The sequence below is a fragment of the Mycoplasma sp. 2248 genome, assembly GCF_034863245.1.
Taxonomy (GTDB): Bacteria; Bacillota_I; Bacilli_A; order Mycoplasmatales; family Metamycoplasmataceae; genus Mycoplasmopsis.
Genome location: NZ_JAYFFC010000002.1, coordinates 57,672 through 115,342, shown reverse-complemented (window position 1 = coordinate 115,342; position 57,671 = coordinate 57,672). Strand labels below are relative to the sequence as shown.

Here is a 57,671-nt window from a genome sequence, read left to right as displayed (position 1 = left end):
TTTTTAAGAATTCAGCAAACTTAAGATCATTAACATTTCTTTCAATTTGAACTGCTTTTTGTTCTGATTTAGTATTTAAATCACCAAATACAGGTAAGTTTAATCTAAACTCTTCAAGCTTTTCAGTTTGTTTATTAATAATAAAATCTCTAATTATTCTATGAATGATTAAATCTGGATATCTTCTAATCGGACTTGTAAAATGGCAATAATATTCACTTGCTAATCCAAAGTGCCCAATGTTTACATCTGAATAAATTGCTTTTTGCATTGAACGCAAGAACATTAATTTAATAAAATCATCATCTCTTTCAGCTTTAACTTTATTAACAAAATCTGCAAATATTTTAGGAGTAATTGAGTTTGCTTTAAGTTTTGATGCGTCTATTGAAACTGCTGCTAAAGAGTTTTGTAGTAATTGAATTTTATCTTCATCCGGTGCTTCGTGAACACGATATAAAACAGGTAACTTAGCATCAAAAAGATATTTAGCAACTGTTTCATTTGCTCTAACCATAAAGTCTTCAATTAAAACTTCGCTAAATCCACGTTTATTAATCACGATTTGTTCAACTCTACCATATTGATCAAGTTTAATTTTAGGTTCATCAATATCAAAATCAACATATCCTTCTTTGATCTTGTAATCATGAATAATTAAACTTAATTCTTTAGCTACATTAAGCATTTGTTTTAATTTAGCTACATTTTCTTGGTTTGGATGATCTTCATTAATTTCACCTGTATTATAGTATTTGTCAACTTGTTTGTATGTTAATCTAAATTTACTTTCAATAATACCTTGTGAAATATCTGCACTAACTGTATTTCCATTTTTATCAATTTCCATTTCGCAAGCCAAAACAAATCTTTTTACATTTGGATTAAGCGAACAAATTCCATTTGATAATTCAACAGGTAACATCGGAATGACTCTGTCGACTAAATAAATGCTTGTCCCTCTGCTTAAGGCTTCTTGGTTAATGAATGAACCTTCTTTGACATAGTGAGAAACATCAGCTATATAAACTCCCAGGAAATAATTTCCATTATCTAACTTTTTAACTGTGATTGCATCATCAAAATCTTTTGTATCATCACCATCGATTGTTACAATCATTTCATTTGTAAAATCACGTCTATTTGTTTGGTCTTCATTATCAATTGTTTCAGGAATTAATTTAATTTCATCTTCAGTATTTTCAGGGAAAGCTGATGGAACTTTAATTTGTTCTAAGTATGATTTAACAAAAACCATCGGGTCAGCTTCGTTTGTAATAACTCTTTCAACACTTATTGTTATGAATTTATCTTCGTAAGCTAAAACTTTAGCTAAAACTAAGTCATTTAATTTGTTTGGGACACTTGAAGGAATTAATTTAAATTTAACACTTTTAAATCTAGCATCAATAGGTGCAAATGATTTAACACCATTTTTTTCTTTTATAAATCCAACAAAACTTTCATTGTTTCTTTGAATAATCTGTGTAACTACACCATCTTTTAATTCTTCATCACCTTTTTGAAGTTTATAAACATTAACCTTAACTTCATCACCACTAATAGCTCCATTAAAATTAAAAGTTTTTACATAAACACTTTTTTTAGTTCCTTCTTCTTCGTTGATGTCATAATCAACAAATCCAAAGTTACCTTTTGTAGCAACTTTTAAAATTCCTGTAACTGTTTCTTCTAGTTCAGGTGAATAATATTCATCATTATTATTTCTAAAAACTAAATATTCAGATTGCAAATCTGAAATAGCTTTAGTTAAGTCTTTATTGTTTCTCAATGAAACTTTAAAATGTTTTGCAATGTCTAAAAATGACCTTGACTTATATTTTCTAATGTAATTTAATATTTCTTGTTTTTGCATACTTTTATTTTTTCAGTACTATTCTTAAAACAACTGAAGCAATAATTAAAATTGCTCCTAAAACTATCATTGAGTATTTTAAGAATTTCTTAACTCCTCTTTCTTTTGAATTTTTAAATAACTCCAAGTCTCCTGAACCAACTAACGCTCCTGAAAAACCATTTGAATCAGGTGACATTAATAATGAAACGAAGACAATTAGAATTCCAACCATTACCAATATAACTGTTAAAAATGTTGACATTATTACTCCCAATATTTACTTATTTAATATAAGTTAGATTAATATTTTAAATAATACCATAATATCTGTTTTTTGTGCTTTACTGATATAACTATATGCTAGATAAAAATGATTTTTTAATAATAAAAATAATAAAGTTTAATAAAATTAAAATAATTATGAAAAAACTAGTTAAAAAATTCTTATTACCAATGTCTGTTGGAATATCTGCTACATTACCAATTGTTGCACTTTCTTGCAACAATCAACAAAAAGAGGATCAAAATTTAAAATCATTTAAAGGTGACTACTTAAAAACAGCGAACGTTTTATTTAACAATATTGTTAATACAGCTCAAAAATGATTAAATATCATTGAAAATGATTCTGCAGCTAATGAAAGATTAAATAATTTCTTTAGTCAAAATGAAAATGCTAAAAACACGGTTATTTATGTTTTAAAATCAGATCCAGAATTATTTAAAAACAACATTGTCAACTCAAACTTAAAACAAATTGAACAAATTATTAATGGCGAAATTCAAAATACTTATAAATACTTTAATGAAGTTTCAAGAATCACATCAGCTATAAATCCACAGTTTCTTAACGGTATTCTTTCTGCATTTATTAGATTCATGCCTGAAAGTGAAGAAATTCAACAATCAATGAAATCTGACTTTAGTAAGTTAGTTGGATACTTATTTTATTCAAATGGTAAAGCTGAAATCATTAAAAATTACATTCTAATGAACGAGAGTGAAAATAGAGCTAATAAAATTAAATCATTGACAAATGATGCTACACTTAAAAACTCAGTTGATCAATATTTATTATCAAATCAAAATGTTATTGCTGAGTATAAAAAATTAAACGATGCACAAAACTATTCATATGATTCGATCACTTCATTATCTGAAGAGAAAATAAGAAAAATGTCTGATGAATATTTAAAATTCCAAAAACAATTTATGAGTTTTAGAGAGCAATTTAATGTTCCATATCTTGAATTAACACAACCAGAAAGTTCACTAAATAAACAATTTAACTCATTAATTGTTCCTAACTTTGCAAAAATGCCAAATATGAACGAAATTGGTAAACCTATTCTTGATGAAAATGGTAAGGAGACTTACAAAAACCAAGCGACAACATATGATAGTTTATTAGAGAAATACAAAAAAAACCAAGAAATTAAAGCTCTTATTGAAAAAATCAAAGCTAAAAACTTAAAAGAAAAAGTAACAATTGAAAATCCAAGTGTATTAAATGATCTTACAAATGGAAAAATGTTACCTTTATCAATTTCATTCACAACTAACTGAAATCAATCTTTCAAATTTGGTTCTGTAATTTATTCAAAAAACAAGCAAACAAATTCGTTTGATAAATTAAATCTTGAAGAAAAAATTACACAAGGTTCAAAATTAGTTTCATCAATGATTAATGATTGAAATGCAGATCATATTTTAAAATTATCACTACCTATTGAAATTATTAATTATTGAGGTGTTTTTAACCCTAATGAAGCTAATGCAAAGATAAATAAACAATCAAGCGATGAAGATATTAATGAATTAACAAAACTAACTGACTATATTACATTAGGATTTAACTCAGTTCAACCAATTGAATATAAGATTAAAGAAGAAAATAAAGACAACAACAAATACAATTTATTGCAAATTGGAGTTGTTAGAAATTCATTATTAGGTGGAAGACATTACAAAGATTTTTGAGACACATTCTTCTTAACTCCATCATATGAATACTTAATTGATAAAAATGCTGTTAGACTTTCTGAGCAAGGAGTTAATCTTAATGCTTCATTTGACTTATATATAACATTAAGTGATGAAATTTATGAAAACCAAATTAAACCATTAATTATTGACCAAATGTCTGATGAAGAACTTGCGAAAGTATCTGAATTAAAAGCTAAAATTTCAGCACTTGAAGATAAAGAAATTGCAATAACAGATGATGATAAGGCAATGATTTCTAAATTTGGTTATATGTATAGATTTAAAGATGTAACTGACGAAACATATCCGACTCAAGCTATTCCTGTTGATCAAATTCCACCTACACTATCTCAAAAATACTTAATTGATGCAATTGACAATTACATTAATGTATCAACAAAAGGTTCAGAATACATTTCTTCTTTAGAAAGTGAAATCTCAAATTACACATCTAGAATTGATACATACAAAAAAGAAGTAATTACACCTGCTGAAGAAAAACTTGCTGCGTCACAAGATGAAGAAGAGAAGAAAAAATTAAGAGAACAAATCGAGCTTTTTAAAGCTGAAGCAGATAAATTAGAAGAGCAAAAAGAAGAAGCAACAGCAAGATTAGATGCTGCTAAAGTAGAAAAAGAAAAATGAAATATTTTTAACACCGATAAAGTTGCATACTTCAAAAACAAATTAACCGAATTAACTGATCCAAAAATTGCTAACCCTAATAAAAATGCTGAGAGTGATCCTGAACAAATTTCAGATCCTGAAAACTCAATTAAATATAATAAAGAAGAGCTTGAAAAAGTTTATACAGCTTATGAAACAAGAAGAGCTCAAGAATTCAATAAATTAGTTATTGGATTCACATTTAAAGTAATTGATTAATTATGAAAACAAATCACATTTATAAAACTCTTTTAGAAAGAAATGCAAATTTGAATCTATTATCAAATGACGAATTTGAAAAATGTGTTCAAATAATTCTTTCTAGCCCACAATTAATTAACACATTTGACTGAATGGAACAAACTAATGGTGAACCAACATTAGTTTCAATGTTTGATAACATTTATCTTGTAGATTTGTCGACTCAGTCACCTAATAGAAGATCACTGTGCTATGATAGAACTGCGCTAATTAACAGAAAGAAGTTTGTACCTGAAAATGATGCTTTAAGTCTTGCGCATAGTTATTTTAGTGAACTGCTAACTGAGCAAGACTATAGATTTTTAAATACAATCAAACCACTAGATACTAAGACATCTTCGTGAATTCACACACCTAAAGAAATTCGAGATAAAGGTGGTGCGATATTTTGTGACAATAGATATGGTGCAGTATTTGTTTATCATAATAGTGCTGATTCATATTATTCTTCTAGAGGTTTTAGAGTTAAAGTTAAAATGATTTAACCTATGCACATAGATACAAAAGTAAGATATTTAATTTGATATCTTGCTTTTTCTTTTTAATTAGTTACTAAAAAAAGATAAAGAAAAAGCTACCAAAAAGGTAGCTAGTTAATGATTTATTAGAATTTATCTTGTGGTAAGTAAATTGAACCATCAATACTTTTAATATCTGAAATAGAGATAAATGCATCTTTGTCAACTTTACGAACATCTTTAATAATACGTAACACATGTCTGAATAATGCAACTGATGTAATAACATCAATATCTTTTCCTTCGTATCCACCTGTAGCTCTGAAAATTGTCATACCTGTAACAATTTTCTTGTCACTTGTGATGATTTCTTTAACTTTAGCAGCATTCTTTGTAAAGATTTGAACTCTAACAAGTTTAAATTTAGGGAATAATTTATCTAATACACCGATATAAACAACGTTTACTAAGAATGTAGCGATGAAGTTAGGTGAGAAGTAAAGTTCAGCGTGTCATACTTTTGCTTTCAATGCTTCTGCTTGTCTTGTGAATTCAATTACTTGTGAATCTGTTAATCCCATATCAGTTTTATTTTGAGCAACTAATGAAGGATCAACTTTTGATAAAAGAATTGAACCTGGTAATCAAGACCCAACTAAAACAGCGACAATCATAATTGCTATGTTCATATATCCACTAATTGAACCGAATGATTTTTGTTTTGCGTTTGCGTATCATTCTCCGATAACACCTGTAACACCAGCTGTTCCTCCAATGATTTGGATAATTGCAAATACGTAAGCTAATAATACTCCATAAACAATTGCATAAAGCATTAATGCTAACACACTACCTGATGAGTATGAGTCTCATAATAATGGAACTAATCCTGAAAGTGATTGGTAAGCTGTAGGTAAAGCAGCTTTAACAGCTTTGTTTGAGAAGTCCCCGATAATATATGTTGAACCAGCACCTGGGATCATTCCGATTCCGAATGAAACTAATGATGAAACAACTAAGAATAAAATTGTTAAGTTTGTAAATAATTTTCCGACTTTCTTATAACCGAAAATGAAAATAGGAATACTTAAAATAACATAAGCAACTCAGAAGACGAATTGGTCAATTAAGTTAAGCACTGTTCCATCAACTTGTCCAGCTATAGAAACTACTAAAATCTTTGCTCCAGCTTGTCCAAAAGCAGCTAAACCAAAGTTGTAAATACCAACGTTTTTAACAAAGAATACACCAATGATACCGAAGATAACTGCTGTAATGTTTGTTATTAAAATAATTTTTCAAAGCGGCATTTGTTGGTAGAAGTAATTTAATTTAAGACCAAAGTTAGACATTCTTGTTCTTTTGTATAAAGTGTTCTCTTTTTTAATGTGCACTTTTTCTAAGTTTTCAACTGTGTCTTGTCATTCAGAAGAATTTTGGTCTTTATGACTATTTGACTTTTTAAAAAGCATTTTGCTCCTTTCTTTAAAATTAAAAAATATGTTACCTATCAACAAGATAACTAAATTACTATTCTTATTCTATCACTTTTACAAATAAAGCGAAATTTTAAAAATACTAAATAAAAACCACATATTTTTAATATGTGGAAATTGGTCGCTTAAACGAAATGGTAGACCGTACAGGGTTCGAACCTGCGACCCACTGGTTAAGAGCCAGTTGCTCTACCGGCTGAGCTAACGATCCACTAATATTATAAAACTTTTTCAGAGTGATTTGATAGTCTCTAATTTAAATAATCTAATAAATTAAAATTAACTTTTACAGTAGTGCTCTAGGTTTAAAAGTTGAATTAGATTTCTCTAAATTAAAAATAAATAAAAAATTCCATACATTAATTTGTGTATGGAATAAATTTATATTAAGCGTTAGCTTGTTCTTCTCTTCATCTAGCTACTTCAGCAGCACAATCATCAATAACTTGTTCAACTAAATCAAGTGAGTCAATAATAGCACCTGAGGCTCTTTCGTGTCCTCCACCACCTCATTTAACGGCAACATTTCTAACAATTGGTCCATTTGATCTAAATTCAACTCTAACTTTTCCGTTTTCTTCTTCTGTGAATTGAACTCACATTGGGAATCCATCGATGTTAGCGATTGAATTTACTCTAATTGATTGTTGAGGTGTTTTACCAAATTCATTTGTTGTTTTTAAATCGTTTTGAATGTAAGCTACACCATCTCTTGTTTTTAATGTTGTCATTAATCAAGCACTGTATTTTAAGTCGTCTAATGTAACTTTAGCTAAATTTGAGTGGATAAAGTCTTGTTGTAATCCTGCTTCATATAATTTAGCAGCTAAATTTAATGTTCTAGCTGTAGTGTTATTGAATAAGAATCTTCCTGAGTCAGTGTTAATTCCTAAATATAAGAAGTTAGCAGCTTTTTGTGTGATTTTTCAGTTGTTCACAACTGCGATTTCTGTAATCATTTCATCAGCCGCAATATATGATGAATCAACTCATCTAATGCAATTTTCGCCTAAATCATCATCATTTGGGTGATGGTCGATTCTAATAACTTGAGCAAATAAGTCTTTGTCTAAAACTTCTCTATATTCAATTCTGTCTTTGAAGTTTGCATCTACAACAACTCCTAAAGCAGTTTTTAAAAATTCATCTGATGGAATTTCATCCATTTTGATATCTAAGAATGAGAATGAACCTTTTGAATCACCTATTGCATAAACTTTTTTATTTGGGAAGTTTGTTTCAAGTAATTCTTTTAATCCAAATTGTGAACCTAAACAGTCTCCATCTGGACGAATGTGGTGAAAAATAACGATGTTATCGTATTTTTCTAATTGTTCAGTAACTAATTTTAAATTACCAATGACCATAATTATTTAGCCTCTCACTCAACGATAGCTTGGTTTAAGTCAGCTAAAACGTCTTTAACTTGGTCTCAAGATTGAAGAGTAATTCCGGCAGCGTTATCGTGCCCTCCACCACCATATTTGTTAGCAACTAAGTTAACTAATGGTCCATTTGAACGTAATCTTCCTCTAACTGTTCCATCTTCAAGCTGAATGAATAATGCTCAACAAGAGTTGTCTTCAATATTAGCTAATTCATTTACGTATTGAGCAGCTTCGAATGAATCCATATCATATTTCTTTAATGTTTCTGCATCAATTTCGTAGTAAAGAACTCTTCCTTCTTTTTTGAATCCATTTAAAATGTGTCCAACAAATTTAAGTTGTTTGAATGTTCTTTTTGAAAGTTCTTTTAAGATGAATGATGGGTGGAATCCTGTTTCCATTAAGAATGCTACTAATTTGTGTGTTCTAGCTGATGTGTCAGGGTATAAAAATCTTCCTGAGTCTGTGTTGATTCCTAAGTAAATATGTGATGCAGCTTTTTGTGTAACTGTTCATCCTGAATCAAATGCGATTTGAGCAATCATTTCAGCAGCTGCAACATAGTGTTCATCGATTCAGTTGTAATCGTAATCGATGTCAGCTGAGTTAGGGTGATGATCAATTCTTAATTTAGCTGTTGTTTTGTTTTCATATAATAAGTTTGCACATTCAATTCTGTTTCCACTTGAAGCATCAACTACAATTCCTAATGAGTTTGTAAAGTCGATTTTTTCAATGTCATCAAAGTGGTAACCCATAAAATCAAATAAGTGTAAGTTATCCCCTACTGTGTAAACATTTTTGTTAGGGTAGTTTGTTCTAATTAATTCTGCAAGCCCAGCTTGTGAACCTAAACAGTCTCCATCTGGACGAATGTGGTGAAAAATAACAATATTGTCATATTTTTCAATAGCATCAATTGCTACTTTTGAATTTCCTATAACCATAATAATTTTCCTTTCTTAATAGTGATTTTTTTAATTTAAATTAAATATTTCTAAATTATATAGCATTTAATTTTTATTAACATAACTTTCAAGATACTCTCATAGGTCTTAAAATCTTTATTTTCATTATTCAAATTGTTAGATTAAAAAAAATAGATGCAATTTGATGTTGCATCGAAAATCTTAAGATGATTTTTCACTTAATTCACTAATTAATTTAAGTTTAATAACTGCTGTTTGTGGATTTTTTGATGAAAGTTGTTTTGTAATCATTGATTCAATTATCACTCCCATATATGGATAGTCCACGAAAATCTTATCAACATAAACACCTAAACTATCGTAAATTGATTGGTAACCAATGTCACTAATTCTAAAGTGTTTCGAAGCATACATGTTAATTGAAATAAATGAATCGTGAGTCGAACAAATAATATTTGAAACATTATTTGTATTTGCAAAAGCAATAATTTCTTTAACTTCTTCTTTATTTTTCTTAGCACTGATTGGATATCTCACATAAGTTATACTATATTCTGAACAAGCTTCTTTGAATCCTGAAATTCTTTGGAATTTTTGATAATCAGATAACTTTTGATCTTCTAAGAAAATAATTTTGTTTGAGTTTCTCGCTCTTGGGACTCTTCTAATAAATGATTTTGTAAGTTTGTAAAATGCTTCTCTATCATCTGGAACAACTCAAGAAACACCATCAACTTTATGTCCATAAACTAAGACAGCAACGTCCTTAATGGTTTTAAGGAAATCAAATAATTCTAGATTTTCTTCACTAAGAAATACGACGATTGATTTTGGTTTTCATAATAAAAGATATTTTAAAGTTTCAATATATTCATCAGCTGTTGGTACAGTGTAAAATGTAACAACTCTTCTATTATTTTTTGATGCACCAGCAATAATTCCTGAAATAATGTTTTGAATATAACTTTGACCATAAAGAGGGCAGATAACAAAAATCGAGCTTACTTGAACTTTATTAATTCTACTTCTTGGATTAGGAACATAATCATATTCCTTTATAATTTCTTCAATTTTTCTTCTGTTATCTTTAGAAACATAACCATCATTATAGAAACGACTAATCGTAGCGACTGAAACACCTGTAAGTTTTGAAATCTTTTGATATGTTATCGGTTTTCTTGAAACTCTTTTACCAAGTCTGCCAGGCATTTTTACTTCGATTGAGTCATCTAATATTTCTAACGCTTGCTCATGGTGGTTTTCTAAAATTCTAGGATCTAATTCTTCGCTAAACTGCCTTTTGCTCTTTTTATATTTATCATTAATCATATAATTTAGATTTGATTTCATATTTAAATTATATGAAATTCTAAAATTAATTATTTTATATAAAAAAACAAAAATTTCAAAGACTTTTTTGTGCTTTTTAAAACTTTTACACCTAGAGCACTATGGTAAAAGTTTGAAAATAGCATTTTTTATTAAGTTTTTTCATTGCAAAATATTGTTTTATAATTTTATAACTTTAATATTCAGCTACAAAGGAGTTATTTTACTATGAGTAAAAAAATCAGAACACGTTATGCACCAAGCCCAACAGGATACTTACACATCGGTGGAGCTAGAACAGCTTTATTTTGTTATTTATTTGCTAAACATTTTGATGGTGATTTTGTTTTCAGACTTGAGGACACAGACGTTAAACGTAATGTTCCAGGTGGTGAAGAATCACAATTAAATAACTTAGCTTGATTAGGAATTATTCCAGATGAATCTCCATTAAATCCAAATCCAAAATGTGGTAAATACAGACAAAGTCAAAAGTTAGATAGATACAATGAAGTTTTAAATGAACTTTTACAAAAAGGTCTCGCATATAAAGCTTACGACTCATCTGAAGAATTAGAAGCTCAAAAATTAGAATCAGATGCTAAAGGTATTCCAAGTTTTAGATACGACAAAAACTGATTAAAAATTTCTGACGAAGAAAAACAAAAAAGAGATGCTAATGGTGAATATTCATACCGTTTAGTGATGCCTAAAAATCACACTTTAGCTTGAGATGATATTGTTAGAGGTGAAATTTCATTCAACTCTGATGAAATAGCTGATTGAGTTATTTTTAAATCAGATGGGTATCCAACTTACAACTTCGCAGTAGTAGTTGATGACCACGATATGGAAATTTCACACATCTTACGTGGAGAAGAACACATCGGAAATACACCTAAACAACTTGTTTTATATGAATACTTAAATTGAGAAAAACCACAATTTGGACATATGACAATTATTACAAATATGGAAGGTAAAAAACTTTCAAAACGTGATCTTGAAACAAAACAATTTATCGAAGATTACAAAAATGAAGGATATATGCCTGAAGGTATTTTCAACTTCCTATCATTATTAGGATGAACAGCTGCTGATGCATCTGAATTAATGAGTAAAGAAGAAATCATTGCTAAATTTGATCCACAAAGATTATCTAAGTCACCTTCAAAATTTGATGTTTCAAAAATGGATTGATTCTCAAAACAATACTTAAAAAATACAGACAATCAAAAATTAATTGACTTAATGAATTTAGGAAACTCAAATTTAGATTCAGAATGATTAAATATTTTTGTTGACACATTTAAAGCTAGCTCTGTAACAGTTTCAGAATTAAAAACTCACTTAAATTCATATTTAAATCCTGAATACTCAAAAACTGAATTCAATGAAGCTGAATTAAATACAGTTAAAGAATTTGCAAATAACTTCAAAAAACTTGCAGCTGACGACTTTACAATCGCAAATATCCAAGAAGCAATTAATTTAACCTCTTCAAATTTAAATGTTAAAGGTAAAAACTTATTTATGCCAATTCGTCTTGCTGCAACAGGAATTGCTCACGGACCTGAATTAGCAAAAGCCGTTTGATTATTTGCAAAAGAATTAATTTTAGAAAGACTTAAAGAATATGAAAATTAATTTCAAATCAATTATTAAGGTTCCTACAAATGACGAACCTCAGGTTATTGAATTTTTAGCACAACTTGATTTATATAACAAAACTGAAGATGGTGTTATTGAACTTAAATTCAATGAACCTAAATACAATGAAACAAATAGAATTGACATTTCAGAAAATGAAGTTAATATTTACACAAACTTAACAACTGTATGTGTAAAGAAAAATGAAGAGGGCAATGCAAGCATTTCAGTAGTTGACCCTTCAACACAGAAAAAATTTGAAATTAATTTAAAAACTGTATGTAAAAACTTCTTCACATCAATTAATGAATTTAACTTTCAATATGACTTATTCACATACGAAAATGATGAAGTTTTAACATCAATTAATATGACATTAGAACTTTATGAATAATACAAAAAATACTTTTATGCCTTATGCACTTGCATAAAAATCACTACATATAATAAATACTATTAAAATAATATGGTATTATTTATATACAACGTTAATTATATTTAGAGGTAAGAGAAAGGAGTTGCGAAAGCAGCTCTTTCTATTTACATTTTTATAGGAGTAAAATGTTTGATGAAAAGATTTTAAAAGAGCAATTTTCTAAAGTTTTATCAGCAAAAATGGAACACGATCCTCTTTTAGGAAAAACACTAGAAGTGGTGGTTGATTATAGAAGTTTGGACGAAGTTAACAAACTTGGAAAAGAAATTTCTGCATTTTTAGAGACACAAAAATGATTTACTGATGATATAAATTTAGTAGTATTATCAAAAGGAACAGACCTTAAAATTTCAATGGAAATGTTAGATCAATACATTGAGAAATATATTGAAGTCAAAACTCAAAAAAGTTTTGAAGGACAAAATAATTTTGTAATTAAATTAACTGAAGTTCAGCCAGATTACATAGTTGGTAAATGAAATAAAAAAGGCCAAATTAGAACAATTAAATTAGATCTTTCTAATATAAACGAAATTGAAGAATATATTAAGTTTTAACAAAAAATAAAGGAGTAAATTATGGCAAAAGCTAAAAATAAAACACAAGTTGATGTTGAAAGTCAACAACTATTTAAATATATTGAACTTCAAGCAGAAGGTCTAAACTCTCCATTTGAAGAAGTTTTAGAATTATTTAGATCAGAAACTCAAAAAGCAATTACTAAACAAGTTGACCCTAATGCTGAAATTCAATTCGAAGTAGACTTTGATAATAAAGCTGTAAATATGTTCAACTTAAACGGTGAAGTTATTGAAGATGAAGAAATTTCAGAAGATGATGAACCTCAAGTTTTAAGTGAAGATGATGCATTAGCTAAAATCTACACAATTCCACTTTCAGAAGCTAGAAAAAACGATTCAAATGTTCAAGTTGATGATGTAGTTAGAATTCAATTTAAGTTTGCTGGATTATCAGACAAATTAAGAAGAGCAATCACAAGTGGTGTTAAACAATCTTTAAACTTAACAAACAAATCAAAAGTTGTTGAAAAATATTCAAAAATGATTGGACAAAAAGTTCCTGCAGTTGTTTTAAAACACTTATCTAACAACTCATACAATGTTATGTTAGAAGATAAACAAACAGCTTTCTTACCTGGAGCTAAAAAGCCTAAGAACTTAAAATTGAACTTAGGTCAAAAAATTATGGTTTATGTTGATTCAATTAATCCTGAATCAAGATTAAGCATTGTTACAGTTTCATTAAACTCAACAGAAGAATTAGTTGAAATCTTAAGAAACGAAATTCCAGAAATCAAATCAGGTGAAATTGTTATTAAAGACATTCAAAGAGTACCTGGAGAAAGATCTAAAGTTTCATTTGCACTTAAAGATCAAGATAGTGATCAAATTAATTTAGTTGGTTCAATTACAGGACAATTTGCTTCAAGAATCCAAACAGTTGTTACTGAATTAGATGGTGAAAAAATTGACGTTATTGTTTACTCACCAGACACACTTGAATATGTTAAAAATGCTATTGCTCCTGGTAAAGCAGTTGATATTAAATGAGCTGATGAAGAAAGAAGAAAAGTTTATGCAATTGTTAAACCAAGTGACGCAACAGTCGTTATCGGAAAACAAGGAATTAACATTGAACTTGCTTCTAAATTAACAGGAACAAGAATTGAAGTATTAACAACTGAAGAAGCACTTGTAAAAGGAATTAAATTCAAAAATGATTATGTTCACGATGTGCACTACTTCAACACAACTCAACCAAAAGTAAATGCAAGTAAAAAACAATCAAAAACAAACTCAATGCTTAAAAACATTGATATGTACATTGATACAGACTCATTATTTGAAGACTTTAACAACAATATTTACACAGAATTGGAAACAGAAACAGTTGTGGAAGAACCAAAACAAAAAGCAGAAGAAGCTAAAAAACCTGCAACTAACGAAGTTAAAACTAAGAAAAATAAAACAGAAGAAATTAACAATATTTTTGAAGAAGAATCTTCAAACATCGAAAAACTTCTTAACTCATTAGATGAATACAGTTTCGTTGATGAAATCGACAAATACAATGACGAATTCACAGATGAAGTTGAAGATGAAACTCTTGATGAAGAAGCTGAAAACGCTAAAAAAGAAGAGAAAAACAGAAAAATGCTTAATGAATTTAAGAGAACTAAAAATCAACTTAAAGACTTTAAAGTGGATGATGACCTTACAAACTATGGATTATCAAACGTAAAACTTGATTTAGATGACTTAAATTCAGATGACTGAGATTAAAACAGTTTTTCGTAAGTGTATTGCGACAAATCAAGTTTTACCAGTTGATGAACTCACTAGATTCAGTTACGATAAAGAAAATAATTTATTAGTTTTAGACTTACATAAAAACAAAAAACATAGAGGAGCTTATTTTGTTGCAAGTTTAGAAAACTGACAAAAAATAAGAAAAACAAAAGCTTTAAATAGAACATATAAAACTAACATATCTGATGAACAATATGATTCATTAGAAAATGAACTTAAGGAGGTGTTATATGGCTAAAAAACAAAACAGAATTTCGAACGTAAATGAAATTAAAGAGCAATTGCAAACAACAAAAACTGAATTAAAAGATGGTGTATTTATTTTCACTGAAAAAATGTCAATTGCTGATTTTGCACAAAAAATCGGAGTACCTGCTACAGAAATTATCAAAAAATTCTTTATGCAAGGTAAAATGTACAACCTTAACACACTTTTAGATGAAGAACAAATTGCTGAAATGGCAATTGAATATGGATATGACTTCAGGAAAGAAACAAACATTAATGGTTCAAACTTCCTTGATGAAGTTCAATTTAAAGATGATCCAAAAGATTTAGTTAAAAGATCTCCAATCATCACTGTTATGGGGCACGTTGACCACGGTAAAACTACATTAATTGACAAAATTAGAAACTCAAACATCGTTTCAACAGAAAGCAGTGGAATTACACAACATACAGGTGCTTACCAAATTAGTCACAAAGGTCAAAAAATCACTTTCTTAGATACACCTGGACACCAAGCATTCACACAAATGCGTGCTAGAGGTGCTAAAGTTACTGATATTGTTGTTTTAGTTGTTGCAGCTGATGATGGGGTTATGCCTCAAACAAAAGAAGCTATTGAGCACGCTAAAGCAGCAAATGTTCCAATGATTGTTTTTGTTAACAAAATGGATAAACCTAACAAAGACCTTGACAGAATTAAAGGTGAATTAGCTGAAAACGATATTCTTATTGAAGAATATGGTGGAGATGTTCAAATCGTTTATGGTTCAGCACTTAAAGGTGAAGGACTTACAGAATTATTTGATGCTATTATGTTATTAAGCGAAATTTTAGACTTAAAAGCAAATCCAAAAAGATATCCAATGGGAACAATTATCGAATCACGTGTTGATAAAGGAGTTGGAGTTGTTTCTACAATTATTGTTGAAACAGGAACATTACACAAAGGAGACTTCTTAATCGCTGGTTCAAAATACGGAAGAGTTAGAATGATTACTGATTCTAATGGAAACCAAATTGAAGCAGTTGAACCGGGAGCACCAGCAATTATTTCAGGTCTTAACTATGCACCTGATGCTGGCGATAAATTTGTTGGATTCAATGATGAAAAATTCGCTAAGAAATTAGCTCAAGAAAAAGCTACAGCTGATCGTATGGATTTACTTCACTCAAAAACTATTACAGATCAAAATATTGATGGTAAAAAAATTATCAACGTTATTATTAAATCAGACGTTTACGGTACTTCTCAAGCTATAAAAGATCAAATTGATGGTTTAGAAAATGAAGATGCTATTGTTAAAGTTATCTCAGCAGCAGTTGGAAACGTTAATGATACAGACTTACTTTTAGCTAAAGCGTCAAATGCAGTTATTTTCGTATTTAACTTGAGAGTTTCACAAAATATTAAACAAAATGCAGCTGCATCAAACGTTACTGTTATTTCTCACGATGTTATTTACAAAATTATCGAAGATGTTCAAGGTATGCTTGATGGAGAAAAAGCACCTATCTATGAAGAACAAAAAATTGGAGAAGGTCACATTATTCAAATTTTCTTCTACTCAAAAGTTGGGAACATCGCTGGTACAATGTTAGATGAAGGTGTTGTAAGATCTAACTGTAAAGTTAAAGTTTACCGTAAAGGAAAACTTATTCACGAAGGTGTTATCGACTCACTTAAACGTGAGAAAAATGATGTTAAAGAAGTTCTTAAAGGCAAAAACTTCGGAACACACATCAAAGGATTTAATGATATTGAAGCAGATGATGTCCTTGAATTCTATGAAGATGTAAGAATTGACTAATAATTATTATGAAAAATATTAAAGATTTAATTACTGATATTCCTAATTTTCCTAAACAAGGAATTGTATTCAAAGATATAGCACCACTATTAGCTAATCCTGACGCATTTACCTATGTCATAGATAAAATGGCACAATTATGCAAAGAAGCAGACATCATTGTAGCACCTGATGCAAGAGGATTTATCTTCGGAACTCCTATCGCTTATAAACTTAATAAATCATTTGTAATGGTTAGAAAGAAAGGCAAACTACCAGGTCCTACAATTTCTCAAAAGTATGACTTAGAATATGGTGATAACACTTTAGAAATTCAAGATAAAATTCTAAAACCAGGTCAAAAGGCAATCATTATTGATGATGTTTTAGCAACTGGTGGAACTACAAAAGCTATTATTGATTTACTTCAATCTCAAGGTGTAAAAGTTCTAGCTAATGTTGTTTTAATGGTCTTAGATGAACTTGATGGATACAAGAAAATCAGTAAACTAATTGATGTAAAATCAATTCTATAAATTGCAAAATAAAAATACTAGACTTACGAAATCTAGTATTTTTTTACATCACTATTTAGACTTGACTTCAAGGAATAATTCTGTTAATTGCTCTGAATCAACACTTGAAGGAGCTTGGGTCATAAGGTCTTCATTTTTTGAATTTTTAGGGAATGCAATAACATCTCTAATAGTTTTTTGGTTAGCTAAAATCATAATTAATCTATCGATTCCAAGACCAATACCACAGTGTGGTGGGACTCCATATTCAAAAGCTTTTAAGAAAAATCCGAATTTGTTTTGTTGTTCTTCTTTTGATAGATTGATCATTTCAAACATTTTAGTTTGAACTTCTTCATCATAAATTCTAGCTGAACCTGAACCTAATTCAAACCCGTTAAGAACTAAGTCGTAACTTTTTGCTCTAATTTTTTCTTTAGGTAATTTATCTAAATCTTCTAATGGGTTATCGAATTGAGTGAATGGATGGTGAGCTGCTGCTCATTTTCCTGTTTCTTCATCATATTCGAACATAGGTCAGTCAATAATTCATTTGAAGTTATATTCATCTCTAGCTCATCCATATCAAGAATTAAGTTCAACTCTTAATGCTCCTAAAGCTTGTGAAGCATTTTCAAATTTATCAGCACAAATCAAGTATGTTCCTTCACTAAATTGTGAAATTAATTCTTGGACATCTGCTGGATTTAATTTTTGGGCAAAGTTTGTTTCAACAATTTCTTTATTTTCATTAACAACCAAGTAGAATAATGCTTTAACTTTGTTTTTCTTAGCTATTTCTTCAAGTTTCTTGTATTCTTTTTTGTTAATTTTTTCTACAAAATGAAGCAATCTAATTGAAGGAGCTGATGTTATGATGCTGAAATCACTGTTTTTAGCAAATTCAGGAATATCAACAATTTTGTTTTCAAATCTAAAGTCAGGTTTGTCTGATCCATAATCTCTAATACAGTCATCAAATCTTACTCTATCAAAAGGAACTTTGATATCAACATTCATAACTTTTTTCATAAAATGTTTGAATAAACCTTCAATGTATGATTGGAAGCTAGGAACGTCCATAAAACTTACTTCGATATCTAATTGTGTGAATTCAGGCTGTCTATCTTTACGTGAATCTTCATCTCTGAAGCATCTTGCTATTTGGTAGTATTTTTCAAATCCTGAAATCATTAATAATTGTTTGAATAATTGAGGACTTTGTGGAAGTGCATAAAATGCATTTTCTTTATTACGTGTAGGGACTAAAAAGTCTCTAGCGCCTTCTGGTGTTGCTTTAGATAAAATTGGTGTTTCGATTTCTGTGAATTCTTGAGATTGTAAGTATTCTCTAATTGCAAAAATTACATCATTACGTAATTTAATGTTATTTTGCATAACATTTCTGCGTAAGTCTAAGAATTTATATTCAAGTCTTAATTCTTCTTTAACTTCAATGTCATCTCTAATTTGGAATGGTAATTGTTCTTTAGATGATGATAAAACTTTGTATTCATCAACTAAAATTTCGATATCTCCTGTAGGTAAGTCAGGATTTCTATCTTTTCTTTCACAAACTGTTCCATTTACTTCTAAAACAGATTCTTTTGTGAATGAAATAGGTGTTTTAAATACTAATTGTGTAATTCCAAATTTGTCACGTAAGTCAACGAAGTTTAATTCACCAAATCTACGTTTGTTAGCTACTCACCCGTATAAAGTAACAACTTGTCCAACATTTTCTAATCTTAATTGATTATTTTTGATTGTTTTTTTCATATTATTTTCCTTCTTCTAATTCTTCAATAAGAAGTGTAACATCAACTAATTTAGAGTCACTGATTGTGATGTGTTCATCGCTATTTTCTAAAATAAAGTTAAGTGCAGAAATGATACCCTCTTCATTTTTTGAGAATGTAACTTTTTCTCCTGTAACCATATCTCTAATGATTAATAAGTTAGGATTAATCATTTTGTCATCATAAACTAAGAAGTCAGCAGTTCTCTTTGCTGCTTTTTCAAATAACTTTTTATTTTTAATTAAAGAATGTTCTGTGTAAACTGATAAACCAGCTGTTGCAATATAATTTTGTCCCATTATAGTACCAAAAGCAATATTATCTTCATCATTTGTCATTGCAATATAAACATCAGCGTGCCTTAATTCTGTATCTGGTTTTAAAATTTCCATCGCATTTTCTCTTACAACATCAACAACACGATCAATTCCCATTCCAAAACCAACACTTGAAACATTATCTCCACCTAATTGAGCTATTAAGTTTGAATATCTTCCACCACCAATTAATGTAAGTCCACTTGTTGAACCTTTGCCTGCTGTTACAAATTCAAATACAGTTTCATCATAGTAATCGAGCCCTCTAACTAATTCATTTGAAACTTTGTATTCAATATTTGCTGCATCAAGTGCTCTAGTAACTTTTACAAAGTATTCTTTTGATTCATCTGATAAATAATCAGCAATTTTAGGTGCATTTTTAATAAAAGGTTTTTGCGAATCTTCTTTATCATCAAGAATTCTTAAAACTTTTTTGCTTTCTAATCTTTCTTGTGAAATTTCACTTAACTCAGATTTGTAAGGTAATAAGTAGTTATATAAAGCTTCTTCGTATTGTTTTCTACTTAATTCATCACCAATTGTGTTGATTTTTAATTCTCAATCAACCATTAAGTTATCTAAAATGTGTGCAGCTAATAAAATAACTTCCACATCCTTTGTATAAGCTTTTTCACCTACAAATTCAACACCAGCTTGATAGAACTGTCTGTATCTACCTTTTTGAGGTTGCTCATATCTGAACATTGGTCCATAGTAAGCAAATTTACTAAATCCATCATTTAATCATTTTTGTTCAATAAGTGCTCTAACAAAAGGTGCAGTCCCCTCAGGTCTAAGTGCTATATCTCTGTCACCTTTGTCTTTAAATTCATACATTTCTTTTTTAACAATTTCTGAATCATCAACAGAACGTCTGAAAAGTGTAGCTTGTTCCATAATAGGCGTTTCCACTAAAACATAACCTGCTTTAGCAACTGTTTCAGTGAACATATCAGTTACAAAATCTTTTAATAAAAACTCTACTGGTGAATAGTCTTTTGTTCCTTTAATTTTTGTAATCATAGTAACTCCTTAATATATTTGGAAATTATACTTTTTTCTCTTGCAGCTTGTTTATTTGTTTAACAATTTTTAAAATTCTCTTTCTGATTTTATTTTTAACTAAATTAGCTCATATAGTTTCTAAAAATGGATGAAATTTATACATATGAGATTGAAATTCAGTTTTAATTTCAATCTCATTTTTAGCTTTCTTGTAAGAAACGCTTGTAATAGTTGAAAATCTTTTACCTTTTGTTTTAACTTGAAAAATGTAATGTTGTTTTATGTTATCTCAATCAAGTAATTGGAGCTTATCTATTTTTGATTTTTTAAGAAAGCCGGTCGGTTTATTGACTAAATAATCAAAAACATTTTTCATATCTTGAACAGTTTTGTTAATGTACGAATAAACATAGTAAGTTTTATTCATTGATTCAATCATCTTGTTGTATTTAAGTGTAAGTAAGTTATTATTTTCTAAATACTCTTGCAACATCACGCAGAAGTTAAATAGAAAATCATAATTTTCAAAACTTAAATGTTCATTAATATCATTTGAAAATGAATTTGAATTGTATGCAAATAAAATGTTGTTTGGGTCATCCATTTTATTTTCAAATTCATAAGGAATTTTAAAAGTATTAAGTAAGTTGATAATTAACTCTGAAGCATCTAGTGGAATAAAAATGTTTGGTTTATCAGTTAACTTAGTTTCTTTTCATTTTAAATATTGGTTTGAAATGAAAAGATAAGCGATTTGGTCATTATTTAATTCAACAAAGCTATTTTTAACTCTAGCAAATAACTTAATATCATTATGTTCATCCATAACAATAATTAAGTTAGCATTGTAATTAGTTGATAGAGCTCATTTAACAATAGAAAAAGTTGAATTTTTATTTTTTAAATCTTTGTTAAGTGTTGGGTTCAACTTTGAAATCTTAACATTTAAATTTGATAAAAATCTATTAATAATGTAGTTTGATAAATTGTCGCTAATAAGTGTATAAACAACCAATTTGTTGTTCGAACTAAAATCAAATTCATATTTAACTGATTTTAAGAAGTTTTCATAAGCTGAGTCAATAACTTTGTCTGAGTTTAAAACAATTGAATAATTTGAATCAGAAACAAATATGTGATCTTTAACTTCATAAAGCTCATTAATTAACTTCTCTTGTTCTTCAAGTGAAATTAATTTATTTTTGTTGTAAATTTTTAAATAAAACTTATTATTAGTTTCTTTGTAATCTAAATAAACTGAATAATCTAAATCCATATTGTTTACAGTTGTATTGATAAAAAAATCATTTAGCTTATCAATATTAAAAGTATAAACGTGGTACTTTTTATCATTTAAAAATCTAATTAATAAATCTTGAAGTTTAGAATTAATATTAACTTTGTTTTTTAATGCAACTAAAACTTTTCTTCTTCTATTAAAAATTGACTTTCTAGGAAGTGATTTATCAAAAAGTGAAATCAAATTAAGCAATGTATAAGGGTTCAAATTGTTGTAACCAAGTTGATTTTGTGTTTCAAATTCAATTCCGTAAACAGTTGATTTTGCTCTTGTGTAAAATTCACCATTTGGAAACTGATTATCAACCTTTCTAACAAATTCATTAATGTCTGAATTTATTAGTTCTTTGGATTTATAGAAATTAAATCAATGTGTGATTTTATTGTTAATTTGACTCATTTTTACCTTCCTTAAAATTTATTTTAATTTTATCAAATTAAAAAATTACTTTTCAAGCATTTAGAGTAAAATTAAAAACATAATTATTGATTAAAAAGGAGTTTATTTATGTCACTAAAAGCAGGTATTGTAGGTCTTCCAAACGTAGGTAAAAGTACATTATTTAGTGCAATTACTAAAAAGCAAGTTGAATCATCTAATTACGCTTTTACAACTATTGAACCTAACATTTCGTCAGTTCCTTTAATTGATCCAAGATTACAAAAAATTGCAGACATTATCAAACCAGATAAAATTGTTTGAGCTACATTTGACTTTGTTGACATAGCCGGACTTGTTGAAGGTGCGTCAAAAGGTGAAGGGTTAGGAAATAAATTCTTATCAAACATTAGAGAAGTTGATGCAATTATTCACGTTGTTAGATGTTTTGAAGACAAAAACATCTTGCACGTAGCTAATTCAGTAAATCCTGTAAGAGATAAAGATGTTATTAACTATGAGTTAATGTTAGCTGACTTAGAAACAATTAACAACGTAATTAATAGAGTTACTAAAAAAGCTAAATCTGGTGATAAAGATGGTCTAATTGAATTTAATGCCGCTAACAAAGTTAAAGATGCATTACTTCAATCAATACCAGCTCGTGATGTTGAACTTGATGAAAATGAATTAAAAGCTGTAAAAGGTTATCATTTACTCACATTAAAACCAATAATTTATGTAGCTAACTTAGGTACAGAACAGTATGCAAATTACAAAGATGATAAACTTTATAATGAGCTTAAAAATTCATTAAAAAGAAATGAAAAAATCATTCCAATTTCAGTTCAATTAGAATCTGAGTTAGTTGATTTATCAGATGAAGAAAAAAACGAAATGCTCTCAATGTATGGCGTAGAACGTAGTGGTCTAGATGTTTTAACAAGAGAATCATTTGATCTTCTTAATTTAGAAACATATTTTACAGCAGGTAAAATTGAAGCAAGAGCTTGAGTTTACCATAAAGGTTGAGCAGCTCCTAAATGTGCAGGAATTATTCATACAGACTTTGAGAAAAAATTCATTAAAGCAGATGTTATTGCATATGAAGATTACATCGAATACAATGGTGAATTAGGTGCTAAAAACGCTGGTAAAATGCGTTCTGAAGGTAAAAACTACATTATGAAAGATGGTGACGTTTGCCACTTTAAATTCGGGAAATAATAATAAAAAATCATCATTTTAGGTGATGATTATATAAGGGGGTTTAGTATAGTGGTAGTGCTGCAGTCTCCAAAACTGAAAGTAAGGGTTCGATTCCTTTAACCCCTGCCAATTTCAAATAAATTTTCTGGTGTTTTCGAAGTACCAGATTTTTTTATTTTTGATATCTATTTTAATAGAAGAATTTAAACTAGGTCAAGAAAAGTAGACAGAAAATAAAAAACTGTCCACTTTTCTTGACCTAGTTTACTTTCTATTCTTAATTCTTTGAGAATAAAACAGGAGATGCCATTCCCTTTTTGCAATATGTATCTGGGATTCTGGTATTGACATATTTCTTCCTTATTTCTTCTTCAGCAATTTCACCGTTAAAAGCAAATCGTGATGAATTTTCATCTGGAGACCTATACCAATCTTTTATTTTATAGACTTCCCTTACTATTCCATCAGTCACAGAAAATACATATTTATATTCTTTTGCTGATTTTGGATTTATTTTTCACTCTCTTCTTGTTGCCTCATATCTATAAGAGGTTGGAAATTCAGATTCCAATTGTTCCAATCTCCACAAACGGACTTTTATAATTAGATACTTAAAGTCAGTAGGTTCATCATAAGTTTTCATTGATAATCTCATTTGAAGTTCTTTAGCGTTTGTAACTCCAAAATCTGAATGATGACCAGACTGGATATTTGACAACCCTTGGTACGCATCAATTAAAGCAGATTCTACTTGGAATGCTTCTCTTTCTGTCAGATTCCACCTTTGTATGATGTGGATGACTTCAAGCCCAGCCTCTCTGATGCTTTGTATTATTTTGAACTTATTTGGATCTTCTTCATCGATTCCTTTAGCTCCATCATAGTAATCGATAGCACACTTCACATGATGAAACACTCTGTTGCCTTTTCCTTTTCCAACATAAAAGGTCTGCCCGTTTCGAGGATCGATTAATCTATAAACATAATATTTTAATTGTTCTGCAACTTCCTTTGAAAACTCACTAATCATATTTGCCTTCCTCTATCTATTTTTATACCAGATAAAATGGTCAAACTTCCTCTTTCTAAAAGGAATAGTTATTCCAAGCTCATCAAGTTTATTTGTGATGAAATCATTATAAGATTTATAGTCATATGTATCCACCCAATGTTGGATATTCGACTTCTTTATATCTTTGAACACCTTAGGTAATGACTCTTTCAACACAGTATCTAATATTGAATAATCATCCCTGCCATAAAGATTCTTGTTGTGGTAACAGCAATACTTGGTTGCAAATGAGAACAGATTAATCTTTCCATTAGCTCTAGCAATAGTCGCTACAACTTCTGGATCGCCGTTTTTAATCCTTTCATCAATATTTGGAACAGATGATATTATTTCTGCTAATTCAACAACACTGATAAATCTTTTATATCTAGAAATATTTGTAGAATTTGTGATATCAATTAAACCAATCTTCAAAGCCACAGTTTCGATATCTGTATTACTTGGATATTTCTTAAAACAATCAGTGATCAATCTGTTTTCACGTCCGTAGTTTTCTGTAGCCTCTACCTCTGCTTCCACTTCTTCTATGGACTCATTTGTGATTTCTAAGAAGCATATTTTGTTTTTATCTGCATTAATAGTATGTTCTTCGTAGTTGTCACTAGACAATGAGTAATAAGAAGGATGATTACTATTTCTCTTTACCACCCCAGAGTCAACAAGTTTCTTCAACGCACCATAAACGTTTGGCATGTGTTTATTATCACCATAAAGAGCGACAGAAATATCACCATGAGTCACCTGGCCACGTTCTTTGATTAATGATAATATTTCCTCACGTTGGCTCATCTTCTCTTTATCCTCATTTCTGTTGTAAATTTAAATGCTAAATCTTAAAGCATTTTCTCATATCGTTTTTGTGTATCGTTGTCTACAAAGTCATCAAAGATCATCTCGATAATTTCTTTGTAAACCTCTTTAGCACATATATTCATATGTGATTTCGGTGTGAATACTTCATCAATGATTCCTTCGTCGTACTAATCCATGCACTTTGGAATAGTTCTAAATAAATAAGGAGTAAATCAAATATTTGCATGGCCACTTTTTTCTAGTCCCTATCTAAAAAGATCTTTCCAATTTTTATAACTTAACGCACCACTTAAATCTATAAGTAGTTCTTCTTTGTTGAGACAAACTAAGATTTCTCATTCATTGCCACCTTTTTTATCAAGTAATCCTATAATCCCATCGTAGGCGTATCTTCCAAGGATTTCTTTATCTGTACGAATCTCTTTTAGATATTTTTCCATCTTAACAGTATTTGGATCATTCGTAGTCCAATATTCTTTGAATGCCTCAAGTGAAGAAAAGGAATCCTCTGATGTGTAATACATATATTTGTCTCTATGTTCGCTCATCCATTTTTTCTAGTGTGAGTTATGGAATAAAGTGAACTATTCAAAGCTGTTTTCAAAGAATATTCATCTGCTTCATCCAGCAAGCAAGAAATCAAATCTTCTTTTTTTTCCTTTTAATACTCAGACCAAGTTTTGCGATAACTTTCTTAATCACAGCAACCTTCATAGCTCTTAGCACAGACTCGTTCTCCCGAGGGCCATAAAAGCCTCTCTCGCAGATTTTCTTATAAAGATCACTAATGCTTTTTATGTAATAATCCATAAAATACCATCGAGAAAAATCTGACTCTTTCATAAGTTTAGCATTTGGTGTGGTTTCATATTTATTTCATTATTTGATGTCTTAATTGTTTCTAACATTTTTGAGTAAATTTTATATCTTGATGAACTATTCATTGTATTATGTTTGTTTTTCATTTCAACATATAAAGTCAATCCATATTTTTAATAATAATATCACAATCATGATCTGGAACAGCACAATTTTCTATATATTTAAAAATGTTTTGATGAAAATAACCGATTGCATTGTTATTGCGCTTATCTCTTTATCTTTCAATCTCTCGATCGATCAATGATGTAAAACTCTTATTTAAAATTTCTTTATCAAAAAGTAGTTTTATTGGATCGATTACATTGGTATTAAATTTCTTTAAATCAATTTCTTCAGTACCTTTTACGTAGCTATCAACGGTTTCTTTAATGTGATTTGTAAAATCACATTCACTAATAAAACTTAAATTATATTTGTAGCTCATATTAGTCATCTCTTTTCATATTTTTTAAAGCTTTGACCATTTGCTTTCCGACACTTTTAGCTAAGTTTACTGGGACTGCATTTCCTATTTGCTTATATTGATTTGCAACTGAACCTTTAAAAGTTCACGCATCTGGAAATGATTGAATTCTTGCAGATTCTCTAATTGTAAATGGTCTATTTTCGAACGGATGACACCTGTATGTTTGCTTCATTTGAGAGTTGTAAAGATAGTTAATGATGGTTCATCAAGGCTTAATCTTCTTAAAATACCAGTTCTTCCTCAATATGAATCTCAACTGGATTTCATATATTCCTTCGCTATTTCCTCAGGTATATCTCTTCAATATCCACCTGCTGGGACAAGTGAAAAAATAGCTTCTTTTTCCTTAGAATATTTAGCGCCATCACTAGCAGGAACATCTAATAAAATATCTCTTAAAACAGGTTTAGGATAATGTTTATTTGAGAATTGAAAAACAATTTTGTCAACTAAATCATTACGAATTCCAATTAAAATTAATCTTTCTCTTTTCTGAGCCACATTATAATCTCAAGCATTTAGAACTTGATATTCCAATTTTTAACCTTCGTTTATAAAAATATTATAAATAACTTCAAAAGTCTTACCATTACCGTGTGAAAGTAAACCTTTAACATTTTCAAATAGGAACATTTTCGGCTTAAGCTCATTAAGGAATAAGGCATAGTTGTAGAATAAAGTTCCTCTCGTATCCTCTAAACCTAACCTTTTACAAGCATAAATAAAACTTTCGCAAGGAGCTCTACTTGAAAAAACATCTAGTTCTCCTTCTTTTTGATTAAATAACTCGCATAAATCCTCTTGTGAAATTTTTGTTGTGTCTTCTTGGGTAACATTTCATTCATGTCTGTTAGTTTTCAATGTGTCACAAGCTCATTTATCAACTTCAATTAAGCCTATGTGTTGAATACCAGCTTCTTCTAGGCCTAAAGCTAATCCACCAGCTCCTGCAAATAATTCAATACCTTTTATTTTTTCTCTTTTTTTCATTATTTCAACTCTCCAAATATATATTTTAAATTGGCTATTGTTGCATAAAAAAGAGCATGATATCAAAGTAAACATAAAGAGTGTGGCGAGAGACAGACCATATGACCCACCAGCAACTTACTTGAAAAAGCGAATTGCTAAAGTCTGAATGATGGAGGAGGTTGAAAATAGATCAATGACTCCTATTATTGTGATGGGAATTTTTTATTTCTCTTTATGGTTAGAAGGAGAAAAATATGCAAATTTTAATCAATTTATGACCAATATATGAAAGGCTTGCTCATTCTAGCTATGAAGAGTAAAGAGAATCAAAAAAATTAAACTATTATAACTTTTCACAAGACTTGGGTTTGATGGATATAAAATCAACTCACTTTATGGTAGATTCATTTTTGATTGATCTTTAAATGAGGCAATAGACTGTGGTGAATCAGGTCAGTATGTTAAGCCTAGTATACAATTCGTTGACTCCATATTTCAAACTGAAGGAAAGAAGGGTGTAATTTATACTGATAAAAAATATGTAGTTTTTTTGTCAAAGTCACTTTTTAACAGTTCAATTTTACCAAGCGAGAGAAGTTCATCCATTACCAATCTATTCAGTATTGAAAATTATGAAGATTTGATCATAAATAAATCAAAACAAATATTAGATAACTTATATTTTCAAGCTTATGAATCAAGAGATGAATAAGTTCAAAATGCTATTTAATATTTTTCATGTGTAATAAATTAAGAATGAGTTGTTATTAAACTCAAACAAGAAAAGTAGAGGGAAAATAAAACAACTGTCTATTTTTCTTGTTCTTATAAAATTCAGCAATCTAGTTGTAGTAATCTAGGATCTGATTTAACCCAAAAACATGCAGAATATAGTGAAAGAGTAATAAATGGCTTTGATTATGTTATAATAAAATAATTAAAAATATTGAAGGAATTTAAGGATAAGTATGTCACAAATAATTGATGAAAATGTTTTATGAAAAGCAGCAGAAAAACTAAGAGACAAATGTGATCCTGCTGATTATAAAAATGTTGTATTGGGCTTAGTCTTTTTAAAATATGTTAGTGATAAGTACATTGCTAAATATGATGAGCTAAAAAAAGTTGGCGACGGTAGAGAAAAAGATGAAGACTATTACATTCAAGATCATGTATTTTTAGTACCTAAAAATGCCTTATGAACCAATATAGCAAGCCACTCTAAACAAAGTGATTTAGGTCAAGTAATTGATGATGCCTTCATCGAGCTTGAGAAACACAATAATCAACTAAAAGGAATTCTTCCTAAAACTTATTCTAAGAGTGATTTAGATAAATCTGCTTTAGGAGACTTAGTAGACTTTTTCACTAATAATTTAAATATGGAAGATGCTGATGGTGATTTCTTCGGCCAAGTTTATGAGTACTATGTAGGTGCTTTTGCTAAGTATATACCGACAAAAGGTGGAGAATTTTTCACTCCAAAATCTGTTGTTGAATTAATGGTTGATATTTTAGAACCTTATAGTGGGAAAGTTTTTGACCCATGTTGTGGAAGTGGTGGTATGTTTGTTCAATGTTCTAAGTTTGTTAAAGAGCATCAAGGTAACGTTGATAACATCTCAATTTATGGTCAAGAATCAAATCCTGGAACTTGAAAAATGGCTAAAATGAATTTAGCTATTAGAGGACTTGAAGGAAATTTAGGTGAAAAAAGCGCTGATTCTTTTGCAGATGATTTACATAAGTCTTTAAGGGCAAATTACATCATCGCTAATCCACCATACAATTTAAAAGATTATTGAAAACCATCTCTTGAAGGTGATCCTAGATGAGTATTCGGAAAACCAGACATGAAGAATGCTAACTATGCATGACTTTCATTAATGTATTCTAAATTAGCACCTAATGGTAAAGCAGCAATATTGATGCCGAATGGAGCTACAACAAGTAATACTAAAGATGATTACAAAATTAGAAAGGCTATGATTGAATCAGGTAAGGTTGAAGCAATTCTAGCATTGCCCGATAAATTATTTTCAAATGTTACCATTTCAGTTCAATGCTGAATCTTAAATAAAGGAAAAACTAACACCGATGTTTTATTTGTAAACGCAGACAACTTAGGGAAATTAGTCTCAAGAAAAATAAGAGTCCTTGAACAAAAAGATGTAGACAAAGTTGTTAAAGCTTATCGTGATTTTAGAGAAGGTACTCTTATAGATATACCAGGTTTTTGTAAGAAGGCTACATTAGAAGAAATCAAAGAAAAAGATTTCTCTTTAAATCCTGGAAGATACGTTGGAGCAGATGAGTCTAACAAATTATCTCCTGAAGAAATTCAAGAAGAGTTAAGAAAGACTACTGCTGAATTATTAGAATTAATGAAGGAGGGTAAAGAACTAGAAGATAAGGTTAAAGAGATATTAATGGAAGAATTAAAATAATGTTAACTATGTATTGTTGCTTTGATGGCTCCAATATAGGAATATATAGTTCACCATACATTATTGCATTTAAATTAGATCGTGTGCTTCCTGTAAATAGCGATTTCACTTGCTTTCAATATGAATTTGATTGACAATAATAACCGACATAACGTGGATTTATTTTGCTAGAATCGATAGAAAACTTAATTAAGTAGCCTGCATAAACTATTTTATCCTGACTTCCATTGTGAAAATAATTTCTACCGGTACTATTACCGGTTCTAGCAAAAACTATGTCATTTTCATTTAAAAAGTAGTTTTTATATTTTGGATATTCATGCACATTTATACATGCAGGCAACGGTATGTTAATTTTTGAGTCATCCGATATATCAGTGATTCTGAGGTATTGTGGCAATGATGGTTCATATTTGTATGCTGAGGCACCGATTCCATATGAACCTTTATTACCTATTGATATATCTTTTAACTTTACTGTATTCATATAAAACTCCTAGAAATGAGGTATTAGTAATGAAATTGAAAAATATAGTAAATATCATCAATGGTTCGACCCCAAGTACTTCTAATCCTGAATTTTGGGGTGGTGATATAAAGTGAATAACACCAAAGGACATGTCTTCGTTAAAGACTAGATATATTTCTTATGGTAATAGAAATATAACAGAATTAGGATATAGCAGTTGTTCTACTACTTTAGTTCCTAAAGGAACTGTTCTTTTAACTTCGAGAGCTCCTATTGGATATGTTGCAATAGCAGACAACTCACTATGTACAAATCAAGGGTTTAAATCAATGATTTGTAATGAAAATCTAGTTAAACCTATGTATTTATATTATTGGTTACTTAAGAATAGAGAATATTTAGATTCAATTGCTGGAGGTTCGACATTCAAAGAGCTGTCTAAAGAACAACTTGAAAATGTAGATATCGAATTACCAAACATAGAAATTCAACAACACATAGTTAACACTATAGGAACAGTTGATGATTTGATTGAAAAAATTGAGGAGAAAATAAATTTTTTAAAAATAATGTCAACAAATCTTTATTCTCAAAATTCTGAATATCCATGTATACAAAATCTATCATTAGCAGATGTATGCTTAATAAAAACAGGAAAGCTTAATGCTAATGAAGCTGATAAGACCGGTTCTTTTCCATTTTTTACATGTGGTACTAATGAATTACTAATTAATGATTATGCTTTTGATTGTGAGGCTATAATAATTGCTGGTAATGGTGAAATCTCAGTTAAACATTACAAGGGTAAATTTAATGCATATCAAAGGACTTATGTATTAGAACCTCAAAAATATTTTTACTTGTTTCTAAAAGAATGCGAAAATAATATAAATGTTTTGAAAAATAATTCTCAAGGATCGGTAATTAAATTTATTACTAAACCAATGCTTGAAAAAATATCAATAAATCTAAACAATCATTCTGAAGAAATTAATGAGAAGATAGGACAAATTTACAACTTAATTCTTAATTATAGAAATCAAATCTCTTTATTAATTAAAATTAAAGATATTTTACTCACCAAATATTTCTAGATAGTTAACACTATAGGAAGCATTGATGATCTTATTGAAAATTATGAGTTAATCGAGACTAAAATTAAATCTATTGGATTAAGAAAAATAAACTCCTTGAATTTTATTAGAAATCACGTTCCCTTCTCGAAATATGGGATATTTGACAAAGGAATAGAGGTTGGTTCCAGCAACTATATAGATAAATCTCAAAATAGAGATGATCTTATTCCGTACTTAAGAGTCGGTGATTTAGATTCATTAAAAAATTGTTATATAAAAAAAGCACAAAACCTAAAAACATGTAACTCAGATGATACTTTAATAGCATTTGACGGCGCTCCTGGAAGGGTGAATGTTGGGTTAACAGGCGCTTACTCTTCAGGAATATATAAAGTAATATCTGAAAATAAAGGTTTTGCCTTCTTTGAATTATTAAGCAATTTAAATCAGTCTATTATCAAAGATAATTCGCAAGGCACAACAATTTTGCATGCTTCCAAAGCTATACCAATGCTATTGGCTTGCGAACCTACCAATGATGAAATTAATTTTTTCAATTATATTTATGAATTATTGGTTAAAGTGAAAATGTTAAAATCAAAATGTCTAGATATTAAATCTATACTGCTTAATAAATATTTTACCAATTAATTATTTTGTCAACTATTTCCTGTTGCTCTTCGCTTGTTTTTCTCAAATAAATTCTAGTGGTTTCTATAGATTCGTGTCCCATTAAATCTGCTAGTAATGCAATATCTTTGCATTTTTCTAAAAAGTTTTTTGCAAATCTATGTCTAAAAGAATGTGGGTAAACTACATTTAGATTCATATTATATTTTCTTGCTAGTGATTTTAACTGATGAGCTATACCTCTAGTTGATATTTGATTACCATCTTTATTAAGAAATAGATAACCCTCTGTTCTAGTGATAGAATCATAATATTCTATCGCTTTTTTTCTTAATCTAACGGGTATGAATATTCTTCTTATTTTGCCACTTTTTGTGTAAAGGTCTATATAACCTCTTATTAAATGCTCATATTTGAATTGAATAAGCTCAGAAATCCTAGCACCAGTTGCTCCTAAAAATCTAACAATAAAATACCACTCATAATTTTTGTCTTTGAGCAATTTGTTTTTAAAGAACTCGTAATCTGCATCACTAATAACATTTTCTAAAAAACTTTTTTGTTGAATTTTTATGTATTTTAGTTTTAATTTTTCTTTCCTTAAAAATTCCAGATATTTATTGATTCCTTGAATTCTCAAATTAATAGTTTTACCCTTATACTTATCAACTAATATTGATTTAAAAGCTAATAAATTTTGCTTTGTTATTTCACTAAATTCTGTACTAAACTGTTTAACTGCAATAACATAAGCATCAATAGTATTTTTTGTTAAATTTTGATGTTGTAAAAACGAAATAAATTCTTTCAAATTGTAATACCTCCTATTTATGGAAGGTACTAAAATCTAGAAATATTTATTCAATAGTAGATTCTTCAATTCTTTAAGCTTCTTTATTTTTCTTCTATAAGAAGTTAAATGAATAACTAAAGGACTAAACTCCTTATTGAAACTATTTATCTCTTCATCAGATAGTTTAGGGACAAGAATTTTATTAAATGTTTCATTATTAATCCCAGCCATGGTTGTCCCTACAGAGTTAAGGTCTCTTTGAACAAAAAAGTTCGGGGATAAAATAATACCTGTTAGAAACGATAGTGGTAATTTGTTTGTAGCTTCGACTCCTAAATATCCTGTTGAAAAGATATAATCATTAAGTAAATCATCATCTTTTTCTGTCACTATAATTACCTTTTTTGATTCTTTCATCTTGGCAAATCATATTGAATCAACCACTGGTTGCATGTTTGCTCTAGATGGTCTGTCCTCAAAGTTGAATGAATCAAATTGCAAAATATTGTTAATACCTTCTACGGACGATGTGTCCAAATAATTCTTGGTATTATTATATTTTTTTATACCAGATTTGATAATTTGAGGCGAGTAATATTCAAAAGGAATGAGACTTTCATCAGATAACGACATACTAATTATGTTTAATATTTTTGATATCTGATTTTCATAATTTTCGATAAGATCATCGATGCTTCCTATAGTGTTAACTATCTGTATTAATTTTGAGAAAAACAACTGCTTTTTTATATAATAATTTCGAGGTAAATTCTTATGTTTAATGAAGCTACTATTGAGAATAGCATTATAGAACTTTTAGAAAAAAATGGTTTTGAATTTTTAAATTTTGATGATTCATGACTAAGTGAAAGAAAGCTTGATGAATTCATTAATAATGAAGTTCTTTTAAATTCGTTAATTAAAATAAATAAATTTGATGATTTAGAAATACTTAATGAAGCAATGAATATGCTTATGAGAGTTGATAATCCTTCTTTATTTGTAAGGAATTTTTTAGTTCACAAAATGTTAGTAGAAGGTGTGACAATTGAGTCGAATAAATATCAAGTTAACCCTCTTATCAAATTCATTGATTTTGATAATGTAGATAATAATACATTTCAATTAGTTCATCAAATTAAGTTCAATGAAGGAAGATCGACTAGAATACCAGACATAGTTGTGTATATAAATGGACTTCCTTTAATTGTGATGGAACTTAAGTCTTTAGTTGAAGACGCTACTGGAGCAACATTGGAAGACGCTTACAATCAATTAGGTGGTAGCAGTGAGTCTAATGGATACCGTTATGATATTCCAACTTTATTTAATTACTCTGCTTTTTTAGTAATTTCTGATGGAGTAAGTACTAGAATCGGAACATTGACTTCTAAATTCGATAGATACAATGAGTGAAAAAGTGTTGATGGTAAAAAAGGTTATGATGATAATTATGCATTTAAACTAAATACCTTCATAGATGGAGTGTTTGAAAAAAGCAGATTACTAGATATTATTAAACATAATATTTTCTTTATTCAAGATAAAAATGACAAACCAGTCAAGATAATCTCGCAGTATCACCAGTATTTTGGAGTAAAAAAATCAGTTCAATCAATTTTAAATAGTATTAAGTCAAATGGAAATGGTAAAGCTGGTATTGTTTGACATACTCAAGGTAGTGGTAAATCATTTTCAATGCTAATGCTTGCACATAGATTATTGATTAACAAAGACTTAAATGTTCCAACTATAGTGGTTTTAACAGACAGAATCGACTTAGATGATCAACTTTATAAAACTTTCTTTAGTGCGCGTAATTACCTAAAATGCGAACCTCAAATAGCTACATCTAGAGAAGATTTAGTTAAGAAGCTTAAGCACATTAAACAAGGTGGAATAATTTTTACTACAGTTGGTAAATTCGATAAGCATCATTTACCAAAAAATGAACGTTCAAACATTATCGTCATGACTGATGAAGCTCATAGAGGGCACTATGGAATTTATGAGACTGTTCATTACGAAAGAAATAAAGAAACTGATGAATTAGAAGCAGTTTTCAAATATGGAGTAGAAAAGTATATTAGAGAAGCATTACCTAATGCTACTTTTATTGGATTTACTGGAACTCCGGTATCAACAAAGGAAAAACAAACAACAGACATTTTCGGTGATATTATCGATGTTTATGATATGACTCAATCAGTTATCGATGGTTCAACAGTAAAACTTTTTTATGAATCTAGACTTGCAAAAGTTTGGACAGATCAATCAATATTGAATCAAATTGATAATTACTATAATGATTTAGTGAAAAATGAACAAGCAGATAATCAAGCAATAGAAAAATCAAAACGTGAAATGAGCAAAATCAAAGTCATTTTAGAAGATGATGACATGATTGATTTATTTGCTAGAGATATTATGGCTCATTATTCTGAGAGAAAGGGTACTTTAAACGGAAAAGCCATGATTGTTTGTCAAACTCGTCATGCAGCTTTAAAACTATATAAGAAAATAGTTGATGAGATTGCACCTGAAATGAAAGAACAAGTAATTTTAGTTGTTACTGAATCTAATAAAGACACAGAAGAAATGCGTAATCTATTTAAAGATTCTGCATATAGAAAAGAGTTAGGTGAAGAATTTAAAAAAGATACATCAAAATATAAAATCGCAATTGTAGTTGATATGTGATTAACCGGTTTTGATGTACCCGACTTAGATGCAATATATTTTATTAAGAGACTCAAATCTTATAATTTAATGCAAGCTATTGCTCGTGTTAATCGTGTTTATCCAGGTAAGTATTATGGTTTAATTGTCGATTACATAGGTCTAAATGAAGCATTAAATGAAGCATTAACAGAATATACAGATAGAGACAGACAAGAAAATGTTCAAGATGTAAAGAAAGAAATTTATGACATCTTGAAAGAAAAATTAAGTGTACTTAATGAATGATTTTACAAAATTGATAAAAGCAAATTCTATAGCTCTAATGATCACGAAAGATTTGAAGCTGTACAAATCGGAACAGAATTTGTGCTGCAAAATGCTAAAAGAGAAGATGCATTTATGAGTGATCTTTCCTTTTCTGTAAAGCAAGCCTTTGTCGTTTGTGCTGGTATTTTAACTGAAGAAGAGAAAAATGATGTTTATTATTACTTAGCTATTAGAAGTTTTATTCTAAAGCTTAGAGCAAAAACTCCAACTGTTTCTATAAAAGAAATGAACGAATATGTTTCTAATCTTCTAGCAGATGCTATTAAAGGTGATGAAGTAAAAGTATTAACTCAAACAAAAGAAGATTCAAGTAAAGTTATTGAATTGTTGAGTGAGAAAAACATAGAAGAATTAAGAGTAAAAAATCCTCCTCATGTGTTTGTTCAAATTGTCAAGAAGTTACTTGAAAGAGCAATAGCTGAATCTAGAAAAAATAATTACTTTAAATCTCAAGAATACAGTAAAAGATTAAGAAAAATCTTAGAAAAATATAATGATAGAGATGCTATTTTTTCACCAGAACAAACTATTGTTGATTTAGTTGGATTCGCTAGTGAAATGGTAAGGGATGAACAAACAGCTAGAGACCTTGGTGTATTCGGAAGAGAAAAAGCGTTCTATGATGCTTTAATTAGAGATAAATCAGCTAAAGAATTACTAAACGATGAAACGCTTAAACTTATTGCCAGGGAATTAAAGTCAGTAGTTGAAGAATACGCATCAACAGACTGAGCCCATAAAGAATCCACAAGAGCAAGAATGAGAATAAAAATAAAAGAATCTTTGAAGAAGTATAATTATCCTCCAGAATATCAAAAACAAGCTGTAGATGATGTTATTAAACAAGCTGAATATATAATGAGCGAAGATTAACCTTTAGATTATTTAAGGTATCAAATTCGACTTAAAAGAAATATTACAATTAGACTTTATTACTTATTAAACGATTGTTTTAGTAAGTAATAAAGTCATTTTTTATTCTTTTGATAAATTTCGAATAAAAAAGAACAGCTAACACTGTTCAATTTCTCTAATAATTAGTATTCTGTTGAATGTTCTAATGAATCGATGCTCAATTCAACAGAAGTTCTTTTTCCAAATGATTCAATTTGAATTGTGGCGATATTTGCGTCTAAGTTTAATGATTTAATTGGACCAATTTCACCTTTAAATGGACCATCTAAAACTACAACTAAATCATTAATTTTAAGTCCTTGTAAGTTTTTACCTAAGTTAAATAAGTGTGTAGCTTCCTCAGCGGCTTTTTCCATTTTTCTAATTTCTCTAGAAGAAACAGGTGTAGGCTTTGCTCCCTTACCTGATGAACCTATGATACCTGTAACATTTTGTGTGTTACGTACAACGTATCAAGCTTCATCTGTCATATCCATATTTGCAAAAATGTATCCGGGGTAAAGGTTTGTATATTTAACCTTGTATTCTTGGCCTAAACGTCTTTTTTCTAATTCTTTAGCTGTTAAGATAGGTTTTTTAAAGATTTTAAAAGCGCCATCTTGTGTTGCATATTGATTAAATGATTCTGCAACATTTTCAGCAATAATACGGTTATTTAAAGCTTCGATAACTTGTTCTTCTTTTCCTCTAACAGTAGAGATCATGTATCATTTAAAATTATTCATAATTTACCTTTCTAAACTGAACCAATTACTTCTCATAATTTTGTAAATCCAATTGTTACTGCATAAACAAATAAAGCAAATATAGCTGTAAAAACAAGAATTTTAACAAGGTTTATTCAATTTTGTCTTGGAGTTGCTCAACGAACACGTTTAATTTCTTTAACAGTCTTTCTAAAGAAATAAATTTTATTTCTGCTTTCAAATCTGTCTTTTAAAGACATTTTTGCTGTTTCAGATTTTCCAGTTTTTGTTTTCTTATTTTTTCTCATAATTAAACTTCTTCTTTGTGAATTGAGTGTTGTTTGCAATGAGGACAATATTTTTTAATCGCTAAACGTTCTACACTTCCAGCACTTTTAATTGTCACGTAATTTTTCTTTCTGCATAATTCGCATGCAATTGATACCTTGTTACTTTTCATAGTGTTTTAATTTTACCACAACATTACAATATACATTAAGTAAATGAATGCTATGTAATAGGTTTAATTGAAATTATTTACATGTGTAAAAAACATAACGCATTACTTTCTTCATCTAAATATTGATCTCACTTTTGCAAATGCTAAACGCACTCCTAAATTAACTGTTGGGGCTAAATTACCTCTAACTAAGCTTAAAAATAATCTATTTCTAAATTGATTCTTAATAATAAGTCCAATAAGCATAATGTTGTTAGAACTAATAAGCTTCATTTTAGGTGTTTTTAGTATAAAGTTGATTGTTTCATTAATGATTTTATTTTGCATTTTAGTCATATTTAAGTTGCTTAATAACTTATCAACATATCTATCAAGAGCTTCAAAATCTCTTCTTGAGAGATATTTATAATCAATCTTGCAATAGGCTAAAATGAATTGAATTAATTTATCCTTATCAGTGAACAATTGTTCTAAAACAATATTTAGAAACTTCGATGATATTTGTTTGATTAGCTCTTTGTTTTGGATAATAAAACTATTAAAGTAACTTTCGAAGCTAACAAAATGTGAACTTGATGAAAAGTAATCTTTAAAAATAATCATAAATTGATCTAAATCATTTTTTACTAATGAAAAATCTAAATTAAACTCATAATCAATCTTTCTAATATCAATTGGAATCTTAATAAATTTTCTTTTATTTAACTCTGCAAGGATAAAATGAATTAAATCAATTATCTCTTCTTTGAAATTAGGGTACTTTTCAAAGAATTTTTTTGTTATATCAAACAATGTTTTTTCATTTGAAACTAAAAAGAATTGTCAAAACTTATTAAGGGAAATGTTTTTGTTTTTAGTAAAGAATTTTTCAACATTATCAATCAACATAACAAACTCTTGATTATTAGCTAGAAAGTCAATTAATGTGTCTGTGAATTTTAGTGAACTGAATTTATTTTCAATATATTCAAGTACGTTTTCGTCATGGAAAATCTTACCAATGAGTGACATAACATTCTCATTTAGAATTGCGCTGAAATTAAGAGTGATATCTAAACCTTTAGTTAGTTTCTCAGTAATCAATGAATTGCTAATTGTGCTTATATAAATTCTAATTAGTGAACCTTCTAGAACACCTAATTCTTTGTATCAAGTTTGAACAAGATCAATAATTTTGTTATCCGGGTATATTGTGATACTTCTAAATTTAGTTCAAGTAAATTTATTTAAATGATGCTCTTTAGCAAAATTTAGATAAAGTTTCTTTCCAATGTATTTATAACATTTCTTACTGCAATGAATATCTAAGAACAACTGATATCATTTGCGTTCATTTCTTAAACATTGTTCAAAGTCAAATATTTCAACATATTTAGTGTTTGTTGCTGCTGAAACTTCTGCAAAAATATTCTGAAATACCTTGTATATAGATTTAAAAATAGAATAACTCTTGTTTAAAAGATTATCTTTGTTTTTAAGAATCAACTTGTTAAGTACAGGTAATGAAGCGATAGGATAATCGACTAAATAGATTTTGCAATTTGTATTAACTTCTTTAATTTTGTTAACTAAAACAATATATTCATTAATGATTTGCTGTGTTGTATGTTTAATATTTTTCAATAAATCATCAATTTGTTTATTTTGAAGGTAGTAATCTTTTTGAGACATTACTTCGACTAAGTCTACATAGGAAATACTGAATAAAAATTCAATTCCACTAGAGTTTATAAATAAGTAATCTGCTTCCTTAATTTCTTTTAAATATGAATCAAAATCATAATTAAAACAAGTGTGATTAAATTTTTGAGCTAGAACTTTATTTATGTGCATTAGCTCTCTTGTTTCATCCGTAAACTCTTCACCAGAAACGATATTAATTCAAGTACTAATCTTGCTTGCTGATAGGCCTAAATTACTATATTTAATGTCTAAATTTCTACCAACATTCTTCTGAATTAACTCAATGAAATAGTCTGAATATGCATAACCTAACTCATCTAAATTTCCATATGTTCCAGTTCCTTGAGATAAATCAAAACCTTGCGCTATTGAGTCGCCAATAAATACAAATTTTTTATTTCTAAAATTGCGATTATTCATATTACTAAAATATTAGCACATAATATAAAAAGAGGAAATTTACAAACAGAGGACATAAAAACCACTTAACTTAAAAAAAGTTAAGTGGAAATCTAATAGACATTGTAAAAAATTAAATAATAAAATTAAAGAAAGGTATTTGACATTTAACAGAAAATGTCTAACTGATGAGAGAAGAAAAAATAATGAATTTCGGTTCATTTAGAACCAATTTTGTATTTCGCATTTAATAATAAAGTCTTATATTGAATAAAAGTCAATAAATGGATCAATATAAGAAATTGAAATACTTTTCAAATGTTGAGAAAGGAATAATCCAACAAATAAACTAAAAACCATATTATATTTTGTTTAAAACACTATAAAAATTTAATAAAAACCAAAGTGAGTAATGAAGAACATAAACTGGAAAGTGAAAAAGAGTTCAGTCTCCACAACATACAAGAAGATAACCGTAATTTTGAGAAATACCCCAAAATTTACACTAATAAAATAAAAAGCAACAAGAGAAAACATATTAATTAAACTTACGAATTTTCCTTAACCCTTAAAACTTAAATTCAAGTTTAATTAATTTTGACCATCCCACACACTCCCCCAAGCAACTGAGATGATACGTTTTCATAACCTAACACTTACCCAATGTTATTAATATGCAAGAATGAATAATTATTGGAAATAAAATCCAAGTGAGTTTACCTAAAATACGGAAAAAACATAGATAGAATCAAAAAAAGGTCTATACATGCATATTTTGTAAGTGAAAAAATAAAATAAATATAGAAGGGACTAAATCGCCAGAGAGTAAAAACGATTTGTCTCAAAAAAATATAAAAAAATAATGGAGCAACAAGCAAAATATAGCTTGTTTATAAAAAACATAACAAGATAAAGAGATTTTAAAAATCAACACAAAATAATTTGAAAAATCTACTGCGTTTTATACCATAAAAACATTTCATAAACTTATGTAAATATACGATAAATATATATGAGAAAGAAGAATTAAAAATTTGGACATATAAGTTAACATAAGCTCTATTTAACTTGATATCAATGTAGTAATAAGGTTGTTCGAACAAATAATGTCAATATCAATTGATGAACCAACATTTAAATCTGTTGTTTTCATAACTGAATGTTTCTTTTTATAACTACTATTTAAAAAATGATTTCTTGAGTGCATTTTTTGAGTTTTAATTTGATAATCAAGTTGTTTTGGACTATGTGAGTTATCAACTACACTATTTTCCATGTCTATTAGAATTTTTTGTAAATTTACCCTTTTGTTAGCTATACCATCATCAAAAATATATTGAGAGTTAATTTCTGAGTGGAAGAAATTCAGGGTCTTTAACTTTAATTTATTCCAAATGAATGATTCGAAATGAGAATAAGATTTAAAATCCTTACAAAAAACTTCTGAAGAAACTTCTAGAAAAATTTCTAAAAATTCATGAAGTATAACATTTTTAATTTCTGCTGGATCAATAGATATCTTACCAAAGACTCAACTAACTTTTCTAGACAAAACATCTATTGACTTACTGTGCTGTATACTGAAAGCAGAAATGATTTTTGAAACTGAATAATACTTGTCATTTTCGAGTTTCAAAAATTCAGAGAGAAACTTATCGTTCAAATGATATTTTCTTATCATTTAGTTAATGCATCGAACACAATAATACCTGTTGCTACTGATACATTTAAAGATTGCACATTCCCCCTTTGTGGAATATAGATTGTTTGATCTGTGACTGAAAGCACACTTTTTGATACACCATCACCTTCGTTACCTACAACTAAAATTGTAGGTCTGTCGTATTCCACCGTTGTGTATGGGAGAGCTTTTTCATCTAATACAGTTGAATAAACTCAATAACCTCTTTTTTTGAGTTGAGTTAAGGCCGCATTAAGACTATTAACTCTGTAAAAATTCATATTTACAAATCCACCTGATGAAACCTTTAATACAGTTGAATTAATTACAGCCGCATTATCTTTAGGGAAAATAATATGCTTAATTCCCCCAGCATTTGCTGTTCTTATAATTGCACCAAAGTTATGTGGATCTTGAATTTTATCCAACACAAGAATTGGCGAATTATCCTTATGCAATCTTCCTAAATCGTCTAGTCCCTTGTAATTAACAGATTTTAAGATTGCTTTAAAACCTTGATGGTTTTCTTTTGTTTCTTCATCTAAAGTTTTCTTATCAGTGATAACAATTTTTATACCCCTTAAAGTGTTATCACCTTTAAAGTACTTTAAACTTCCTTCATCAGTTATGTGTATTTCAGAAATATCTAATTTATTATTGACACAGTCAATAACAGAATTTTTCCCATACACAATTAATTCTCCCACTTTTTTAGTGGTCATATCATATTTTTTTTGTTTTTCGTGTAATTTTTTCATATTTACCTTATATTAAATTATTTTCAATCAATTCGTTTCTTAATTTGTCGGCATTTTGATAATCTTTTTGAGCTAAAAACTCTTGTCATTTTTGATAAATTGGAACATATTTTTTGTAATCGAATTTATTAAATTCAAAACCTAACTTATCAAAAATATATACTAATGTCGCTATGTGCAAAGTGTTTTTGTCTTTATTAATATTTTTAATTAGATCATTAGTAAGTTTGTTAAAGTCAGAAAACCTCTGCTCAAAAATATATGTGAATGCTTCTTTGGCTAATTCATTGTTAATTTGTGAATTGTTTTGTTTGTTTAATAGTGCATTTAAGAAGTAAATTTTGTTAATTTTCTTGAAAATCACTTCAACATTATTAATTAAATTCTCATCAATATTGATCAAACCTGTAAATGAGTTTAATAATAAAATCATTTTAAAATAGTCAGCTGAATAATTTTTAAGAAAGTCGGAAGCTAAAATTACGTTTTGTAATGACTTAGACATCTTAATTCCGTTTAAATTAATTTGACCTGTTCTTAATCATTTATTTGAAAGCTGTTTTTGATTTAAAGCATAGAATTGAATATTTTCATTTTCATGGTGTGGGAATGTTAAGTCCATCCCTCCTCCGTGAATATCTAAACCAGAATCTCCAAAATGTTTTTCAATTAAGGCAACACATTCTGTGTGTCATCCTGGTCTACCTTCACCAAAAGAAACATTGTATTTAACACCTTCAGTTGTGTTTTTTCATAAAGCAAAATCAGCAGGTGTTTTTTTATTTGAAGAAAGTTCACTATCTTCAAATTTCATGTTTTCAATTTTTTGTTTTGAAACAATACCATAGTCATTTTGGTTTTTTATGACATCAAATCAAACATTACCTTCATTATCTAAATATGCATTATTCGATTTGATTAATCTTTGAATGAAGTTATCAATTAAATCAATATTTTTGGTTACGTATTCAATGTGAGTTATAGTGTCAACACTGAATTGTTTAAGTAAATCTAAATATAAATTACCATACTTTTCCGATACTTGAGTTTCTAAAACACCTTGTTCTTTGGCTTTTTTGATAATTTTGTCATCAATATCAGTAATATTATGAACAAATTTATATTCAATTCCTAGTTGCTTTGCAGCTTTTAAAATTAAGTCCATAGTTACAATCGGTCTCATATTTCCTATATGAACATCGTTGTAAACTGTGGGTCCACATACATATATTTTTAACATATTGTTATTATAATAAAAAATAATATTTAATTACCATTTTATATAAGCAAAATTAACTTTTATAACTATGTATAAGGTACATAAAACTAGTTGTTTCCTAGCTATATAAAAAATATTTTTTAATATAATAGATATATAAAATATATCTATAAATAAGGAGGGTTATGACACTAAAAGAACAGTTAAAACAAAACATCATTGACGCAGTTATAGAGTTGCAAAATGAAGATTTTGTTAATAAGGATCTTAATGTTAAAGATTTAGTTTTTAATATCACTCAACCTAATGTTCCTGACAATATTAACATCGATCAAGTTGTTTATGACTTTAGTACAAATATTGCATTTATTTTAAAAAATCATTGTGCTGTTAAAAATCCAATTGAAGTAGCAAATAAATTGGTTGCTAAAATGTCAAATTCAAATATCTACCAAAAAATAGACATTGCTGTACCTGGATTTATCAATATTGTTTTAAGCAATCAATTATTTTTATCAACAATACAAAACATTAACTTAAATCCAACAAAATATGGAGCTCACTTTATTAATAAAGAACATGTTAATGTTGAATTTGTTTCAGCTAACCCAACAGGATTTTTACACGTCGGTCATGCTAGAGGTGCTGCTTATGGGGATTCTTTAATTAGAATTTTAAGACATGCTGGTTATGATGTTGAAGCCGAATATTATGTAAATGATGCAGGTAATCAAATTAATGTACTTACAAATTCAGTTTACGTAAGATATCAAAACTTATTTGGTATTGATGCACAATTACCTGAAGATTGCTACAGAGGTCAAGATATAGTTTGATGTGCTACAAAAATTAAAGAAAAATATGGTGATTATTTCTTAAATGCTGATGAAGTTAAATTAAGTGAATTATCAACTGTGGCTAAAGATATTATGCTTGATAAAATCAGAGAAGATCTTGGTAGATTAAATGTTTCATTTGATACATTTGCTTCTGAAAAAACAATTAAAGAAGATGGTTTAATTGAACCAGTTCTTAAAAAATTAAGCAAATACACATACACAGAAGATGGTGCATTATTCTTAAAAACCAAAGAATTTGGCGATGATAAAGACCGTGTGCTTATCAAAGCTGATGGGAATTACACTTATTTCTTACCTGATATTGCTTATCACGAACTTAAGTTCCAAAAGTCACCTAAACTTATTAATATTTGAGGAGCAGACCATTCAGGATACATTCAAAGAATGAAAATTGCGATGCAATGCTTAGGTTACAATCCAGACAATTTAGATATATTAACTATTCAATTAGTAAGATTAATCAAAGATGGAGAAGAATTTAAAATGTCTAAAAGAGCAGGTACAGCAGTTACTTTGCAAGATCTTTTAGATTACTCTTCAGCTGACGCAGTTAGATTTATGATGCTCACTAGGGAAATCAATAATAAATTTGATTTTGATATTGACGCAGCTAACTCAACTGATGTTAATAACCCTGTATTTATAGTTCAATACGCTCACTCAAGAGCTGTATCATTATTAAATAGATTAAAACAAGAAAAAGTTAATGATCAAATTAACTTTACAAACAAAGCTAAAAAACTTATTATTGAATTAGACTCATTCCCTGAATTAATTAAAACAATTGTGTCAACTTCAAAAGTTAACTTATTAACACAATACTTAATTAGTTTAGCTAAATCATTTAACAGTTTTTATGCTGAAACTAAATTATTAGGTCACGAAGATGAAGCAACATATGCTCACCTTATCAAATCAGTTCAAGCGATTTTAGCTCTTGGACTTAACTTAATTGGTGTTTCTGCACCTTTATCAATGTAATTAAAGGAGAATTTATTATGTACAAAACAATGTTAGAAATCGCATACGAATTAGTATCATCACGTCCCACAGACGAATTTGCATTTATGGAAATCTTTGACACTGTTGAAGACGAGTTAAGATATGACTGAGAAGACAGATTCGTTACAATGAACACAACATATGAAAAAGTTAGAGAAAGAAAAATTGGTGAGTTATACCGTTTATTAACAGTTGATAAAAGATTCAACAGACTTGCAAACGGAAACTGAGAATTAAGAAATATCTAATAAGTAGGTTTTTATGTCATTAGTTAATGCAAAAGATATGCTCAAGAGAGCTAAAAAAGGTAAGTACGCAGTTCCTCATTTTAATATTAATAACTTAGAATGAACAAAAGCAATTCTTACAACATGTCAAGAAATGAATTCGCCTGTTATTTTAGGAGTTTCAGAAGGAGCACTGAAATATATAGGTGGATATGAAACTGTAACAGGTTTAGTTTCAGGTCTTATTAAGGACTTAAAAATTTCAATTCCTGTAGCTCTTCATTTAGATCACGGATCATTTGATGCTTGTGTTAAAGCTATTGAGTCAGATGGTTTTACTTCAATTATGTTCGATGGTTCACACCTCCCATTTTATGAAAATAAAGAATTAACTCAAAAACTTGTTTACTTAGCTCAAAGTAAAAATATGACTGTTGAAGCTGAGGTTGGTTCAATCGGTGGTGAAGAAGATGGCGTTATTGGAAACGGTGAAATTGCAGATATTGAAGAAGCTAAACAATTAGCTGCTGAAAAAATCACAGTTCTAGCAGCTGGGATCGGAAACATCCACGGTAAATATCCAAAAAACTGACAAGGTCTTAATTTTGAAGTTCTTGAAAAATTATCAAGTGAAACTGGTTTAGGAATTGTTCTTCACGGTGGTAGCGAAATTCCACTTGACCAAATCCAAAAAGCAATCAGTTTAGGTGTTACAAAAATTAACATCAACACCGATTTACAATTAGCAAACCACGCTGCAATTAGAAAATTTATCATTAGCAACAAAGATCTTGAAGATAAAAATTATGATCCTAGAAAACTTTACAAACCTGGTTATGAAGCTATGTGTAGAGTAATTAAACAAAAAATATTAGAGTTCGGATCAAATGATAAAGCTTAGCATCATCTTGATGCTTTTTTTATACACATTATTTCTAAATAGGAATAAAATTATATTTATATACAAATAGAAAAGAGACAAGATGAAATTTAAAAAATTATCTTTATTCAGTTCACTTGCAATTTTACCAGTCGCTACTACATTATCTGTTTCATGTGGTAATAAAAACGATGTACCAAAAGAACCATCAAATCCTATTAATAATGCAAATAGTGAACTTATCCAGAAACTAGAAATAGTTAAAACTAATTATTCAACTGACAATAATTTGGTCGAATTAGTTGACGGCTACAAAAATAAAATAAACTCAAACAGTACTAATCAAGATTTATTAACTCAAGCAGGAAATGTTGTAAAAGTTTTTGATAGTGCTAATGAAATGACTGCTGAAATTAGACATCAATGATTTTTAGGTTCAAAAACGTATAACAATTTAACTGAAACATCAAGATTTTTAAGACAAACTTATGCAAATGAGCAAAACTTAATTGAATCGCTTAATAAAATTGATGTAAATTTAGAAGATTATAAAAGTAAATTATTTTTAGCTTTTGCTAGTCAGCAAGAGATGGATTACTTATCATCATTAAATTTACAAACAAGTTTAGGTTTTAGCACAACAATTAAAAAAACATTACCACAAAACTATGCTGTTGTTGATATGTCAGGAATTGTTGATGGTGACACATTATATGGTTCATATATGAATTTAGTTAGTGGTATTCAACCAGGAACTCAATCAACTAATCGTAATGGTAGAAGTCTAGGATTAAGATCTAGAGGAATCGATACTCCTGAAACAGATAAAGGTTCAAATTCAGATGAATTAGCTTCAAAAGAAAATTATTGAGCTCAAATTTCTAAAAAATACTACGTAGAACAAGTTCAATCACATGGTTTCTTCTTCTACTTTAATAAGTTAAAAGAAGATGATTATGGAAGATGAATTGTATTCTTATATCCAGACGAAAGAAAAAATTCTGATTTAGAGTTTGGGAACCAGCTTATTAGAGCAGGTTTAGCTAGAGTTGCTTACATTACATTAGACCCTTCAGATAGAAAATTCTACGCAGAAACTGAAGAAGAACAAACAATGTATCACACAATTAAGAATTCTCAAAATTATGCAAAAGAAAATAGATTAGGTTTCTGAGTCGACCCAATCGAAGATGTATTTTATAAGAATCCTAGAAAGAACTGATAATTTGATCAAGCGAAAGCTTGATTTTTTTATCTAGTTTGATTGCTTAAATTATGCATATTACATATGCATATATGAGTTAGTAAAAATAGACCTTTTTTCACTTTTATAATAGTGTGCAAGCTGTAAAAGTAAAAATGCACTTGCACAAATATAACAATCTATTTTTCTGAAAAATCTATATAATATTTTAATAAATATGTAATATTTATTAAAATTTACATTCACACATGGAGGTATAGATGTCTGAAGTTAAAAAAGAGCATAATTATGATGCAAGTAATATTCAGTTTTTAGAAGGATTAGAACACGTTAGAAAAAGACCTGGTATGTACATTGGGTCAACATCTAAATCAGGTTTACACCACTTAATTTGAGAAATTGTAGATAACTCTGTCGACGAAGCTATGGCTGGTTTTGCTAACAGAATTGATATTATCATTACACAAGATAACTCAATTATTGTTGAAGATAATGGTCGTGGAATTCCTGTTGATACACACGCAAGATTTGGAATTAGTGCACTTGAGGTTGTTTTAACAAAACTTAATGCTGGTGGTAAATTCGAATCTAATGCATATAAAGTTTCTGGTGGACTTCACGGGGTTGGGGCTAGTGTTGTTAATGCTTTATCAGACTCATTTAAAGCTTGAGTTAAAAGAAACGGAAACTTATACTATGCAGAGTTTGCTAATGGTGGGAAAACTATTAAGTCAACAGAAGTTATTGAAAAACTTGCTAACCCAAATGAAACAGGAACAAAAATTCAATTCCATCCTGACTATTCAGTTATGGAAGAATTGCCATTTGATAAAGAAATTATTTTAGACCACGCGAAGCAAATTGCACACCTTAACAAAGGTTTATATGTTTCAGTATCTGACTACAGAGATAACACAAACTATGAATTCTTATATGAAAATGGAATTATTGACTACGTACACGAATTAAGCGACGGTTACAAACCAGTTACACCTGTTATTTATGCAGATGGAGAATTTGCTGTTAAAAATAATAAAGATGAGGATGTTGTTATTGGTGTTGAAGTCGGTATGCAATACTTATCTGATTTATATCGTGGAAACATTATTTCATATACAAACAACATTTCAACACATGAAGGTGGTTCTCACGTTTCTGGTTTTTATGATGCTTTAATGCGTTTAATTAATAACTATGCAATTGAAAAAGGTGTTATTAAATCTGAAAGTGACAAATTTACTCGTGACGATTTAATCGAAGGTGTTACAGCAGTTATCTCAATCAAACACCCTGATCCAGAATTTGAAGGACAAACAAAAGGGAAATTAGGTTCAAAAGATGCTCGTCAAGCTGTTAATAGAGTGTTTAGTCCAATTTTAGAAAGATTCTTAAATGAAAACCCTGCTGATGCTAAGAAAATTATTGAAATTGCATCTATGGCTAAAAAAGGACGTTTAGCTTCCAATGCAGCTAGAGAAAATGCAAGAAGAAAAAATGTTTTTGAATCAGGTGGATTACCAGGTAAATTAGCTGACTGTACATCTAAAAATCCTGAAATTTCTGAATTATATATTGTCGAAGGGAACTCAGCTGGTGGTTCGGCTAAAATGGGTAGAGATAGAAAAACTCAAGCTATCTTACCATTAAGAGGGAAAATTATTAACGTTGAAAAATCTCGTCAAGAAAAAGTTCTTTCTTCAGAAGAAATTTCATCATTAATGACAGCTATTGGTACAGGTTGAGGAGAAACATTTAACATCAACAAATTAAGATACCACAAGATTGTTATTATGACTGACGCCGACGTCGATGGTGCTCACATTAGAACTTTATTATTAACATTCTTCTACAGATACTTTAGACCTTTAATTGAGTATGGATTTATTTACATAGCTCAACCTCCTTTATACAAAATTCAACAAAATAAATTTGTTGAATATGCTTTCAACGATAATCAAAAAGACGAAATAATCGCAACATTAAACCCTAGTCAAAAAATTACAATTCAACGTTACAAAGGGCTCGGAGAAATGGATCCTGAACAACTATGAGAAACAACTATGGATCCTGAACGTAGAAAAATGCTTCAAGTGCAAATTGAAGACATTTACAAATCAGATTCAATTTTTGAAACCTTAATGGGCGAAAGAGTTGAACCGAGAAGAGAATTCATTCAAAAGAATGCAAAATACGTAAAAAATATCGATTTATAATGTCAAAAATGCACATCCAAAAATGAACTGGATGTGCTTTTTCTTCACTAAAATTTATACTTAGATTTAAAACTTTATTGCAACTAATTTTTAACAAAAATTACAAAATCCTTAAATTACATGAATGGAATATATAAAATTTTTTGAACCTCAAAATAAGGAAAAACTTTTATCGCTTACACACTATTCTAAAAGTCAAAAATTATTTTAAAAAAATATTTTCATGCTCATAATTTTATTTACTAAAAAAGAATATGATATAAGTGCGACAAATATATTGTCGCAACAAAAGGGAAATTCTTTTATATATCAAAAAAATATTCTATTATTTTAAAATTTAATTTATAAAGTCACAAAAAGACAGACATTTATTAATATCATTTATTATTAATCATTAAAATTATTAGGTTTTTTATACAAGTTTATTATTATCAATAAAGATATTCACTATATTTTTGTTATATATTATATTTAGTTGTTTTAACTTTTTATTTTTATCATTATTTTATAGAGTAAATTTTGTATTTACATTTCTTTAAAATAAAGAAATTTTAATCATATTTATTTGAGTAATTTTGTAAATTTAAACACACAGTTCGTCATATATAAATTTTAAATTTTCAAAATATTAACTATCTTTATTAATTAGTAGATATTAATATTCTTTGGTAATTCCATAGATTACTCCTTTATCAAAATTTATTTTTAATTAAATAATTTGGTTCAAGAGTCGTCACTTGAACCAATCATAAAATATACATATAATATCCTATTAGCACATCCAATTTAATGGTACTTGGATGTGTTTTTTGTACAAAAAAAGATGCAAAAAGCATCTACATTTTGTTCATTTTTTCCTCAATTTTAAGCAAATTATGAATTGCTTTATTAACTGCATCAGTTGCAGCTTGTCTACTTGTAGCCATCACTTCAGCAACTTCTGCATATGATAAATCTTGTTCATAATATAACTTAAAAACTTGTTGTTGATTTTGAGTTAATAAATTACCATATTTATCAAATAACTCTGTGTATTTAATTACGTTTTCTAATGACTTATTGTTCATTATCAATTAAGGCTTTTGTCATTTGATAAATAAATAATTCAAGATCAAATTCTTGTAAGTCATCTAGTTTTTCACCTAAACCAACATATTTAACATCAAGGTCATATTCATCTTTAATTGATAAAACAATTCCACCTTTTGATGTTCCATCCATTTTAGTAAGAATAATCCCAGTTAAGTTAGCAATTTCTTTGAAGTTTCTTGCTTGAGATAATCCATTTTGACCTGTAGTTGCATCAAGAACTAATAATGATTCATGTGGTGCTGAAGGTTCAAATTTTCTAATAACACCAATCATTTTTTCGAGCTCTTTCATAAGGTTAACTTTATTTTGTAATCTACCGGCAGTGTCGATGATTAATAAATCATAATTTTCTTCTTTGGCTTTAGAAACTGCTTGATAAACAACACTAGAAGGATCGGCCCCTTCGTGAGCAGGTTTAACAATTTCTGCACCAATTCTTTGTGTTCAAACACCTAATTGATCAACGGCACCGGCCCTGAAAGTATCGGCAGCAGCAATTAAAACTTTTTTGCCTTCTTTAACATATTTGTTTGCTATTTTAGCAATAGAAGTTGTTTTACCTGATCCATTAACACCAACAAAAACAAAAACATTTAATCTACCAACTTCATAGTTTAGGTTTGTATTAACAACTGAGTTATTTGTGTAAATTGTAAACATTTGATCAGCAACAATTTCTCCAATCATTTTTGGATCGTCAATATTGTTTAATCTAATTTCTTGTTTAATTCTTTCTACCATAACATCAACTAATGAAGCATTAATATCAGACATAATCAATAACTCTTCAAACTCATCAAAAAAGTCCTCATCAAGTTTTACGTGTCTATTTTGTAGCTCTAAAAGTTTTTTTCCAAATGATGCAGAAGAATTTAAACCTTGTTCATATTTCTTAAATTTCTCACTTGTTATTATTTTCTTATGCTCTTTTTTGTCTAATTCTTCTTGAACTTGTTCAACATCTTTGGGTTTTCTATTGAAAACCTTATTTACTAAATTTTTAAAAAATCCCATATCTATATTTTACTTTATAAATCAAAATATCACATCAGCTAAATAAAACTAAAACCATAGTGTGCAAGTCGTAAAAATAAAAATATATTTGCGCTTTATATTAATTATAGGTATTTAAATATAGTAAAATAATTTTATGAGTAGTTTAGTAATGGTAGCTATGCAAGTAATACTTACTTTAATCATTTATTACTGTGCATATAGATTAATCAATTACCTTAAATTAATTAAGGGTAAATTCGCATACAAAGATATGCAAATGAAATCAATTTATTCAGCTTTAGCTGGATTTGCCTTCTTTGCAATTAGCTTAATTTTATTTGTTTTAAATGCTACAGAAGTAATTAAATTAATTGGTTCACAAGTTAACGAAAAAACAAAAACAACCGAAACAGTCACACTTTCATTCAGCGCAATTTCAGTTTCATCAATAGTATTCTATTTGTCTTGTGTTATGCTTGCAGTCTTAATTTCATTTACGATTATTGTGATTGTATTTGTTCAAAAATCAAGAATTCAAATTTCTAAGAAAGAATTTGATGAATTTGATATCGAAAAATATGACATTAACATTCTTGGTTCATTCACAAGAGCAAACAAATATTCAAGAAACATACCTGTAACATTCAAGGATCAAGTTGGGAATATGTTGTTTTTCAAGAAATTTGGAACAAAAATGTTTTTAAGCAAAATTGTAGATCAATCAATTTTCTTTATTTCACAATCACCATATGTTAATAAAGTTTATGAACAAAATGAAGTGACTTTTACAGAAGATACATTGTTAGCTTCACATTTTAGCAATAACAAAGAATATATCCTTTTTGTGCTTAAATCAGCACAAAAAGAAGTGTCGGTTATTAACAAAATTGATGAAAAATTATTTAAGGAAATAGTACTTAAAAAGTTTGCATAAAGAGCTTAAATGCTCTTTTTTTGTAATAAATTAATATAATTAATTTATTATGCTAAAATAAAAAGGAATTTAAAGAGGTACGTAAAAATGAGTGTTGATAGAGAAACTAAATTATTTAAAAGAATGAAAATTCTTGCAATAAATGATGATGTTGAATTGAAAAAAGAATACGAATGGTTGTATAAAACATTTTCAAACACTTCTGTTTTCATCCCAAAATACATCAACACCATTTCAAACACTAAAACAATACCTAAATCAGATTTGTATAAACCTCATGAACAAATCTTAAAAATCAAAGAGCAATTAAATAAGCTTGAATTAAATCTTGAAATCAATTCAATTGACTTCATGGATGATTATGTAATTTTCGATAATAATCTACCTGAATTAAAATATGTCCTAAATTCTCTTTATCCAGAGAACAATAAACAGGAAGATACAAAAAGTACAAAAATCAATAAAAATAAAATAAAACTTTAAAGAGGGAAATATGAGAAAAGTTAATATAGCTATTGATGGTCCAAACGGTGTTGGTAAATCAACTGTTTCTAAAAATCTTGCCCAAAGATTACATTACACTTTTATTAACAGTGGTTCAGTTTATAGAGCAATCACATTAAATGCTCTTGAACACAATATTTTAACAACTGATACAACAGGCGTAATTAAATCTCTTGAAACAATCAACATTGAGTTATTGCCTAACGATATAACTTTATTAGATGGAACTGATATCTCACTCAAAATTAGAGCTGACTATATTTCAAAAGTTACTCCTACTGTGGCTAAAATTCCCGAAGTCAGAGCATTTGTTGTTAAATTTATTCAACATATGACTTTAAGACACAAGGGTTACATCATTGATGGAAGAGATACAACTTTCAGAATTCTACCTCACGCTGAAGTTAAAATTTTCTTATGAGCTACACCAGAAGTCAGAGCGCAAAGAAGATATGAACAAAACAAAATATTAGGTTACAACACAAACTACCAAGAAGTTTTAAAAGAAGTTGAATTACGTGATCAACAAGATATCCATAGAGAAGTTGATCCATTACATAAAACAGAAGATGCTATTTATATTGATTGTACTGAACTAACAACTGAAGAAGTTGAAAACAAAATTATTGATATTGTTAACCAAAAATTAAAAGCAAAGAAGGAACAAAATGCGTAATACAGTTGCAATTGTAGGGAAACCAAATGTAGGGAAAAGTACTTTTTTCAATAAGCTTGTAGGAAGAAAAGTTTCTATTGTGCACGATCAACCTGGTGTTACACGTGACAGACTTTACGAACGTATTGTTTGAACTGGTCACGAAATTAAAATAATTGACACTGGTGGAATTGAAATTGAAAACAGACCATTTCAAGAACAAATTCAAATACAAGCTAAAATCGCTATTGAAGAAGCTGATGCGATCATCTTCTTATTTGATGGAACTAGTGAAATTACAAATGATGACTTATTCATTATGAACATTTTACGTAGATCTAAAAAGCCAATCATTGCTGTAGCTAACAAACTCGAAGACACACAACAATTTGATTACTCTTGATATAGTTTAGGGGTTGATCACATTTATCCAATTTCAGCTCTTCATGGAGAAGGGATCGGGGATGTTTTAACTAAATGTATTGAAGTTTTAGATTATTCGGACCCTGAAGAAATCGATGCATTTAATTTAGCTATTATTGGAAAACCTAACGCAGGTAAATCTTCACTTTTAAACAATTTAGCTAAAGAGGAGCGTTCAATTGTTTCAGATATTGCTGGTACAACTCGTGATTCAGTTACATCATTAATTGATATTGATGGAAAAACATACAATGTTATTGATACTGCCGGTATAACTAAGAAGTCAAAATTAGTTGAATCAGTTGATCACTATGCACTTATGCGTGCTATGAACTCACTTTCAGAAGCTGATTTATCACTTATCGTTATTGACGCTTCACAAGAAGAAGTTTCACACTTTGATTCAAGAATTATTGGTTATGCATTAGATAATGAAAAACCAGTTATCATTGTAATTAACAAGTGAGACTTAATCGAAAAAGAAACAAACACAATGGCTGAATATGAAAAAAGACTTAGAAATAAATTCCACTTTGTTCCATGAGTTCCATTTGTATTTATTTCAGCTAAATACAATCAAAGATTAAACAAACTTTATGACACAATTAACTTAGTTAGAACAAACTTAGAACGTCAAATCAAACCATCATTATTATCAAACTTGATCTTAGAAACTCAAATTATTCAACCTGCTATTCCATTCAATGGTGGTAGATTAAATATCTACTTTGCAAGACAAGAAAAAGCAAAAATTCCTACATTCACTTTCTTTGTTAACAATAAAAAATACTTACACTTCTCATATCAAAGATTCCTTGAAAATCAATTGCGTCAAACATTTGATTTTAGAGGTTGTCCTATTAAAATGAACTTCAAAAACAAGAAAGATGCTATTGAATAATTAAAAACCATGCATATGATTTCGATCATATGCATTTTTTTAAATTAGAATATTTTTAACTTTTTTCTTTGTTTTTTAGAATAGCAATTAGAAGATTGAATGCTAATTTAATTTTATTAGTGCTTGAAGCTACTCTTATAAGTTATTTAAGTAAATATGTCTTGAAATCACTGATTTAAAAGCATTATTTTTATCAGTACCCATATTGGTATTATGAATTTTAAGTAACCTTTTAATTTTTCATTTAATTTTGTTACTACCCTTGCCATTATGAGGAGTTACAGCTAACGGAGGAGACACTTCTAGTGTTGCTAGTACTGGTGTGGGTGCTTTGATTCTTGTTTCACTTTTAATGGGTGGAATTAGTTTAAATTTATTTATTATCCAAATCATTGATACAGTTTGAATTTGAAAAATGAACAAAGCTGTTGCAATTTTATACATAGTTATATTTTCCTTCCCAATTTGTACAATTATTGGAGCATCAATAGCTATTCATGAAAAACTATTCTAATAATTATTAGATAAGATGAATTTAATGGATGATTGAATGACAGTCATACATTTTTTATCGAAACACAAAACTCTCTTAACAAAGCAAGAAAACAAAATTGAAATAAAAAAGATAGCTTGATGCTATCCCTGAATAAATTAATTAACCTTCTTAATATCTTTTCATAAATAAGGGAATCTTTTCGGTGTATTTTCTAATTTCTTAATTGAGACAATGTAATTTTCTCTATCAATATTCTCATCAATAAAAGGCCTTATTGAATATTGAACTTTAACATCTTTCAAAACGCTCTTTGCGTCATTAAGTTCTTCAATAGCTTTTTTACCTTTTAATAAAGATAATGAACCATTAACTTTAACTAAGTGTAAAGCGGCCATACTTAAAGCTTTTACAGTTGCTACAGCTCTTGCTGTAACAACATCGTATTGATTAGTTTCCTTTACATCTTCAGCTCTATATTTGTAAACAGTTACATAATCTGATAAATTTAACTTCTCAATAACTTCATTTAAGAAGTTAACTCTTTTTAAAAGTGGTTCATATATAACTACTTTGTTTTTAGGCTTTGATAACACATATGGAATTGATGGGAAACCTGCTCCAGCTCCAATGTCTAAAATAGTTCCACTTTGTAAGTCTTTAGTGATTTCAATCATAAATACTAAAGATTCGTAAATACCTTCATTTCAAAGTCTTTCATCTGAAAAACCAGTTAAATTCATAACTTTATTTTTCTCTTCAATTAGATTAACATAAGCTTCAAATAAACTAAAATCTCAGTTATTTTTAATGCATAATTCTCTAACAAGTTCTTTACTTCTCATCATTGTATTTATTTATTTGTTCCTTTATTTCTGCGTATACATTTGTAATGCTTCCACCATTTAGAGATGCATTAATCACTTTTGCTATAAATTCTCCTAATGAAACAATTTGTAATTTTGAGTATTTTTCTAGTAACTCATAGTTATCAATACTGTCTGTAACGATAACTTTTTCAATGTTAGGGTCGTTTTCAAAAATATCAAACCCTTTTGAAAACACACCGTGTGTTGCAACAACAATAATTTTATTAGCACCATTATCTTTTAATGTTTGTACTGCTTTTTTAATTGTTCCACCTGTATCAATAATATCGTCTACAATAACCGCATTTTGACCTTTGATATCACCGATAATACCCATTACTTCAGTTTGATTATCAGCATTTCTTCTCTTGTCAATAATTGTAATTTTAATTGTGTTTGCTATCAATTCAGCAAGTTTTCTAGCTCTTACAGTTCCACCGTGGTCTGGAGATACAACCGTGAATGATGTATTAAGTTTTTTTAGCGCTAATGCAAGTGGATATTGTGCTCTTAAATCATCAACAGGAATATCAAAGAACCCTTGAATCGAAGGGTTATGTAAGTCAACACAAATCATTCTAGTAGCACCTGCTACTTGAAGTAAATTAGCAACTAATTTAGCTCCAATCGGTTGTCTTCCTGATGCTTTTCTATCTTGAC

The 57,671-nt window shown here is 28.7% G+C and carries 52 protein-coding genes, 2 tRNA genes and 2 pseudogenes (2 of these 56 cut by a window edge); 25 read left to right on the top strand and 31 right to left on the bottom strand.

The annotated features are described in order from the left end of the window. Together rnr and secG are read right to left on the bottom strand one after the other, a co-directional pair. Nucleotides 1-1,876, bottom strand: the 5' portion of a protein-coding gene (gene rnr / locus VBM91_RS01085) for a ribonuclease R (RefSeq protein ID WP_323189000.1). 350 nt of this gene lie to the left of the window's left edge; 1,876 of the gene's 2,226 nt are visible here — the first part of the coding sequence; its start codon is at nucleotides 1,874-1,876; the stop codon falls past the left edge of the window. A 4-nt stretch (nucleotides 1,877-1,880) separates the two neighbouring features. Further along, nucleotides 1,881-2,120 (bottom strand): preprotein translocase subunit SecG, encoded by a 240-nt coding sequence (gene secG / locus VBM91_RS01080; RefSeq protein ID WP_257089479.1) that lies wholly within the window; start codon nucleotides 2,118-2,120, stop codon nucleotides 1,881-1,883. Nucleotides 2,121-2,278: 158 nt separating this feature from the next. On the opposite strand from secG, the gene VBM91_RS01075 reads away from it, so the two are divergent. Continuing rightward, on the top strand, nucleotides 2,279-4,729 hold the full coding sequence (locus tag VBM91_RS01075; RefSeq protein WP_323188999.1) for a hypothetical protein: 2,451 nt from the start codon (nucleotides 2,279-2,281) through the stop codon (nucleotides 4,727-4,729). Nucleotides 4,730-4,731: 2 nt separating this feature from the next. Continuing rightward, nucleotides 4,732-5,256: a DUF4256 domain-containing protein gene (locus tag VBM91_RS01070; RefSeq protein WP_323188998.1), complete on the top strand. Its 525-nt coding sequence runs from the start codon at nucleotides 4,732-4,734 to the stop codon at nucleotides 5,254-5,256. A gap of 119 nt (nucleotides 5,257-5,375) precedes the next feature. Here VBM91_RS01070 and VBM91_RS01065 read toward each other — a convergent pair whose 3' ends face one another. The 5 genes from VBM91_RS01065 to VBM91_RS01045 form a co-directional block, all read right to left on the bottom strand. Then, complete coding sequence (locus tag VBM91_RS01065) at nucleotides 5,376-6,701, bottom strand: DUF2179 domain-containing protein (RefSeq protein ID WP_323188997.1); 1,326 nt, start codon at nucleotides 6,699-6,701, stop codon at nucleotides 5,376-5,378. A 159-nt stretch (nucleotides 6,702-6,860) separates the two neighbouring features. After that, nucleotides 6,861-6,936, bottom strand: a tRNA-Lys gene (locus tag VBM91_RS01060). 175 nt (nucleotides 6,937-7,111) lie between these two features. Beyond that, a complete protein-coding gene (locus VBM91_RS01055) occupies nucleotides 7,112-8,092 on the bottom strand; it encodes a bifunctional oligoribonuclease/PAP phosphatase NrnA (protein WP_323176605.1) in 981 nt (326 codons plus the stop codon). Nucleotides 8,093-8,094: 2 nt separating this feature from the next. Then, on the bottom strand, nucleotides 8,095-9,060 hold the full coding sequence (locus VBM91_RS01050) for a bifunctional oligoribonuclease/PAP phosphatase NrnA (RefSeq protein WP_323188996.1): 966 nt from the start codon (nucleotides 9,058-9,060) through the stop codon (nucleotides 8,095-8,097). A gap of 183 nt (nucleotides 9,061-9,243) precedes the next feature. Then, nucleotides 9,244-10,392: a LacI family DNA-binding transcriptional regulator gene (locus tag VBM91_RS01045; protein WP_323188995.1), complete on the bottom strand. Its 1,149-nt coding sequence runs from the start codon at nucleotides 10,390-10,392 to the stop codon at nucleotides 9,244-9,246. 207 nt (nucleotides 10,393-10,599) lie between these two features. Here VBM91_RS01045 and gltX point away from each other — a divergent pair, with 207 nt between their 5' ends. From gltX to VBM91_RS01010, 7 genes are all read left to right on the top strand, one after another. Next, nucleotides 10,600-12,018 (top strand): glutamate--tRNA ligase, encoded by a 1,419-nt coding sequence (gene gltX, locus VBM91_RS01040; RefSeq protein WP_323188994.1) that lies wholly within the window; start codon nucleotides 10,600-10,602, stop codon nucleotides 12,016-12,018. Beyond that, nucleotides 12,008-12,415: a hypothetical protein gene (locus VBM91_RS01035; protein WP_323177617.1), complete on the top strand. Its 408-nt coding sequence runs from the start codon at nucleotides 12,008-12,010 to the stop codon at nucleotides 12,413-12,415. The genes gltX and VBM91_RS01035 overlap by 11 nt, the downstream gene beginning before the upstream one ends. 167 nt (nucleotides 12,416-12,582) lie before the next feature. Then, nucleotides 12,583-13,014 carry a hypothetical protein gene (locus tag VBM91_RS01030; protein WP_323188993.1) on the top strand — a complete coding sequence of 144 codons (432 nt, stop codon included), beginning with the start codon at nucleotides 12,583-12,585 and terminating at the stop codon, nucleotides 13,012-13,014. A gap of 21 nt (nucleotides 13,015-13,035) precedes the next feature. Next, nucleotides 13,036-14,760, top strand: a complete 1,725-nt coding sequence (locus VBM91_RS01025) for a NusA N-terminal domain-containing protein (protein WP_323188992.1) — start codon at nucleotides 13,036-13,038, stop codon at nucleotides 14,758-14,760. Then, nucleotides 14,747-15,025 (top strand): YlxR family protein, encoded by a 279-nt coding sequence (locus VBM91_RS01020; protein WP_257089457.1) that lies wholly within the window; start codon nucleotides 14,747-14,749, stop codon nucleotides 15,023-15,025. The genes VBM91_RS01025 and VBM91_RS01020 overlap by 14 nt, the downstream gene beginning before the upstream one ends. Next, a complete protein-coding gene (infB, locus tag VBM91_RS01015; protein ID WP_323188991.1) occupies nucleotides 15,018-16,823 on the top strand; it encodes a translation initiation factor IF-2 in 1,806 nt (601 codons plus the stop codon). The genes VBM91_RS01020 and infB overlap by 8 nt, the downstream gene beginning before the upstream one ends. 8 nt (nucleotides 16,824-16,831) lie before the next feature. After that, entirely contained in the window at nucleotides 16,832-17,338 is a 507-nt protein-coding gene (locus VBM91_RS01010) for an adenine phosphoribosyltransferase (RefSeq protein ID WP_323188990.1), read from the top strand. Nucleotides 17,339-17,389: 51 nt separating this feature from the next. Here VBM91_RS01010 and aspS read toward each other — a convergent pair whose 3' ends face one another. From aspS to VBM91_RS00995, 3 genes are read right to left on the bottom strand one after another with little or no spacing between them, the layout of a single operon-like run. After that, the gene (aspS, locus tag VBM91_RS01005; protein WP_323188989.1) at nucleotides 17,390-19,096 is read right to left on the bottom strand and encodes an aspartate--tRNA ligase; all 1,707 of its coding nucleotides are present in this window, start codon (nucleotides 19,094-19,096) and stop codon (nucleotides 17,390-17,392) included. Nucleotide 19,097: 1 nt separating this feature from the next. Next, nucleotides 19,098-20,459 (bottom strand): histidine--tRNA ligase, encoded by a 1,362-nt coding sequence (hisS, locus tag VBM91_RS01000; protein ID WP_323188988.1) that lies wholly within the window; start codon nucleotides 20,457-20,459, stop codon nucleotides 19,098-19,100. A 25-nt stretch (nucleotides 20,460-20,484) separates the two neighbouring features. Continuing rightward, on the bottom strand, nucleotides 20,485-22,140 hold the full coding sequence (locus VBM91_RS00995) for an MAG5620 family putative phospho-sugar mutase (protein ID WP_323188987.1): 1,656 nt from the start codon (nucleotides 22,138-22,140) through the stop codon (nucleotides 20,485-20,487). A gap of 108 nt (nucleotides 22,141-22,248) precedes the next feature. Here VBM91_RS00995 and ychF point away from each other — a divergent pair, with 108 nt between their 5' ends. Both ychF and VBM91_RS00985 read left to right on the top strand, forming a co-directional pair. Continuing rightward, entirely contained in the window at nucleotides 22,249-23,346 is a 1,098-nt protein-coding gene (ychF, locus tag VBM91_RS00990; RefSeq protein ID WP_323188986.1) for a redox-regulated ATPase YchF, read from the top strand. A gap of 37 nt (nucleotides 23,347-23,383) precedes the next feature. After that, a tRNA-Trp gene (locus VBM91_RS00985) sits at nucleotides 23,384-23,457 on the top strand. A 148-nt stretch (nucleotides 23,458-23,605) separates the two neighbouring features. Here the strand turns inward: VBM91_RS00985 and VBM91_RS00980 are convergent. The 7 genes and pseudogenes from VBM91_RS00980 to VBM91_RS00955 form a co-directional block, all read right to left on the bottom strand. Continuing rightward, on the bottom strand, nucleotides 23,606-24,358 hold the full coding sequence (locus tag VBM91_RS00980) for an LEM-3-like GIY-YIG domain-containing protein (RefSeq protein WP_323188985.1): 753 nt from the start codon (nucleotides 24,356-24,358) through the stop codon (nucleotides 23,606-23,608). A 12-nt stretch (nucleotides 24,359-24,370) separates the two neighbouring features. After that, nucleotides 24,371-25,048 (bottom strand): hypothetical protein, encoded by a 678-nt coding sequence (locus VBM91_RS00975; protein ID WP_323188984.1) that lies wholly within the window; start codon nucleotides 25,046-25,048, stop codon nucleotides 24,371-24,373. A 410-nt stretch (nucleotides 25,049-25,458) separates the two neighbouring features. Continuing rightward, the gene (locus VBM91_RS00970; RefSeq protein WP_323188983.1) at nucleotides 25,459-25,761 is read right to left on the bottom strand and encodes a hypothetical protein; all 303 of its coding nucleotides are present in this window, start codon (nucleotides 25,759-25,761) and stop codon (nucleotides 25,459-25,461) included. 246 nt (nucleotides 25,762-26,007) lie between these two features. Next, nucleotides 26,008-26,196: an Eco47II family restriction endonuclease gene (locus tag VBM91_RS03060; RefSeq protein ID WP_416234917.1), complete on the bottom strand. Its 189-nt coding sequence runs from the start codon at nucleotides 26,194-26,196 to the stop codon at nucleotides 26,008-26,010. Then, nucleotides 26,115-26,519: pseudogene (locus VBM91_RS00965) on the bottom strand (Eco47II family restriction endonuclease). The gene VBM91_RS03060 and the pseudogene VBM91_RS00965 overlap by 82 nt, the downstream one beginning before the upstream one ends. Nucleotide 26,520: 1 nt before the next feature. Continuing rightward, complete coding sequence (locus tag VBM91_RS00960; RefSeq protein ID WP_323188982.1) at nucleotides 26,521-26,733, bottom strand: DNA cytosine methyltransferase; 213 nt, start codon at nucleotides 26,731-26,733, stop codon at nucleotides 26,521-26,523. Between the two features lie 236 nt (nucleotides 26,734-26,969). After that, nucleotides 26,970-27,551 (bottom strand): annotated as a pseudogene (locus VBM91_RS00955) (DNA cytosine methyltransferase); the annotation flags it as partial. Between the two features lie 950 nt (nucleotides 27,552-28,501). Here VBM91_RS00955 and VBM91_RS00950 point away from each other — a divergent pair. Then, the gene (locus VBM91_RS00950; RefSeq protein ID WP_323188981.1) at nucleotides 28,502-29,980 is read left to right on the top strand and encodes a class I SAM-dependent DNA methyltransferase; all 1,479 of its coding nucleotides are present in this window, start codon (nucleotides 28,502-28,504) and stop codon (nucleotides 29,978-29,980) included. Here VBM91_RS00950 and VBM91_RS00945 read toward each other — a convergent pair. Further along, nucleotides 29,949-30,467 (bottom strand): hypothetical protein, encoded by a 519-nt coding sequence (locus tag VBM91_RS00945; protein WP_323188980.1) that lies wholly within the window; start codon nucleotides 30,465-30,467, stop codon nucleotides 29,949-29,951. The genes VBM91_RS00950 and VBM91_RS00945 overlap by 32 nt on opposite strands. A 29-nt stretch (nucleotides 30,468-30,496) precedes the next feature. On the opposite strand from VBM91_RS00945, the gene VBM91_RS00940 reads away from it, so the two are divergent. Continuing rightward, nucleotides 30,497-31,543: a restriction endonuclease subunit S gene (locus VBM91_RS00940; RefSeq protein WP_323188979.1), complete on the top strand. Its 1,047-nt coding sequence runs from the start codon at nucleotides 30,497-30,499 to the stop codon at nucleotides 31,541-31,543. A gap of 96 nt (nucleotides 31,544-31,639) precedes the next feature. Then, on the top strand, nucleotides 31,640-32,176 hold the full coding sequence (locus tag VBM91_RS00935) for a hypothetical protein (RefSeq protein WP_323188978.1): 537 nt from the start codon (nucleotides 31,640-31,642) through the stop codon (nucleotides 32,174-32,176). Here VBM91_RS00935 and VBM91_RS00930 read toward each other — a convergent pair. Together VBM91_RS00930 and VBM91_RS00925 are read right to left on the bottom strand one after the other, a co-directional pair. Further along, the gene (locus VBM91_RS00930; protein WP_323188977.1) at nucleotides 32,166-32,966 is read right to left on the bottom strand and encodes a tyrosine-type recombinase/integrase; all 801 of its coding nucleotides are present in this window, start codon (nucleotides 32,964-32,966) and stop codon (nucleotides 32,166-32,168) included. The genes VBM91_RS00935 and VBM91_RS00930 overlap by 11 nt on opposite strands. 36 nt (nucleotides 32,967-33,002) lie before the next feature. Further along, nucleotides 33,003-33,485: a hypothetical protein gene (locus VBM91_RS00925; RefSeq protein WP_323188976.1), complete on the bottom strand. Its 483-nt coding sequence runs from the start codon at nucleotides 33,483-33,485 to the stop codon at nucleotides 33,003-33,005. 237 nt (nucleotides 33,486-33,722) lie between these two features. Here VBM91_RS00925 and VBM91_RS00920 point away from each other — a divergent pair, with 237 nt between their 5' ends. Further along, the gene (locus tag VBM91_RS00920) at nucleotides 33,723-36,830 is read left to right on the top strand and encodes a type I restriction endonuclease subunit R (RefSeq protein ID WP_323188975.1); all 3,108 of its coding nucleotides are present in this window, start codon (nucleotides 33,723-33,725) and stop codon (nucleotides 36,828-36,830) included. A gap of 164 nt (nucleotides 36,831-36,994) precedes the next feature. Here the strand turns inward: VBM91_RS00920 and nusG are convergent, their stop codons facing one another. The 7 genes from nusG to VBM91_RS00885 all read right to left on the bottom strand — a co-directional run bounded on the left by nusG (nucleotide 36,995) and on the right by VBM91_RS00885 (nucleotide 43,779). Further along, complete coding sequence (gene nusG, locus VBM91_RS00915; RefSeq protein ID WP_257089437.1) at nucleotides 36,995-37,597, bottom strand: transcription termination/antitermination protein NusG; 603 nt, start codon at nucleotides 37,595-37,597, stop codon at nucleotides 36,995-36,997. Nucleotides 37,598-37,608: 11 nt separating this feature from the next. Further along, nucleotides 37,609-37,866, bottom strand: coding sequence for a preprotein translocase subunit SecE (secE, locus tag VBM91_RS00910; protein WP_323188974.1), 258 nt, complete (start codon nucleotides 37,864-37,866; stop codon nucleotides 37,609-37,611). Nucleotides 37,867-37,868: 2 nt separating this feature from the next. Further along, nucleotides 37,869-38,018 (bottom strand): 50S ribosomal protein L33, encoded by a 150-nt coding sequence (gene rpmG, locus VBM91_RS00905; protein WP_323188973.1) that lies wholly within the window; start codon nucleotides 38,016-38,018, stop codon nucleotides 37,869-37,871. A 102-nt stretch (nucleotides 38,019-38,120) separates the two neighbouring features. Continuing rightward, nucleotides 38,121-40,121 (bottom strand): hypothetical protein, encoded by a 2,001-nt coding sequence (locus tag VBM91_RS00900; RefSeq protein WP_323188972.1) that lies wholly within the window; start codon nucleotides 40,119-40,121, stop codon nucleotides 38,121-38,123. 1,042 nt (nucleotides 40,122-41,163) lie between these two features. Further along, nucleotides 41,164-41,763: a hypothetical protein gene (locus VBM91_RS00895; protein ID WP_323188971.1), complete on the bottom strand. Its 600-nt coding sequence runs from the start codon at nucleotides 41,761-41,763 to the stop codon at nucleotides 41,164-41,166. A gap of 11 nt (nucleotides 41,764-41,774) precedes the next feature. Continuing rightward, on the bottom strand, nucleotides 41,775-42,539 hold the full coding sequence (gene rlmB / locus VBM91_RS00890) for a 23S rRNA (guanosine(2251)-2'-O)-methyltransferase RlmB (RefSeq protein ID WP_323176641.1): 765 nt from the start codon (nucleotides 42,537-42,539) through the stop codon (nucleotides 41,775-41,777). 7 nt (nucleotides 42,540-42,546) lie between these two features. Next, complete coding sequence (locus tag VBM91_RS00885; RefSeq protein WP_323188970.1) at nucleotides 42,547-43,779, bottom strand: class I tRNA ligase family protein; 1,233 nt, start codon at nucleotides 43,777-43,779, stop codon at nucleotides 42,547-42,549. Nucleotides 43,780-43,943: 164 nt separating this feature from the next. Between VBM91_RS00885 and argS the strand changes: the two genes are divergently transcribed. The 5 genes from argS to VBM91_RS00860 all read left to right on the top strand — a co-directional run bounded on the left by argS (nucleotide 43,944) and on the right by VBM91_RS00860 (nucleotide 50,144). Then, the gene (gene argS, locus VBM91_RS00880; RefSeq protein ID WP_323188969.1) at nucleotides 43,944-45,599 is read left to right on the top strand and encodes an arginine--tRNA ligase; all 1,656 of its coding nucleotides are present in this window, start codon (nucleotides 43,944-43,946) and stop codon (nucleotides 45,597-45,599) included. A 17-nt stretch (nucleotides 45,600-45,616) separates the two neighbouring features. Beyond that, the gene (gene rpoE / locus VBM91_RS00875) at nucleotides 45,617-45,868 is read left to right on the top strand and encodes a DNA-directed RNA polymerase subunit delta (RefSeq protein WP_323188968.1); all 252 of its coding nucleotides are present in this window, start codon (nucleotides 45,617-45,619) and stop codon (nucleotides 45,866-45,868) included. A 13-nt stretch (nucleotides 45,869-45,881) separates the two neighbouring features. Beyond that, complete coding sequence (fba, locus tag VBM91_RS00870) at nucleotides 45,882-46,748, top strand: class II fructose-1,6-bisphosphate aldolase (RefSeq protein WP_323188967.1); 867 nt, start codon at nucleotides 45,882-45,884, stop codon at nucleotides 46,746-46,748. An 82-nt stretch (nucleotides 46,749-46,830) separates the two neighbouring features. Beyond that, complete coding sequence (locus VBM91_RS00865; protein ID WP_323188966.1) at nucleotides 46,831-47,952, top strand: thermonuclease family protein; 1,122 nt, start codon at nucleotides 46,831-46,833, stop codon at nucleotides 47,950-47,952. Nucleotides 47,953-48,191: 239 nt separating this feature from the next. Next, complete coding sequence (locus VBM91_RS00860) at nucleotides 48,192-50,144, top strand: DNA topoisomerase subunit B (protein WP_323188965.1); 1,953 nt, start codon at nucleotides 48,192-48,194, stop codon at nucleotides 50,142-50,144. A gap of 836 nt (nucleotides 50,145-50,980) precedes the next feature. On the opposite strand, the gene VBM91_RS00855 is transcribed toward VBM91_RS00860, so the two are convergent. Continuing rightward, nucleotides 50,981-51,211 (bottom strand): sigma factor-like helix-turn-helix DNA-binding protein, encoded by a 231-nt coding sequence (locus tag VBM91_RS00855; RefSeq protein ID WP_257089415.1) that lies wholly within the window; start codon nucleotides 51,209-51,211, stop codon nucleotides 50,981-50,983. Beyond that, nucleotides 51,201-52,250 (bottom strand): signal recognition particle-docking protein FtsY, encoded by a 1,050-nt coding sequence (gene ftsY, locus VBM91_RS00850; protein ID WP_323188964.1) that lies wholly within the window; start codon nucleotides 52,248-52,250, stop codon nucleotides 51,201-51,203. Before ftsY ends, VBM91_RS00855 begins: the two co-directional genes overlap by 11 nt. A 136-nt stretch (nucleotides 52,251-52,386) precedes the next feature. Here ftsY and VBM91_RS00845 point away from each other — a divergent pair, with 136 nt between their 5' ends. From VBM91_RS00845 to VBM91_RS00825, 5 genes are all read left to right on the top strand, one after another. Next, nucleotides 52,387-53,166 carry a hypothetical protein gene (locus tag VBM91_RS00845; RefSeq protein WP_323188963.1) on the top strand — a complete coding sequence of 260 codons (780 nt, stop codon included), beginning with the start codon at nucleotides 52,387-52,389 and terminating at the stop codon, nucleotides 53,164-53,166. Nucleotides 53,167-53,253: 87 nt separating this feature from the next. Further along, on the top strand, nucleotides 53,254-53,649 hold the full coding sequence (locus tag VBM91_RS00840) for a hypothetical protein (protein ID WP_323188962.1): 396 nt from the start codon (nucleotides 53,254-53,256) through the stop codon (nucleotides 53,647-53,649). 10 nt (nucleotides 53,650-53,659) lie between these two features. Beyond that, nucleotides 53,660-54,346, top strand: coding sequence for a (d)CMP kinase (cmk, locus tag VBM91_RS00835; RefSeq protein ID WP_323188961.1), 687 nt, complete (start codon nucleotides 53,660-53,662; stop codon nucleotides 54,344-54,346). Further along, the gene (gene der, locus VBM91_RS00830; protein ID WP_323188960.1) at nucleotides 54,339-55,649 is read left to right on the top strand and encodes a ribosome biogenesis GTPase Der; all 1,311 of its coding nucleotides are present in this window, start codon (nucleotides 54,339-54,341) and stop codon (nucleotides 55,647-55,649) included. Before cmk ends, der begins: the two co-directional genes overlap by 8 nt. A 262-nt stretch (nucleotides 55,650-55,911) precedes the next feature. Further along, the gene (locus tag VBM91_RS00825; RefSeq protein ID WP_323188959.1) at nucleotides 55,912-56,163 is read left to right on the top strand and encodes a hypothetical protein; all 252 of its coding nucleotides are present in this window, start codon (nucleotides 55,912-55,914) and stop codon (nucleotides 56,161-56,163) included. A gap of 137 nt (nucleotides 56,164-56,300) precedes the next feature. On the opposite strand, the gene rsmG is transcribed toward VBM91_RS00825, so the two are convergent. Together rsmG and VBM91_RS00815 are read right to left on the bottom strand one after the other, a co-directional pair. Beyond that, nucleotides 56,301-56,990 carry a 16S rRNA (guanine(527)-N(7))-methyltransferase RsmG gene (gene rsmG / locus VBM91_RS00820; protein ID WP_323188958.1) on the bottom strand — a complete coding sequence of 230 codons (690 nt, stop codon included), beginning with the start codon at nucleotides 56,988-56,990 and terminating at the stop codon, nucleotides 56,301-56,303. Further along, nucleotides 56,977-57,671: the 3' portion of a ribose-phosphate pyrophosphokinase gene (locus tag VBM91_RS00815; protein WP_323188957.1), read on the bottom strand. The gene runs 292 nt beyond the window's last position; the window shows 695 of its 987 coding nt (coding positions 293-987); the start codon falls outside the window, past its right edge; the stop codon is at nucleotides 56,977-56,979. The genes rsmG and VBM91_RS00815 overlap by 14 nt, the downstream gene beginning before the upstream one ends.